The sequence below is a fragment of the Scleromatobacter humisilvae genome (assembly GCF_023231945.1).
GTDB classification, from domain to species: Bacteria; Pseudomonadota; Gammaproteobacteria; order Burkholderiales; family Burkholderiaceae_C; genus Scleromatobacter; species Scleromatobacter humisilvae.
The window spans coordinates 1-56240 of the sequence record NZ_JAJLJH010000007.1; the positions used below are offsets into that span (position 1 = coordinate 1).

Sequence of the window (56240 nt, forward strand, 5' to 3'; positions counted from 1 at the left end):
TACGCGGACTACAACAAGGCCGCGGCGCAGGACACCGCCAACAACTACAACTTCCCGGCCAACAAGACGAGTGCCGTGTCGTACGGCGCGCAGCTGGAAATCTGGTTCTGACGGGTTACTTGGCGGCCTTGAGCCAGGGCACCAGCGCGCAGGCCACCACCAGGCCGGCGTAGGTGATCATGCGGCCGTCGTGGCCCGTGATCGCCAGCCCGGCCACCAGCACCGCCAGCCCGGCCGCGCTCGCCTGCCACGCGAGCGTGAACCAGGGGGTGCGCGCCAGGCCACGGCGCCAGAACAGCTTGCACAGCGCGGCCGTGAGCGCGCCCACGCCGACGGCGGGCAGCACGAAGTTGGCGAGGTGCCAGAACAGGTCCAGGGCGTCCAAGGGGCGGGATTTGCGTCAGATCAAGGAAGGGGACGCCGCGCGGAAGACCATCTGTCACCGCCCGGCAGCGCCCTAATTTTATAATGCGCGCATGTCTGTGTTCGCGTTGGGCCTCAACCACCAGACCGCGCCCCTCGACCTGCGCGGGCGCTTCGCGTTTCCGCTCGAGCAGCTGTCGCCGGCGCTGAAGGCGCTCGTCGGGCAGTTCGAGCGTCCTGGCGCGGCTGGCCTCGGGGTCGGCGCGCCGGAAGTGGCGCTGCTGTCGACCTGCAACCGCACCGAGCTGTACGTCGCCTTCCCGGGGCAGGACTCGTCGCTGGTGCGTCCGGCCGCCGACTGGCTGGCGGCCCAGGGCGGCGTCACCGGCGCCCAGTTGCTCGACCACAGCTACGTGCTGGAGAACCGCGAGGCCGCGCGCCACATCTTCCGCGTCGCCTCGGGCCTCGATTCGATGGTGCTGGGCGAGCCGCAGATCCTCGGCCAGATGAAACAGGCCGTGCGCGAGGCCGACCAGGCCGGCACGCTGGGCACGACGCTGCACCAGCTGTTCCAGCGCTCGTTCTCGGTGGCCAAGGAAGTGCGCACGTCGACAGAGATCGGCGCGCACTCGATCAGCATGGCCGCGGCCGCGGTGCGCCAGGCCACGCAGCTGTTCGGCGACCTCGACAAGCTGAGCGTGCTGTTCGTCGGCGCCGGCGAGATGATCGAGCTGGTCGCCACGCATTTCGCGGCACGCACGCCCAAGGTCATGGCCGTCGCCAACCGCACGCTGGAGCGCGGCGAGAAGCTCGCCGTGCGCCTGGGCGCGCAGGCGCTGCGCCTGGCCGACGTGCCGACGCGGCTGCACGAGTTCGACATCGTCGTCTCCTGCACCGCCAGCACGCTGCCCATCATCGGGCTCGGCGCCGTCGAACGCGCGCTGAAGACGCGCAAGCGCCGTCCGATGTTCATGCTCGACCTCGCCGTGCCGCGCGACATCGAGCCCGAGGTGGCGCAGCAGCGCGACGTCTATCTCTACACGGTCGACGACCTGTCCGAGCTCGTGCGCAGCGCCGGCGCCAAGCGCCAGGCGGCCGTCGAGCAGGCCGAGGCCATCATCGACGCCGGCGTGCTGGGCTTCTCGCACTGGCTCGACCAGCGCGCCACCGTGCCGCTGATCCAGGCGCTGACCCGCCAGGCCGACGACTGGCGCAGCGCCGAGCTGCAGCGCGCCCACAAGGCGCTGGCCAAGGGCGAGCCGGTCGACGCGGTGCTCGAGGCGATGAGCCGCGCGCTCACGCAGAAGATGCTGCACGGTGCCCTCGCCGAGCTGCGCACCAGCGAGGGCGAGCAGCGCCATCGGGTGACGGACGCGGTCACGCGCCTGTTCCTGCGCCAGTCGCCGCGCGATCCGGCCGATCCGGGCCTGTAGCGACGCGAAGCCGTTCGGGCGTCGCCGACGACGCCACGCTTCGGGCCTGCGCCGCGCAGGTCGTCCCGCTCGCTCCCCGACTTCGATCCGCCCATGAAAGACACCCTCCGCCAACAGTTCGAACGCCTGGGCATGCGCCTGCAGGAACTCGACGCGCGCCTGGCCGATCCGGCGTCCACCGCCGACATGAACAAGTTCCGCGAGCTGTCCCGCGAGCAGGCCGAGGCGTCGGAGATCGTCGAGCTCTACCGCCGCTTCACGCAGCGCGAGGCCGATCGCGCCACCGCCCAGGAGATGCTGGACGCCGGCGACGACGATGCCGACATGACGGCGATGGCGCGCGAGGAGGTCGCCGCCTGCGACGCCGACCTCGAGTCGCTGGACGCCGCGCTGCAGGCCACGCTGCTGCCGCGCGATCCGGACGACGCGCGCCCCGCGTTCATCGAGATCCGCGCCGGCACCGGCGGCGAGGAGTCGGCGCTGTTCGCGGCCGACCTGCTGCGCATGTACCTGCGCTACGCCGAGCGCCAGGGCTGGCGCAGCGAGATCATGAGCGAGAGCCAGTCGGACCTCGGCGGCTTCAAGGAAGTCGTCGTGCGGCTGGAGAACCCGTCCGGCGGACGCGGCCTGGCCGCCGCCACCGACGGCGTCTACGGCCAGCTGCGCTTCGAGTCCGGCGGCCACCGCGTGCAGCGCGTGCCCGCCACCGAGACGCAGGGCCGCATCCACACCAGCGCCTGCACCGTCGCCGTGCTCGCCGAGCCCGACGCGGCCGCCGAGGTCACGCTGAACCCGTCCGAGTTGCGCATCGACACCTTCCGCGCCAGCGGCGCCGGCGGCCAGCACATCAACAAGACCGACAGCGCGGTGCGCATCACCCACCTGCCAACGGGCATCGTCGCCGAATGCCAGGACGACCGCTCGCAGCACCGCAACAAGGCCAAGGCGATGCAGGTGCTGCTCGCCCGCCTGCAGGATCGCGAGCGCGCGGAACGCGAGGCGCGCGACGCCGCCGAGCGCAAGAGCCTGATCGGCTCGGGCGACCGCTCCGACCGCATCCGCACCTACAACTTCCCGCAGGGCCGGCTGACGGACCATCGCATCAACCTGACGCTCTACAAGCTGGGCGCGGTGATGGAAGGCGACCTCGGCGAGGTCGTGGGCGCGCTGCGCGCGGCGCGCGCGCAGGAGCAGCTGGCGGCGCTGGAGTCGGGCGCTTGATCACCGTCGACGCCGCCTTGCGCGACGCGCGCTCGCGCGGCGTCGAGCGACTCGATGCGCACCTGCTGCTGTCGCACGTGCTCGGGCAGTCGCGCGCCTGGCTGCTGGCGCATGGCGGCGACGCGCTCTCCAGCGATCAGGCCGCGGCCTTCGACGGGCTGGTCGCCCGCCGCGCGGCGGGCGAGCCGTTCGCCTACCTGGTCGGCGAACGCGAATTCCACGGGCTGACGCTGGCCGTGAGCGATGCCGTGCTGGTGCCGCGGCCCGACACCGAGACGCTGGTCGACTGGGCGCTCGAACTCCTGCGCGGCAAGTTGCGCGACGTCGACGCGCCAACGGTGCTGGACCTGGGCACCGGCAGCGGCGCGATCGCGCTGGCCCTGAAGAACGCCGCTCCGCGCGCACGCGTGTGGGCGGGCGAGCGCAGCGGCGGCGCGCTGGCGGTGGCGCGCGAGAATGCGCAACGATTGTCACTGGACGTGCATTTCGCCCACGGCGACTGGTGGGACGCGCTCGCCGGCGAGCCGGAAGCGCCGGCCTTCGACCTGGTGGTCAGCAACCCCCCCTACATCGCCGCGGACGATCCGCATCTGGCGGCGCTCACGCACGAGCCGCTCTCCGCACTGGTGGCCGGCGACGAGGGCCTGGCCGACATCCGGCGCATCGCCCAGGGCGCGTCCGGCCGGCTGCGCGCGGGCGGCTGGCTGCTGTTCGAGCACGGCTGGGAGCAGGGAGCGGCGGTGCAGGCGATCCTGCAACGATCCGGCTTCGGCGAGGTATCCACGCGGGTGGACATCGAGGGCCGCGCGCGCTGCACGGGCGGGCGGCTGGTCGGCTGATCCTCTCTTTGTACGGCGTCAAGCTGACGCACGCAAGCGTTGAATCCCCGTTATCGTGACGACGTCTCTGCAAAGTCACAGGAGGTAATGAGACTGGGAAAAGCTCACTGTTTGCCGATATCACCAACACGGCAATAGGCGTAGCATCGATTTTCTGGAGTCTGGTTTTTTGCCCTCCGGGCATTTCTGGAGCCGACCATGGGACATGCAACTTCGACAGGGCGCCCCGCGCGCGCCAGCCACCGGGTCGCCGCGACGGCGATCCTCGCGCTGTTGACGATGGGTGCCCACGCGCAGGGTTCGGTCCTGCGTTCCCAGGAGGGCGCGTACCAGCAACACACTGCGGCTGAGTATGCGCTCACAAGCAATCGTTCGACGAACGGCAGCCTGCGCGTCTTCGGCGACTACTACTTCTTCGACGCGGCCCAGGGCAACATGGGTCCGACCCTCGGCAACCTGGTCGGCGGCCTGCGCGCCAGCACGGGCGTGGTCGGGCTGTCCCAGCCGTTGTCGTTGTACGACGCGCGCCCCGACCCGCTGCAGAGCCTGCCCTACTTCGGCCTCGGCTACAGCCACCTCTGGTTCAACAGCCAGCTGAGCCTGAACGCCGACTTCGGCCTGGCCTCGCAGGCCCATGGCCACGGCCTGTTCAACAGCCCGAGCAGCCTGGACGACGCCAACGGCTCGCTGCACTGGGCGCCGGTGATGGCGGTCAACGTCCGCTACTCGTTCTGACGCACCTTCCCGGGGCGGCCCGGGAAGCCTTTTGGCTGCGCGACCCGTCCGTTTGGCTTATAAACGGCACATCCGCGCGCGTGCGCGCCTCTTCCTCATTGCACTGCCATGTCCGACGTCCAGCAACGCATCGATGACCTCGTGAAGAACAACCACATCGTGTTGTTCATGAAGGGCACCGCCCAGTTTCCGCAATGCGGCTTCTCGGGCCGCGCCATCCAGATCCTGAAGGCCTGCGGCGTGACCGACCTGAAGACGGTCAACGTGCTCGAGGACGGCGAGGTGCGCCAGGGCATCAAGGAATACGCCAACTGGCCGACGATCCCGCAGCTGTACGTCAACGGCGAGTTCGTCGGCGGCTCCGACATCCTGATGGAGATGTACGAGGCGGGCGAGCTGCAGCCGCTGCTGGCCGCCTGAGTTGAGCGCGGCCCCGGCGATCATCGTCGGCATCACGGGTGCCTCGGGCGCAGCATACGGCGTGCGCCTGCTGGAACGCCTGGGCGAGCTGGGCGCCGACACGCACCTGGTCGTCACCCCGTCCGGCGTGATCAACGTGCACCACGAGCTCGGGCTGTCGCGCGACGAGCTCGCCGCCAAGGCGACGCATGCCTGGCCGGTCGGCGACATCGGCGCCTGCATCGCCAGCGGCAGCTTCGGCGCGCAGGCGATGGTCGTGGCGCCGTGCACGATGAAGTCGCTCGCCGCCATTGCCCACGGCTTCGGCGACAACCTGCTCACGCGCGCCGCCGACGTCATGCTCAAGGAACGCCGCCGCCTCGTGCTGATGGTGCGCGAGACGCCGTTCAACCTCGCCCACCTGCGCAACATGACCGCCGTCACCGAGATGGGCGGCGTCGTGTTCCCGCCGCTGCCGGCGTTCTACAACAAGCCGCAGTCGATCGCGGAGATGGTCGACGACACCGTCGAGCGCGTCATCGAGCTGCTGGGCGTGACCGGCGCGACGCCACGGCGCTGGAACGGCCTCTAGCGCGGCGCCGGCGCCGACGCCGCCACCGCCCGCGGATCCGTCCACTCCCAGCGCTTGCGCGCGCCCAGCACCATGTTCGGATACGCCGCCTGCCCGCGGCTGCCGTTGTAGCGGCCCAGCGCCATGAACAGGTCGCCGTGCTCGGCATCGAGGTAATGGCGCAGGATCACGCAGCCGAAGCGCAGGTTGACCTGCATCACGAACAGGCGCGCGGCGTCGCCGTCGCCGATCTGGCGCGTCCAGAACGGCATCACCTGGGTGTAGCCGCGCGCGCCGACGCTGCTGATCGCGTACTTGCGAAAGCCGCTCTCGGCCTGGATCAGCCCGAGCACCAGCGCCGGCTCCAGGCCCGCGCGCCTGCTCTCGTAGAAGACCGTCTGCAGGAACTCGATGCGCTCGTGGCCGTCGCTCTTGTTCTTCTTGAGCCGCTCGCTCATCGCGCCCAGCCAGCGCAGGTAGGCCAGGCGCTGGTCGATGTTGTCGAAGTGCAGCTCGGGCGGCGGCGCGCTGCCGGCGATGGCGGCGCTCAGCGCCGTCCGCACGGCGTCGGCGAGCGGCTCCTCGACCTGCGCCCCCGCGTGCGCGCGCGTCACGCACGCGAGCGCGAGCGCGCCGGCGACGAGGCCCGCGACGGCGCCGCGTCGAACCGGCGGCCGCAAGCTCATGCCGCCAGGCGGGCTCGCACGTCGGCCACGATGTCGGGCAGCGCCACGGTGCTGGCCTTTTCTTCGCGACGGCCCTGCACCTCGAGCTGGCCTTCCTTGAGGCCGCGGTCGGAGATGACGACGCGCACCGGGATGCCGATCAGCTCCCAGTCGGCGAACATTGCGCCCGGACGTTCGCCGCGGTCGTCCAGCATGACGTCCACGCCGACGGCCGCGAGCTCGTCGTGCAGCTTGTCGGCCGCCGCCTTGACCTCGGCGTTGCGGTCGTAGCCGATCGGGCAGATCACCACCGTGAACGGCGCCAGCGCGACCGGCCAGATGATGCCGCGGGCGTCGTTGTTCTGCTCGATGGCGGCCGCCGCGATGCGGGTGACGCCGATGCCGTAGCAGCCCATCTCGAACGGCTGCGGCTTGCCCGTCTCGTCGAGGAAGGTCGCGTTCATCGACTTGGAGTACTTGGTGCCGAGGTAGAACACATGGCCCACCTCGATGCCGCGGTCGATCGCGAGCACGCCCTGGCCGTCCGGCGACGGATCGCCGGCGACGACGTTGCGGATGTCGGCGACGGCGTCGGGCTCGGGGAAGTCGCGGCCCCAGTTCGCGCCGGTCAGGTGGAAGTCGAGCTCGTTGGCGCCGACGACGAAGTCGCTCATGTTGGCGACGGTGCGGTCGGAGACGACCTTGACCGGCTTCTTCAGCCCGATCGGGCCGAGATAGCCCGGCTTGCAGCCGAAGTGATCCTCGATCTCGCCGACCGTCGCGAAGCGGAAGCCGTCCTTCAGGCCGGCGATCTTGCCGACCTTGACCTCGTTCATGTCGTGGTCGCCGCGCAGCAGCAGCAGCCAGACCGTCGTCTTCTTGACGTCGCCCTTGTCGTCCAGCTCGTCGGTGGCGAGCACCAGCGACTTCACCGTGCGATCCAGCGGCAGGCCCAGCAGCGTGGCGACGTCGGCGCAGGTGCTCTTGCCGGGCGTCGGCGTCTTCGTCAGCGCTTCCTTGGCGGCGCCGCGGGCGGCGATCAGCGCGACGGCTTCCGCCAGCTCGATGTTGGCGGCGTAGTCGGAGCCGGTGCTGTAGATCAGCGCGTCCTCGCCGGTATCGGCGATGACCTGGAACTCCTCCGACAGGTCGCCGCCGATCGCGCCGGAGTCGGCCGCGACGGCGCGGTACTTCAGGCCGAAGCGATCGAAGATCGCCCGGTACGCGACGCGCATGACGTCGTAGCTGGCCTTGGCGGCCGCCTGGTCGCGGTCGAAGGAATACGCGTCCTTCATCGTGAACTCGCGGCCGCGCATGATGCCGAAGCGCGGGCGGCGCTCGTCGCGGAACTTGGTCTGGATCTGGTAGAAATTCTTCGGCAGCTGCTTGTAGCTGCGCAGCTCCTGGCGCGCGATGTCGGTGATCGCCTCCTCCGAGGTGGGCTGCATCACGAAGTCGCGGTCGTGGCGATCCTTCAGGCGCAGCAGCTCCGGGCCCATCTTGCTGAAACGGCCGCTTTCTTCCCACAGCTCCGCCGGTTGCACGACCGGCATCGTGAGCTCGACCGCGCCAGCGCGGTTCATTTCCTCGCGCACGATGTTCTCGACCTTGCGGATCACCCGCAGGCCCATCGGCATGTAGTTGTAGATGCCGGCGCCGAGTTTCTTGATCATGCCCGCGCGGGTCATGAGCTTGTGGCTGGTCACTTCCGCGTCGGCGGGGGCTTCCTTGAGCGTGGAAACGAAGAACTGGGATGCTTTCATGGGCGCAAGGTTACCGGGTTGTCATCAAGGAATCACGGATCGCATGCGGAAAAACGCGAACTCGTGTTTTGTGTACCGCCGGTGCAATAATGTCGACAGTTAAAGAATCGGGGTCAGATTATGCTCGACCGAGAGGGCTTCAGGCCCAACGTCGGCATTGTGCTGCTCAACTCGCGCAACCAGGTGTTCTGGGGAAAGCGTCTTCGAACGCATTCCTGGCAATTCCCGCAAGGGGGCATCAAATACGGCGAGTCGCCCGAGCAGGCGATGTTCCGCGAGCTCCACGAGGAAGTGGGGTTGCTGCCCGACCATGTGAAGATCCTGGCGCGCACCCGCGACTGGCTGCGCTATGAGGTGCCCGAGCACTACATCCGCAAGGATGCCCGCGGGCACTACCGCGGCCAGAAACAGATCTGGTTCCTGCTCAAGCTGATGGGCCGCGACTCGGACATGAACCTGCGCGCCACCGACCACCCCGAGTTCGACGCCTGGCGCTGGAACGACTACTGGGTGCCGCTGGACGTGGTCATCGAGTTCAAGCGCGGCGTCTACCAGCTGGCGCTGACCGAGCTCGCGCGTTTCCTGCCCAAGACCAACTATCACAACCGCTACCTGCGCGGCGGGCCGCGCGGCCCGCGCGACGACCACGATCCGCCGAGCGACCTGCCGCCGGACGCGGCGGACGGCGCGGACGGTCGGCTCGATCAGCGGCCGCCCGCCGACGATCTCGCGATCCGCTGAGCGCGGGCGTCAGCCCAGCACGAGGTTGTCGCGATGCACCAGCTCGGGCTCGTTCGCGTAGCCCAGCGCCGCCTCGATCTGCGATGACGGCTTGCGCGCGATGAGGCGAGCCTCGGCCGACGAATAGTTGGCCAGGCCGCGCGCCACCATGCGGCCGTCGAGCGCGCGCACGGCGATCACGTCGCCGCGATGGAACTCGCCCTCGACCTCGCGCACGCCGATCGGCAGCAGGCTCTTGCCCTCGTCGCGCAGCTTGATCGCCGCGCCGTCGTCGACCACCACCGCGCCGCGCAGCTGCAGGTGGTCGACCATCCAGCGCTTGCGCGCCGCGACCTTGGCCGTCTGCGCCACCAGCAGCGTGCCGATCGGCTCGCCGGCGGCCAGGCGCAGCAGCACGTCGGTCTCGCGTCCCCAGGCGATCACGGTGCTGGTGCCGGAGCCGGCCGCCCGCCTGGCCGCCAGGATCTTGGTGAGCATGCCGCCGCGCCCGATGGCCGAACCGGCGCCGCCGGCCATGCGCTCGAGCTCGGGGTCGCCCGCGCGGGCGCGCGCGACGAAGGTCGCGTCGGGATTCCTGCGCGGGTCGGCCGTGTAGAGGCCGGGCTGGTCGGTGAGGATCACGTAGGCGTCGGCGTCGACGAGATTGGCCACCAACGCGCCGAGGGTGTCGTTGTCGCCGAACTTGATCTCGTCGGTGACGACGGTGTCGTTCTCGTTGATGACCGGGATCACCTTGAGGCCCAGCAGCGTCACCAGCGTGGAGCGCGCGTTGAGGTAGCGCTCGCGGTCGGCCAGGTCGGCGTGCGTCAGCAGCACCTGCGCGCTGCCGAAGCCGTGCTCGCGCAGCTTGCTCTCGTACATCTGGGCCAGGCCCATCTGGCCGACGGCCGCGGCGGCCTGCAGCTCGTGCAGTTCCTTCGGACGCGCCGTCCAGCCTAGCCGCTTCATGCCTTCGGCGATCGCGCCGGACGACACCATCACGATCTCGCGTCCCGCCTGGCCGAGCGCGGCCATCTGGCGGCACCAGTTGCCGATGGCCTCGGCATCGACGCCGCGCCCTTCGTTGGTGACCAGGCTGGAGCCGACCTTGACGACGATGCGGCGCGCGTTGCGCAGCTCGTCGTTGATGCTCAGGTCAGCACCTTCGCTCATGCGGCTCGCGTGCGACGCCGGGTGGAAACGACGCGCGCCGTGCTGTCGGCCTCGAGCTCGGGCTCCGGCTCGATCGGCGCGAAGCGCGGATCGAGCGGCTCGTCGTTGTCGGCCTTCGCGGCCTTGGCGACGACCTTCCGGGCGCCGCGCACCGGGCGCACCGGCTCGTCGACGACCGGCGCGACGTTCGGCTTGTCGGCCTCGAAGCGCGGATCGACTTCCGGCGCCGGCTGCTCGACCTGCGCGTGCACATGCTCCCAGATCGCGTGCAGCAGCGGCTGCAGGCCCTCGCGCGCGAGCGCGGAGACCTCGAAGACCGGGCCCTTCCACTTCAGGCGCTTGACGATGTCCTTGCAGCGGGCGGCGCGGTCTTCCTCCGGCACCATGTCCAGCTTGTTGAGGACGAGCCAGCGCGGCTTGGCGGCGAGCTCGGGGTCGTACTTCTCGAGTTCCCTGGCCAGCGCCTTCGCTTCCTTGACCGGATCGACGCTGTCGCCGACCGGCGCGGCGTCGATCACGTGCAGCAGCAGGCGGGTGCGCTGCAGGTGGCGCAGGAACTGGTGGCCGAGACCCGCGCCCTCGGCGGCGCCTTCGATCAGGCCGGGGATGTCGGCGACGACGAAGCTCTTTTCCGGCGCGACGCGAACCACGCCAAGGTTCGGGTGCAGCGTGGTGAACGGGTAGTCGGCGATCTTCGGGCGCGCGTTCGAGATCGCGGTGATCAACGTGGACTTGCCGGCGTTGGGCATGCCCAGCAGGCCGACGTCGGCCAGCACGCGCAGTTCCAGGCGCACCTTCTTCTGCTCGCCGGGCCAGCCGGGCGTCTTCTGGCGCGGGGCGCGGTTGGTGCTGGTCTTGTAGTGCAGGTTGCCGAAGCCGCCGTCGCCGCCCTTGCAGAGCAGCACCGGGACGTCGGGCTCGATGAGCTCGGCCAGGATCTGGTCGGTCTCGAAATCCTTGACCATCGTGCCGACGGGCACGCGCAGGACGATGTCCTCCGCGGCCGCGCCGAACTGGTCGGAGCCGCGGCCGGCCTCGCCGTTGCGCGCCTCGTGGCGGCGGGCGTAGCGGTAGTCGATCAGCGTGTTCAGGTTGCGGTCGCCCACGAACCAGACGCTGCCGCCCTCGCCGCCGTTGCCGCCGTTGGGGCCGCCGAAGGGGATGCACTTCTCACGACGGAAGCTCATGCAGCCTGCGCCACCGTTGCCGGCGGCGATATCGATTACGGCTTCATCAACGAATTTCATGGGAGGTACTTCCTTGCGGCGACGCCGGCTTCATTGGAACAATAAACGAGAAAGCCCCGGCATGCCGGGGCTTCGCAAACCGTTCGGAGGCCAGCGCTGCGATTTACAGCGGGGTCACGAACACGGTCTGGCGGTTCAGGCTGCCCTTGGTGGCAAACGAGATCTTGCCGTCGACCAGCGCAAACAGCGTGTGGTCGCGGCCCATGCCGACGTTCTCGCCGGCGTGGAACTTGGTGCCGCGTTGGCGAACGATGATGGAACCGGCCGAGACCGTTTCACCGCCGTAGCGCTTCACGCCGAGCATCTTCGGTTGGGAGTCGCGGCCGTTCCGGGTGGAACCGCCGCCTTTTTTCTGTGCCATGGTGCATTAGCTCCTGTGCAATGAGTTCGGGCGAATCGACGCTTACGCGTTGATGGCCGAGATCTCGAGTTCGGTGAAGTGCTGGCGATGGCCGCCATGCTTCTGGTAGTGCTTGCGACGGCGCATCTTGAAGATGCGAACCTTGTCGTGACGACCTTGGGCAACCACGGTAGCCTTCACGCTTGCACCCGCGACCAGGGGCGCGCCGACCGTCAGTTCCGCGCCGTTTCCGACAGCGAGAACCTGGTCCAACACGATTTCCTGGCCAACGTCCGCAGCAATCTGTTCTACCTTAATCTTTTCGCCGGCAGCAACCTTGTATTGCTTGCCACCGGTTTTTACGACCGCGTACATATATGACCTTTCTGTTGACTTCATCGCCGCACGATGGCCCTGGCCGGCGCTGCCTGCCTCCCGGACGACGCGGTCGAAACTTGCATTTCGAGGGGGTCGCCCTGGCCAGGAAAGCTCCACATGTGGTCATGCGGTAACACCTGGCCCAGACACGCTTGGACCGCCATCGGTCGGCGAAGCCCTCCATCATATCATCGTGCGAGCGAAACGTCAAAGCGATGAGCGGAGGCGGGCTGCGGGGCGCCCAGCCTTCCTATAATGACCCATTCCCCCTTCCGCGAACCGACGTGAACGCCCCCCTGACCCACGCGCCCCTGCCCGCCGATCCGATGGCTGCCGAGATGCAGGCCGTCGACGACGTGATCCGCCGCCGGCTGACGTCCGAAGTCGCGCTCGTCGACCAGATCGCGAACTACATCGTCGGCGCCGGCGGCAAGCGGATCCGGCCGCGGCTGGTGCTGCTGTTCTCGCGCGCGCTCTCGTTCACCGGCAGCAGCCGCTTCGAACTGGCGGCGATCATCGAGTTCATCCACACGGCAACGCTGCTGCACGACGACGTCGTCGACGAGTCGGCGCTGCGCCGCGGCCGCGCCACCGCCAACGCGCTGTTCGGCAACGCCGCCAGCGTGCTGGTGGGCGACTTCCTCTATTCGCGCGCCTTCCAGCTGATGGTGGAAGTGGGCCGCATGCGCGTGCTGGACGTGCTGGCCGATGCCACCAACGTCATCGCCGAAGGCGAAGTCCTGCAGCTGATGAACATGCACGACGCCGACCTGGCCGTCGAGGACTACCTGCGCGTGATCCGCTACAAGACGGCCAAGCTGTTCGAGGCGAGCGCCCGGCTCGGCGCCGTGATCGCCGACGCGCCGCGCGAGATCGAGGACGCCTGCGCCAACTTCGGCCGCTCGCTGGGCACCGCGTTCCAGCTGATCGACGACCTGCTCGACTACGAAGGCGATCCTGCCGCGTTGGGAAAGAACGTCGGCGACGACCTGCGCGAGGGCAAGCCGACGCTGCCGCTGCTGTTCGCGATGTCGCACGGCACGCCCGAGGAAAGCGCGCTGATCCGTCACGCGATCGAGCAGGGCGAGGTCGAGCGGCTGGGCGAGATCGTGCAGATCGTGCGCCGCACCGGCGCCATCGACGCGACGCGCGAGGCCGCACGCCGCGAGGCCGACCACGCGCGCGAACAGCTCGCGGCACTGCCCGATTCCGAGGCGAAGGCGCTGCTGCTGGAGCTGTGCCTGAAGTCGGTGGAACGCTCTTCCTGAGGCCTCTCGCCACGCCGGCTCTTGTCGGCGCTCCAAAAATTGTGCGAGAATGCTTAGCTCAGCGAAACGCAGCACCGAAAGCAGTGTGGCGGATCGAACGATACGTCCGAAAGGGCGGTCCGCAAGGACAACGTCAGAGGCTTAGCAGCTTCGCTGAAACATCGGGGTGTAGCTTAGCCTGGTAGAGCGCTACGTTCGGGACGTAGAGGCCGGAGGTTCGAATCCTCTCACCCCGACCAGATTCTTTCCCTGGAGTTCAGGGACTTGCAAAAAGCCGCGGAGACGCGGCTTTTTGCATTTCTGGCCACCGGCCCCGATTCGGTGTCAAGCCGCGCACCCTCATCGGCCTTCGCTTGCGCCGGTACGTGCCCGGCGTGAACGCTCGCACGAGCGCCGACGCCGATCGCGCGGCCGCCGCGACCCGCTGCATGCGACGCGCTGACCAACGCCAGCGGCGCGACCCGTGGCGTCATCGATCCGCGCCCGCCGCCGATCGCACGAACCATCAAGCACCGACTCGAGGACGTCGCTCGCGACGCCGATCCGCGTGCGCGCGCTTTATCAACTCTTTATGCGCGCCTCATCGAATTTGGTTATTTCTTTACGCCCTCGCAAATAGAGTTTTGGCTGCACCAGAACCCAGCCTGCGTGGGCATTCGAGCGGAGCCACAAGCGACGCCCGGCCGCGCGGGCACTTGCCGCGATCAGCGGAACTGAAAGAGAAGGTATACCCATGGACAGCATCAAGAAGTCGATGCTTTCGAAAGCAGGCGTTCTCGCGAACGCCATCTTGCTGACTTCCTGCCTTGTCGCGGCCACGCCATCCTGGGCCGCTCGCGACGCCGGTCAGATGATCGCGCAGGACAAGGCCAATCGGGACGTCATTGCGCGCCGCCAGGCCGCGCTGGCCGCCGCTGCCAGCGCCCCCGCCGCGGAGCCGGCGAGCGAGGTCCTCCCGCTGGATCACGGGCCGCGTGCAACCACCACGCCCTGGCTGAACGCCCAGTACAGGCTGCGCGCCCGCCAAGCAGCGAGCGCCGCCGTGGCGGCGGCCACGCAATGAGCGCACGGAACAAGCAAGCGCGCAACGATCACCCACGAACGACAACCTCAATGAACATCGCCTCGATCCGAACCCCCCTGGGTATGCGCGCCAAGCTGCCGCATGCCGCCATCGCCACCGCGATCGCCTCCCTTGTCGCGGCGATTCCCGCCCATGCGGCCGACTCGGCGGACGCCAAGGCCACGCCTGCAGCCTGCGATCCCTACAAGACCTACGCGTGTCTCGACCAGTATCTCGGCGACGGCTTCCTCGGACGTCTCGCGAACTACTACGCGCTCGAATGGGGCCAGGGCGCCGCGCCGTCCGATCCGAAAGCGCCGCCCGCGCGCCGCGACGACTTCCCCCCGGCCGCCCAGTCGACGCCGCCGATGCCGTTCACCGAATGGCCGTACGGCGGCACGACGTCGCTGGGCGTCACGCGTCCCGCATCGGTCGACAGCCCGCTGATGGCCGCCCTGGCCAACACGTCCCTCGGCAAGTGGATGGGCGACAACAACCTGCAGGTCTACGGGTGGCTCAACGCCGGTGCCAACCTCAGCACCAGCAAGACCAAGCCGGGCGGCAACGCGCCCGCCGCGTACGACTACACGCCGAACACGGCGCAGTTCGACCAGGCCGTCGTCTACCTGGAACGCCTGCCCGACACGGTGCAGAAGGATCACATCGACTGGGGCATGCGCATCTCCACCATCTACGGCGCGGACTATCGCTACACCACGGCCTACGGCCTGCTGAGCAACCAGCTGCTGCGCGAGAACAAGGCCAACGGCGTCGACTTCCCGATGCTCTACGGCGAGGTGTTCTTCCCGCAGGTCGCCGAAGGCTTGATGGTGCGCGCGGGCCGCTTCATCTCGGTGCCGGACATCGAGGCGCAGCTGGCGCCCAACAACTACATGTACAGCCACTCGATGTCGTACTCGTTCGACAACTTCACCAACACCGGCGTGCTGGGCTCGTTGGCGGTCACGAAGAACTGGACGGCGCAGCTCGGGGTCGTCGCGGGCACGGAGTCGACCCTGGGCCATCTCGGCAAGCACGAGGACAACCCGTATCCGAACGTGCCGGGTTCCGTCTCCGGCCAGCCGGGCTACAACCCGCTCTATCCGGGCAGCACGTTCAAGGCCGACCCGGGCGCGATGCCCTCGCTCACCGCATGCGCGCGCTACGACGCCGACGACGGCAAGACCGACGTCAACGTCTGCGCCGACGGCATCAACAAGGGCACGTACGGCTACAACAACCTGCAGTGGTACGGGCTGACCTTCTATCACTCGTTCAACGACAAGTGGCACATCTCGGCAGAGGCGTATCACCTGTTCCAGAAGAACGTCCCGAACGCGCTCAACAGCGACGTCCAGACGATCTACGCCAACGGCGGCTCGCCGTTCTCGTCGAAGTTCATGCCGTTCAACGCGCCCGACCTCGCCCAATGCAGCAACAGCGCCGCGCTGACCTGCACGGCCGGGGTGACCGGCGTCGTGAGCTACATCAACTACTCGCCGGACGCGCTGAACAACTTCTCGATCCGGCCGGAGTTCTACCGCGACCTGCAAGGCCAGCGCACCGGCACGCGCGCGACCTACAAGAACCTGGCGCTGGGCTGGCAGCACTGGTTCTCGCCGCAGATCGAGATCCGCCCCGAGATCGCCTACTACCACTCGAGCGCGCTGTCGTTCAACGGCAGTGCGAACTACGGCATCGCTCCCAACCGCCGCACCGAGACGGTCATTTCCGGCGACGTGATCTTCCATTTCTGAAGCGAAGGCGACGCGCGCCTCGCACCCGCGAGGCGCGCGACTTGCCACCACGATGCCGCGGCTGCGGGCAACCACGGCCAGCGCGGCAGGAGATTCCGACATGCATCCAAGATCCGAGTTTCGCAAGCGCGTGGCGACCATGCCCGTCAGCGGCGAAGACGATCCGCACCTCGCGCGCTGGCTGCAACCCGAAAGCGTCCTCTGCGACGTCGACGTGCAGGACGCGACGGCGCTGTTCGACCTCGCCTCGAAGGAGATCGCGCGCCGGCACGGCCTCGAGCCGGCGCCGATCGCACGCGCACTGGCGCGCCGGGAGCAGACTGGGTCGACGTCGCTGGGCAACGGCTTCGCCATCCCGCATGCCCGCATCTCCGGCATCGCCGAGCCGCTCACGCTGCTGATCCGGCTGGACGAGGGCATCGCGTTCGACGCGCCGGACGGCATCCCCGTCGAACTCTTCCTGTTCATCATGGTGCCGCTCGCCGACCAGCATGCCCACCTGCAATTGCTCGCCGCGATCGCGCACGTGTTCTCGAATCGCGAGTTCCGGCGCGCGTTCGACGTTGCGACGGATGGCCCGGCGATGAGCGGGCTCCTGAGGGCAGGCATCGCAGGCATCGCTCGATAGCGCGCGACGGGCTGGGGCGCCACGTCGGCATTGATGAATTCTTGTTGAACCGGCGCCCAATCTTTGCGGCATTTTTATGGCGAGTCCGCTCAAATGATGAACGCCGCCGCTCGCTCGAATCCATGCTCGCAGCACTTCTCCGTGATCTCACGTCCAGTCACAGGGCCTGGGCGTTCGCCTCGCTCTGGCTTCTTTCGTTGACCATCATCGACGTGCAGACCGGCGGCGCGTACCGTTCGACGATCCTCTTCGCGATTCCGGTTGCGCTGGTGTCATGGAACGACTGGCGGCTGGGATTCCTGTTCGCCGCGCTCTCGGTGCTCTGCGCAAAGTTTGGCGACGCCATGCCCGAGCCGGGATCGGAAGGCCCGCTCTGGCTCGACGGGATGCTGGCGTTCATGAAATTGAGCATCGACGCCATCGTCGTGCACGCCTGGGGGCGGCGCCACAGAAAGCGTGCAGCGCAAAGCACCGACCCCCGCGATCTCACGAGCGACAGTCGCGACTGAGCGCGATCACGGCACGAATCGATAGCCCACGCCTGCTTCCGTGAGCAGGTGCTGCGGCTGCGACGGGTCGGTCTCCACCTTCTTTCGCAACTGACCCATGTAGACGCGCAGGTACGGCGTGTCCTCGCCATGGCTGGCCCCCCAGACGGCATGCAGCAACTGACGGTGTGTACGGACGCAGTTGGGATAGCTCGCCAGGTGCACCAGCAGGCGGTACTGGATCGGCGTGAGGTGCACCGGCTGGCCCGCCTTCTCGACTGATCGATGCACCAGGTCGATCCTGACGTCGCCGAATTCGATGGCGGCGGCACCGTCGGCACCCGTGCGCGAACGCCGGCGCAGCTGCGCGCGCACGCGCGCCAGCAACTCCCTCGCGCCGAATGGCTTGACGAGATAGTCGTCGGCGCCCGCATCGAGGGCGGCGATCTTGTCGTCTTCGGTCGTGCGAGCGGAGAGTACCAGGACGGGCATGTCTGACCAGGCCCTCAAGTCCCTGAGCAGGTCGACGCCGTCGCCGTCGGGCAGCCCGAGGTCGAGGACCACCAGGTCGACACGGCGCGTGCCGGCCTCGATCAGTCCCCGCTGGACGCCATCCGCCTCGACGACGTCGAAGCCCTCGGCGGCCAGCGACATGCGGACGAATCGCCGGATGTCGGCTTCGTCCTCGACGACCAGCACCCTTTGAACCGCCTCACTCATGCGGGCCATCGCCGCTCCCTTCCAGGCTCTCCAGATGCTCGAGGCCCTCGAGGCTCGGCGGCTCGCCGCGCGGGAGCTCGATGATGAAACGCGCACCGCCCAGCGGCCTGGTCTCGCCGTGGATCTTTCCGCCATGCGCCTCGACGATCGCCCGACAGATCGCCAGCCCAAGCCCCACGCCCGGTGTCGCGCTCTCCTTGCGCCCGCGCTCGAACATGTCGAAGATCGTGGACTCCTTGCCCTTGGGCAGGCCGGGCCCGACATCCTCGACCGTGATGACGACCTGGTCGCCGACGGCCTGGGCCCGGATGTCCACCGGCGTGCCCGGCCCGGTGTACTTCGCCGCGTTCTCGAGCAGGTTGCAGAGCACGCGTTCGAACAGCACCGCATCGATGTTGACCAGCGGCAGGTCTTCCGCCAGCGCGACCTTCACGCGCTGCGGCTCGAGCACGCTGCCCATGGCCTTCAAGGCGGTGCCGATCACCTCCTCGAGCGGCTGCCATTGGCGATTGAGCTGCACCGGGCCGGATTGCAGCCTGGCCATGTCGAGCATGTTGGTCACGAGCGAATTCATCCGCATCGCGGCGTCCATGATGCGACGGGCCGTCCCGAGCTCGGCGGAGTCCGGCGCCATGTCCATCATCGTGAGCGACTCCGCCATGCCGACCAGCGCCGCCAGCGGCGTTCGCAGGTCGTGCGAGATCGCGGCGAGCAACGAATTGCGCAGGCGCTCGGACTCCATCTGCACGGTGACCGTCTGCGCGACGTCCACGTAGTGCACCCGCTCGAGCGAGATGGCAAGCAAGGACGCGCATGTGTCGAGCAGGCGGCGCTGCTCCGGCCCGGCCAGGCGCTCCGGATGGGCCGCCCCGATCGCCAGCACGCCGCGCATGCGCATCGGCGCCTTGAGCGGCATGTAGAGCAAGGGCGCAGCCGCCAGCGTGTTGGTGCCATGCCCCGCGCCTTCGTCGTGGTCGAACGCCCATTGCGCGACGCCCACGTCCAGCCCGGCAGGCTGTCCTTCGGAATGCACGGCGCCGTGCAGCCGATCCTCGAGGTCCGGGATCATCAGCGCGGCGGGCGCCCCGAATTCCGATTTCATGAAGCGCGCGCCGATCTCCGCGATCTGCTCGGGCATGAGGGCGCCCGACAGATCCCGCGACATCGCATACATGGCCCGCACGCGCTCCTCGCGCGAGCGCGCGACCCGCGCCTGGAACTTCAGGCCCGCGGTGAGCTGGCCGATGACGAGCGCGACGACCAGCATGACGGCGAAGGTCAGCAGGTACTGTGCGTCGCTGACGCTGAAGCTGAAGCGCGGCGGCACGTAGAAGAAGTCGAACATGCCCACGGTCAGCAGCGATGCCAGCACCGCTGGGCCACGGCCGAAACGGATGGCCACCCCCACCACGGACAAGAGGAAGACCATCACGATGTTGGCGCCGTCCAGCATCGGTGTCAGCGGGGCCACGGCGAGCGTGACCGCGCAGCAGATGGCCACGCTCCACGCGTAGCCGGCCCACTGAACCGGATCCTTCTGGTGCACGCTGGTCTCGCGCGACCCGGCCTCGCGCGCGCCGCCATCACGCCGGGGCAGCGCCACCTGCAGCAGGTCGAGGTCGTCCGCCAGCTTGCCCACCGCGTCGGCCAGGCGCGGTTTCCAGGGGCGGCGCACGCGGGCGGAGTCGCGTCCCAGCACCACGCGGGGCAGGTTGTGTTCGTGCGCGTAGCGGACGATCGTGGCGGGCAGGTCGCTGCCGCTCAGCGCCGCGGTGATGGCACCGTTGTCCTCGGCCGACTTCAGCAGTTGCAGGATGCGCTGCCGTGCCGCGTCCGGCAGGCGCTGCAGCGCGGGCGTCTCGACGTAGATGCAGTGCCACGGCACGCCGAGCTGCGCGGCCAGGCGCGCGGTCGTGCGAACCAGCTTCTCCGAGCGATCGTCGGGACCGACGCACAGCAGGATGGATTCGCGCGTCTGCCAGACCGGCGCCGCCTGCAGATTGCGCCGGTATTGCAGCATCTCGCTGTCGACGCGATCCGCCGTGCGCCGCAGCGCCAGCTCGCGCAGCGCGATGAGGTTGCCCTTGCGGAAGAAGTTGCGGACCGCCCGCTCCGCCTGCTGCGGCAGGTAGACCTTGCCTTCCTTCAGGCGCAGCAGCAGGTCGTCCGGCGGCAGGTCGACGATCACCACTTCGTCGGTCTCGTCGAATACCCGGTCAGGCACCGTCTCCCAGACGCGGATGCCCGTGATGCCGGTGACGATGTCGTTCAGGCTTTCCAGGTGCTGGACATTCATCGCCGACCAGACGTCGATCCCGGCATCCAGCAGTTCCTCGACGTCCTGCCAGCGCTTCGCATGGCGGGACCCTTGCACGTTCGAGTGGGCAAGTTCGTCGACGAGAACCAGCTGCGGGTGGCGCCCCAGCACGCCGTCGAGGTCGAACTCGCGCAGCACGCGGTCGCGATAGCGGACTTCCTTCAGCTCCATCCGCGGCAGCCCCGCGACCAGCGCCTCGGTCTCCGCACGGCCATGCGTCTCGATGACGCCGATGATGACGTCGACGCCCTGCTGCTGCTGGACGCGCGCGGCCGACAGCATTGCGAACGTCTTGCCGACGCCCGCCGATGCGCCGAAGAAGAGCTTGAGCTTGCCTCGACGGGCCTGGATCTCCTCGTCCTTGATCTTGGCAAGCAGGCGATCGGGATCGGGGCGGCTGTCCGTCATCGGGGCTTTCCATTCGGCATCCGGCTGCCGATTCTTGCGCAGTCTCAGGACGCGTTGGTGTGCTGGAGCTCGAGATTCATGTCCAGCACGTTCACGCGCGGTTCGCCGAGCAGGCCGAACAGGCGGCCCTCGGTGTGCTTGATGATGATGTCTTCGACCGTGGAGGTCGAGAGCCCGCGCAGGCGCGCGATGCGAGGCGCCTGGTACTGCGCCGCGGCGACGCTGATCTCGGGATCGAGGCCGCTCGCGGACGTGGTCACCAGGTCGACCGGCACCGCGGCCTTGTTGCCCGGATCCGCGGCGCGCAGCGCTTCCACGCGACCCTTGATGGCGTCGGTGAGCGCCGGGTTGAGCGGCCCCAGGTTCGAGCCGCCCGAGCCCTGGCCGTTGTAGGCCATCGGCGTCGTGGCGGACGGCCGACCCCAGAAGTACTTCGGATCGCTGAAGTTCTGGCCGATGAGCGACGAGCCCACCGTCCTGCCGTTCTGGATGACCAGGCTGCCGCCGGCCTGGTGCGGGAACGCCGCCTTGGCCACGCCCGTCACCGCCAGCGGGTAGACGACGCCGGTCACGACGGTCAGCGCGACGAACAGGCTGATGGCGGGACGAATCAATGTTTTCATGGGGTACTCCGGTTCAGACGAGGCCGACGAGGCTCAGCACCAGGTCGATCAGCTTGATGCCGACGAACGGCACGATCACGCCGCCGAGGCCGTAGATCGCCAGGTTGCGGCGCAGCAGCAGCGCCGCGCCGACCGCGCGGTACTTCACGCCCTTGAGCGCCAGCGGGATCAGGAAGATGATGACGAGCGCGTTGAAGATCACCGCCGACAGCACCGCCGACGACGGACTCGCGAGGCGCATCACGTTGAGCGCCGCGAGCTGCGGGTAGGTCGTGACGAAAGCGGCCGGGATGATGGCGAAATACTTCGCGACGTCGTTGGCGATCGAGAACGTCGTCAGCGAGCCGCGCGTCATCAGCATCTGCTTGCCGGTCTCCACCACCTCGATCAGCTTGGTCGGGTTCGAGTCGAGGTCGACCATGTTGCCGGCCTCCTTGGCCGCCTGCGTGCCCGAGTTCATCGCCACCGCGACATCGGCCTGTGCGAGCGCGGGCGCGTCGTTGGTGCCGTCGCCGGTCATCGCCACCAGCCGGCCCTGCGCCTGGTAGTCGCGGATCAGCGTCAGCTTCTGCTCGGGCGTGGCCTCGGCGAGGAAGTCGTCGACGCCCGCCTCGGCGGCGATCGCGGCCGCCGTGAGCTTGTTGTCGCCGGTCACCATCACCGTCTTGATGCCCATGCGGCGCAGCTCGGCGAAGCGCTCCTTGATGCCGCCCTTGATGATGTCCTTCAGCTCGATCACGCCCATCACGCGCGTGCCGTCCGCGACGACCAGCGGCGTGCTGCCGCGGCGCGAGACGTTGTCGATGGTGGTGACCAGGTCCGCCGGGAAGCTGCCGCCGAGCGCCTCGACGTGCTTGCGGATGGCCGACGCCGCGCCCTTGCGGATCTGGCGCGGCGCGCCTTCGCCGGCCCCGGGCAGGTCGACGCCGCTCATGCGGGTCTGCGCCGTGAAGTGCACGAAGTGCGCGCCCAGCGACTGGATGTCGCGCTCGCGGATGTTGAACTTCTGCTTGGCCAGCACGACGATGCTGCGGCCCTCGGGCGTCTCGTCGGCCAGCGACGCGAGCTGCGCGATGTCGGCGAGGTCGGCCTCCTTGACGCCCTGCGCCACGAGGAAGCTCGACGCCTGGCGGTTGCCGAGCGTGATCGTGCCGGTCTTGTCCATCAGCAGCACGTCGACGTCGCCGGCGGCTTCCACGGCGCGGCCCGACGTTGCGATGACGTTGGCCTGCATCATGCGGCTCATGCCCGCCACGCCGATGGCCGACAGCAGGCCGGCGATGGTGGTCGGGATCAGGCACACCAGCAGCGCGATCAGCACCGTGACCGTCACCGGCGAGCCGGCCTTGGCCGCCTCGACGCTGAACAGCGAGAACGGCAGCAGCGTGACGGTGACGCCCAGGAACACGATGGTCAGCGCGACCAGCAGGATGGTCAGCGCGATCTCGTTGGGCGTCTTCTGGCGCTTGGCGCTCTCGACCATCGCGATCATGCGGTCGACGAAGGTCTCGCCCGGGTTCGTCGTCACGCGCACCACGATCCAGTCGGACAGCACGCGCGTGCCGCCGGTGACGGCCGAGAAGTCGCCGCCGGACTCGCGGATCACCGGCGCGGACTCGCCGGTGATCGCGCTCTCGTCGACCGAGGCAACGCCTTCGATGACCTCGCCGTCCGCGGGCACCACATCGCCGGCGATCACGTAGACCGTGTCGCCCTTGCGCAGGTTCTGCGACTCGATCGGCAGCCACTTCGCGGTGGAGACCGGCTGCTCCAGCTTCTTGGCCCAGGTCTCCTTCTTCAGGCTGCGCAGCGAGGCCGCCTGGGCCTTGCTGCGGCCTTCGGCGAGCGCCTCGGCGAAGTTGGCGAACAGCACCGTGAACCACAGCCACAGGGCGATCGCCAGGATGAACGAGGCCGACGCCTCGCCCTTGCCCGTGACGGCCTGGACGAAGAGCCCGCTGGTGATGATGCTGCCGACGTAGACGACGAACATCACCGGGTTGCGCCACTGGACACGCGGATCCAGCTTGAGGAACGAGTCCCGGATCGCCGGCTTGACCAGCTTGGGATCGAACAACGTAAAGGTAGTGCGAGTCATGTTTGAGCTCACTTCCAGAGCACGAGGTGCTCGATCACGGGGCCGAGCGCCAGCGCCGGAACGTAGTTCAGCAGGCCCACGAGCAGCACCACGCCGATCAGCAGCGAGATGAACAGCGCGCCGTGCGTGGGCATCGTGCCCTCCGTGGCGGCGATGCGCTTCTTGGCGGCCATCGACCCGGCGATCGCCAGCACGGGCACGATCACGCCGAAGCGGCCGAACCACATCGCGATGGCCAGCATGATGTTGTAGAACGGCGTGTTGGCCGAGATGCCGCCGAAGGCGCTGCCGTTGTTGTTGGCCGCGGACGTGAAGGCGTACAGGATCTCGGAGTAGCCATGCGCGCCCGGGTTGGCGATGCCGGCCTTGCCCGCGTCGGTCATGACCGCGATGGCCGTTCCCGCCAGCACCAGCAGCGGCGTGACGAGGATGGCGATGGACGTCATCTTCATCTCGTAGGACTCGATCTTCTTGCCGAGGTATTCCGGCGTGCGGCCGATCATCAGTCCGGCGATGAACACCGCGAGGATCGCGAAGATCAGCATGCCGTAGAGACCGGTGCCCACGCCGCCGAACACGACCTCGCCCAGTTGCATGTTCACGAGCGGAACCATGCCGCCGAGCGGCGTGAACGAGTCGTGCCACGAATTGATGGCACCGCAGGACGCATCGGTCGTGATGGTGGCGAACAGGCCCGATTCGGCGATGCCGAAGCGCGTCTCCTTGCCTTCCATGTTGCCGCCCGGCTGCGTCGCCGTCATGGACTGGTCGACGCCCAGCGCGGCGAACTGCGGGTTGCCCTGCTGCTCGAACGTCATTGCCGCGACCGCCCCGACCGCGAACAGCACGAACATGGCGATGTAGATCGTCCAGCCCTGGCGCCTGTCGGACACCATGCTGCCGAACGCGAAGCACAGGCCGCCCGGGATCAGGAAGATCACGAGCATCTGCACGAAGTTCGTCAGCGCGGTCGGATTCTCGTACGGATGCGCGGAGTTGGCGTTGAAGAAGCCGCCGCCATTGGTGCCGAGCATCTTGATCGCCTCCTGCGAAGCGACAGGACCCATGGCGATGGTCTGGTGGTCGGAGGACTTGTCTTCCATCACCGGCGCGCCCTTGGCGTCCTTCAGCGGCTGGCCGTCGGTACCCAGCCTGGGCTCCTGCCACTTGTTGACCTCGACCGTCTGCACATCCTTGTAGGCGTCGAAGTTCTGCACGACGCCTTGCTGCACGAAGAAGATGGCCAGCACGAACGAGATGGGCAGCAGGATCCACATCGTCACGCGTGTCAGGTCGACCCATGCGTTGCCGATGCCCTTGATCGAGTGGCGCGCGAAGCCGCGGATCAGCGCGATCACGACGGCAATGCCGGTGGCCGCCGAGAAGAAGTTCTGCACGGCCAGCGCGAGCATCTGCGTGAGGTAGCTCATCGCCTGCTCGCCGCTGTAGCCCTGCCAGTTCGTGTTGGTCACGAAGCTGATGGCCGTGTTGAACGACGAGTCCGGCGAGATGTTGGCCATCGCCTGCGGGTTCAGCGGCAGCCAGACCTGCAGGCGTTGCAGCGCGTAGACCGCGAGCACGCCCAGGCCGTTGAACAGCAGGATGGCCAGCGCGTACTGCAGCCAGCCCATGTCGACGTCGGCCTTGACGCCGCAGACGCGGTAGAGGCCCGTCTCGATCCGGGCCAGCAGCCCGAACTTTCCTTCCATCACGTTGGCGATGTAGCGCCCCGTGGGAATGGCCAGCGCCAACAGCACGACGCTGTAGGCCGCCAGCAGAATCCATGAATGGCTGGTCACGAGAACTTCTCCGGTTGCAGCAACGCGATGACGAGATAGACCAGCAGGCCCACCGACACCACCCCACCCAGAACGTAGAGCCAGGTCATTTCTTTCCCCCGGCGAGCAACGCGCAACCACGCGCCATTCCGGCGATCAGCAGCCAGAAGACGACAGCGAGCACGACATAAACGACATCCATGGGACGCCCTCCTGAACAAGACAGGAGGACTGTAGAAATTCGCGCGTCAAGATGTCGGTAAATTTCCGGCCTCGCGCATAAAGATCGCGTAAATGGAAACGGCTCCATTCGACCGGGCGCCCATTGCGATTTCTCTATGCCCGAGCCCCGAAACTACACGCAATCTTTAGGGCGGCCTTGATCAAATCGAGCCTGGCTTCACTTCGGCGCAGCAGCCCATCGAGATGATCGATTTCGCAATACGTCGCCTGCGGTCGGGCGATTCCCTCGAGGAACTGACACGGCTTCTTCATCGCGCGTTCAACGAGCTGGCGCTACGCGGCCTCGATTGCCAGTGCGCCAGCCAATCCGTCGCGCGGACGCGCGAGCGGGTCGAACGAGGCGAATGTTTCATCGCGGTCAGCGGCGCCCAGGTCATCGGCACCGTCACGCTCGAGAGCGTGGATCGCCACTCCAGCATCCCGACCTACCGCGACCCGGGGACCGCCAGCGTGCATCAACTGGCCGTCGACCCGGCGAGGCAAGGCGCGGGCGTCGGACGCGCCTTGATCGCGCACGCCACGGCCTGGGCGCGAGCGCGACGCCATGGCCGCCTTGCGCTGGACACGCCCGAGGGCGCCGTGCGCCAGCTGGCGTGGTATTTCGATCGCGGCTTCGACATCGTCGAGACGGCCCATGTCCCGGGCCGCCGTTACGCGAGCGTGGTCCTCGCGAAGCCACTCGCGCCGGGCGCCGGGATCGCAGGCGCGGCCTCGGCGAGCCCTTGAGCTTGGGCGAGGCCGCGGCCAGCGCCTGCGGCACGGTCTCGGGGCCGCCCCGGGTCCACCGGCACGCGCCTGGCAGGTAGACGATCCTTTCGCAACTCTCCGCCATCAGCGTGATCTTGTCGGCTGCCTGCGCCGGGGGAACGAAGCCAGCATGGCGCCCAGCGAAAGGCGTGGCAGCGCTTTGTCTCTGGTGGTCATGGTCCGTCGTCCTGTCGTGAGTGAGTCTTGTCGGTGATCTGGGAGGAAGGTCAGGCCGCGCGCCTGACAGCAGGGTGAATGAACCCTGAAGGGCAAATAATCCGGGACGGACGGTGCGAGCCCATGCAGATGCCCCGCGGGACGGGATCGACAAGCGCGCGGAGCTGGATTTGCTTGCGGTCGCCAGATCTCGAGAATCGGGGCCGGATGAAACCCCGTCCGTGGCGGATCTCCCTCAGGAAACAAATACCCTGGCAGCCCGCGGCTCGCTGCGGATATTCGGGCAGGCGACGCGATCCTCGGCACGGGTGGCGCCACGCGGGCGGTGCTCGGGTTGGCCGTCGCCGGGGGTCGATGGCGGGCAGATTCCGCAGCCGGCCGTGATATCCTGCGGCCTGACCAGATCATGAAGCGACGCCGACTCGGGTCGGCGACCGCCTCCGCGCGGAGCTTCATGCGCCGGCACCACCAGACAAAGGAGCCCTCGGGCTCCTTTTGTCGTTTCAACCGTCGAGTTACGTTCTGAATCCAATTTCATTGGATTCCGCGAATTAACTGACGATTCAAGAAGCTTTTGACGCTGGCGAGAAACGAGCGGGTTATCGTAGGCTTATCGCGATTTACTTCACCTTTTTCATCGGCGATGATCGCCTTCTGGCGCCGTCGCGCGCTCTCCACACCCCTGCGGCTCCTCGACGATGGCAGTTGACACTTTCCTCGACGCACCACAAACCAACCTCTCGGGGGTGGCACGCATTCTCGTGCGCGCGGGTCGCATCGAAGCCAAGGCCGCCGAGGATCTGACCAAGGCGGCGCACGACAAGCGCAGCTCCTTCGTGGCGCAGCTCATCGAATCCAACACGATGAAGCCGCTGGCGCTGGCGCATGCGCTGTCGACGGCGCTGGCCGTGCCGCTGCTGGACCTGGACGCGGTCGATCCGAAGCTGCTGCCGCAAGGCATCGTCGACGCCAAGCTGGTCTCGCAATACCGCATCTTCCCGCTCGGCAAGCGGGGCGGCCGCCTGTTCATCGCCTGCGCCGACCCGACCGACCAGGAAGCCGTCGAACGCATCAAGTTCGCCACCCAGCTCGCGCCCGAGTGGATCGTCGTCGAATACGACAAGCTGATGCGCCTGGTGACCAACCAGGAGACCACGACCACGCAGTCGATGGAGGCGCTGGTCTCGTCCGACTTCGAGTTCGAGGTCACCGACGAGGATCCGGCCTCCAAGGAAGAAAAGGCCGACGTCTCGAGCGAAGTCGAGGACGCGCCGGTCGTCAAGTTCCTGCACAAGATGCTGATCGACGCGATCAACCTGCGTGCGTCCGACCTGCACTTCGAGCCCTACGAATTCAACTACCGCGTGCGCTTCCGCGTCGACGGCGAACTGCGCGAGATCACGCAGCCGCCGGTCGCCATCAAGGAAAAGCTGGCCTCGCGCATCAAGGTCATCTCGCGGCTCGACATCTCCGAGAAGCGCGTCCCGCAGGACGGCCGGATGAAGCTGAAGTTCGGCTCCAAGACGATCGACTTCCGGGTCAGCACGCTGCCCACGCTGTACGGCGAGAAGATCGTGATCCGTATTCTCGACCCGTCCAGCGCCCGGCTGGGCATCGAGGCGCTGGGCTACGAGGCGCCCGAGAAGGAACGCCTGCTCTCGGCCATCGTGCGGCCGTACGGCATGGTGCTGGTCACCGGCCCGACCGGTAGCGGCAAGACGGTGTCGCTGTACACGTGCCTGAACATGCTGAACCAGCCGGGCGTGAACATCTCGACCGTCGAGGATCCGGCCGAAATCAACATGCCGGGCGTCAACCAGGTCAACGTCAACGACAAGGCGGGGCTGAACTTCGCCGCCGCGCTCAAGTCCTTCCTGCGCCAGGATCCGGACGTCATCATGGTCGGCGAGATCCGCGACCTCGAGACCGCCGACATCGCCATCAAGGCCGCGCAGACGGGCCACATGGTGCTGTCCACGCTGCACACGAACGACGCACCCACCACGCTCACGCGCCTGCAGAACATGGGCGTCGCGCCGTTCAACATCGCGTCGTCGATCCTGCTGATCACCGCCCAGCGCCTGGTGCGCCGGCTGTGCGAGAGCTGCAAGGTGCCGGCCGACTACCCGCGCCCATCGCTGCTGCGCGCCGGCTACACCGAGGAACAGCTGGACGACACCTGGCGCCCCTACCGCGCGGTGGGCTGCAGCAATTGCAACAACGGCTATCGCGGCCGGGTCGGCATCTACCAGGTGATGCCCATCACCGACGAGATGCAGCAGGTGATCCTGAAGCAGGGCAACGCCACCGACATCGCCAAGTGCGCGGCCAGGGACAACGTCCGCACGCTGCGCGAATCCGGGCTGGTGAAGGTCAAGATCGGCGTGACGACGCTCGAGGAAGTCATTTCCGCCACGAACGAATGAGTCGCTTACAAGTCGAACTCACACCACGCCTTCTCCAAGGCAGAATCGCGCAACCATGCCCGACAGGGCGGTTGGAGGACTGATGGCTACTGCAATGGCGGCGAAGAGCGCCCCGGATTTCATCTTCGAGTGGGAGGGCAAGGACCGCAGCGGCAAGCTCGTGCGCGGCGAATTGCGCGCGGGCGGCGAAGCGGCGGTCAGTGCCAGCATGCGCCGCCAGGGCATCATGGTCACGAAGGTGAAGAAGCGCCGGCTGAGCGGCGGCAAGTCCATCAAGCAGAAGGACATCGCCATCTTCACGCGCCAGCTGTCCACGATGATGAAGGCCGGCGTGCCGCTGCTGCAGGCGTTCGACATCGTCGGCCGCGGCTCCACGAATCCGCGCATGACGCGCCTGCTCAACGAGATCCGAGGCGATGTCGAGACCGGCACCAGCCTGTCCTCCGCATTCCGCAAGCACCCGCAATACTTCGACGCGCTGTACTGCAACCTGGTCGAGGCCGGCGAGGCCGGCGGTATCCTGGAAGAGCTGCTGGCCCGCCTGGCGCTGTACCAGGAAAAGACCATCGCGATCAAGCAGAAGGTCAAGTCCGCGCTGATCTACCCGACGTCCGTCATCGTCGTCGCGTTCGGCGTGCTGTCGGTCATCATGATCTTCGTGATCCCGTCGTTCAAGGAAGTGTTCACCTCCTTCGGCGCCGAATTGCCCGCGCCCACGCTGGTCGTGATGGCGATGAGCGACTACTTCATCCACTACTGGTGGCTGATCTTCGGCGTGATCTTCGGCGGCGGCTACATGTTCATCCAGACATGGAAGCGCTCCGAGAAGATGCAGTTCTTCATGGACCGCGCGCTGCTGAAGGCGCCCATCTTCGGCGACCTGGTGATGAAGTCGGTCGTGGCGCGCTGGACGCGCACGCTGTCGACGATGTTCGCCGCCGGCGTGCCGCTGGTCGAGGCGCTCGACTCCGTCGGCGGCACCTCCGGCAACCTCGTCTTCGCGCAGGCCACGCAGCAGATCCAGCGCGACGTCGCGGCCGGCTCGGCGCTGACCACCGCGATGACCAGCGCCAACGTGTTCCCGACGATGGTGCTGCAGATGTCGGCGATCGGCGAGGAGTCCGGCGCGCTCGACGACATGCTGGCGCGCGCCGCCGAGTTCTACGAAGAGGAAGTGGACGAGATGGTCAAGGGCCTGTCCACGCTGATGGAGCCGATCATCATCGTCGTGCTGGGCACGCTGATCGGCGGCATCGTCGTGTCGATGTACCTGCCCATCTTCAAGATCGGCCAAGTGGTCTGAGCGTTGGACGCGATCCTCTCCGACCCGTGGGTGCTCTGCGGGTCGCCCGTCGCCCTCGGCATCCTCGGTCTGCTGATCGGCAGCTTCCTCAACGTCGTGGTGTATCGCAAGCCGATCATCATGATGCGCGAGTGGCTGCTCGACACCGGCGGCATGCTGGGCGAGGGCGAAGTCTGGAAGACGGTCTTCGGCAAGCCGCAGCCGGCTGAGTTGACCGAGGCCGGCAGGACGATCGACGCGCACCTCGAGGTGCTGACGCCGCTCGGCCTGGCCACGCCGCGCTCGCGCTGCGGCGCCTGCGGACACCCGATCCGCTGGTACGAGAACATCCCGATCGTGAGCTGGATCGCGCTGCGCGCGAAGTGCTCGGCCTGCGGCACGCCGATCTCCGTGCGCTACCCGCTCGTCGAAGCCGCCACCGGCGCGCTGTTCGCGCTGGCGGCGTGGAAGTTCGGGCCGCATCCGGCGACGCTCGCGTGGTGCGCGGCGCTCGCGCTGCTGGCCTCGATGGCGCTGATCGACCTCGACACCAAGTACCTGCCCGACGACCTCAACTACCCGCTGCTGTGGCTCGGCCTGGTCGCGGCCGCGCTCGACTGGACGATCCCGCTGCATACCGCCGTGTGGGGCGCGGTCGCCGGCTTCCTCCCGCTGTGGCTGATCTCCAAGGGCTACGGCCTGCTGCGCGGCGTCGACGGCATGGGCGGCGGCGACCTCAAGCTGCTGGCGGCTCTCGGCGTCTGGCTCGGCTGGCATGCCATCCTGCCGATCATCCTGCTGTCGTCCATCGTCGGCCTGCTCGTCAACCTGCCCGTGATGCTGCTGTCGGGGCATGGGCGCGACCATCGCTATCCGTTCGGGCCGTTCCTGATCGGCGCCGGGCTGATCGTGATCTTCACCGGCGCCGACACCCTGCTCGCATGGGCGAACATCGTTCTCCCGGACTGACGCCCGGCCTGAGGATCGGCCTGACCGGTGGCATCGGCTCCGGCAAGAGCACGGTCGCGCGACGCCTCGCCGCGCTCGGCGCCCTGGTGGTCGACACCGACGCCGTCGCCCACGCGCTGACCGCGCCCGGCGGCGCCGCGGTTCTCGCGATCGCCGCCGCGTTCGGCCCGGACATGATCGCCGCCGACGGTGCGATGGACCGCGCGCGGATGCGCGCCCTCGTCTTCGGGCAGCCGGCGCAGCGCCAGCGCCTCGAGGCCATCCTGCATCCGATGATCGGAGAGGCCACGCGCGCGCAGGCGTCCCGCGCACGCGCGGGACAGGCCATCGTCTTCGACGTGCCGCTGCTGACCGAATCGGGCACCTGGCGTGCGCGCGTGGATCGCGTGCTGGTCGTCGACTGCGCCGAGGCCACGCAGGTCGCGCGTGTCGTGCAGCGCTCCGGCTGGACCGCCGACGCGGTCGAACGCACGATCGCCCAGCAGGCCTCGCGCGCGCAGCGGCGCGCCATCGCCGACGCGGTGATCGTCAACGAAGACCTCGAATTGGCGCAGTTGGACGCCGAAGTCGACGCGCTGTGGGGCCACTGGGTCGCCAAATGATGCGCGCCACTGTCGCGTTCTTGTAGGACAAAGCTGCAGATTGCGCGCACGAACACCTTTGGGGGAGCGAAGGTCGTAACGCGTGTGAAACAATCGCGTTCACTGCCGAACCAGAGAACGCCTTGGTCCTATACGAATATCCGTTCAACGAAGGCATCCGCACGATGCTTCGCCTCGAACACCTGTTCGACCGCATGGCCGGCCTGATCGCCCGCGACGACCCGGTCGACCACCACTACGCGCTGGCCTCGATGTTCGAGATCATGGACGTCGCCGCGCGCGCCGACCTCAAGTCCGATGTGCTCAAGGAGCTGGATCGCCACAAGCAGCAGCTGATGAGCTATCGCGGCAACCCGGCCATCTCGGAGGCCGTGCTCGACGACGTCATCACGCGCATCGACGTGGCGTTCAAGGATCTCAACGAATCGCCCGGCAAGGCCGGCCAGGCGCTGACGGCCAACGAGTGGCTGATGAGCATCCGCAGCCGCATCGGCATCCCGGGCGGCACCTGCGCGTTCGACCTGCCCGCCTACTACGCGTGGCAGCAGCACCCGGCCGAGCAGCGCCGCGCCGACCTCGTGCGCTGGACGGATACCCTGGCGCCGCTGTCGATCTCGCTGCACCTGCTGCTGGGCCTGCTGCGCGAATCCGGCGTGCCGCACAAGGTGGTGGCCAACGGCGGCCAGTACCAGCAGAGCCTGCCCACGGCGCGCACCTACCACCTGCTGCGCGTCAAGCTGCCGCTGGAGGCCGACCTGGTGCCGGAGATCAGCGGCCACCGGTTGATGGTATCGATCCGCCTGATGAAGGCCGACGCCGAGGGCCGGCTGAGGCCCGTGACCGAGGACTGCGCGTTCGAACTGGCGCTCTGCGCCTGAGACCCTGGCAAGAGACGAAGACATGAGTGCGTCCGCAATTCCCCCCGGCCTTCAAGGGCCCGAGCGCGACATCACCTGCCCGGCCTGTCGCAAGCCCTGCAAGTACGGCCCGTCGAACGAGGCACGCCCGTTCTGCAGCCTGCGCTGCCGCAACGGCGACTTCGGCGCCTGGGCGACCGAGAGCTACCGCGTGCCGGCGGCGCCGGATCCGACGGCGGAACAGGATTCGGAAGGCGACTAGGCATCGGCGCGACGGGCGGTCGCCGAACGCGCCCGGCCGCTGCTGTTAGGCGTCGACGCCCAGCCACTCCCGCAACACCTCCGCCGTGTGCTCGCCCAGCATCGGCGGCCCGCGGTCATAGGCCACCGGCGAGGCCGACATCCGGATCGGATTGGCCACGCCCGGCACCGTGCCCGCCATCGTGTGTGGCAGGGTGATGCGCAGGCCGCGCGCGATCACCTGGGGGTCGGCGAAGACCTCGTCGAGCCGGTTGATCGGCCCGCAGGGCACGCCGGCCGATTCGAGCGCGACGATCCACTCGTGCGTCGTGCGCATCACGGTCGCCTGGCGCAGCAGCGGGATCAGCTCGGCGCGGTGCTTCACGCGGGCCGCGTTGGTCGCGAAGCGCTCGTCGCGCGACCACTCGGACTTGCCCGCGACCTCGCAGAACTTCCCGAACTGGCCGTCGTTGCCGACCGCAAGGATCATGTCGCCGTCGGCGGTCGGGAAATCCTGGTACGGCACGATGTTCGGGTGCGCGTTGCCCATGCGGCGCGGGGTCATCCCGCCGATCAGATGGTTGGCGGTCTGGTTGGCCAGGCAGGCGACCTGCACGTCCAGCAGCGCGAGGTCGATGTGCTGGCCCTCGCCGGTGCGGTCGCGGTGCGCGAGCGCGGCCAGCACGCCGACCGTCGCATACAGGCCGGTGAGGATGTCGGTCAGCGCGACGCCCACCTTCTGCGGGCCGGCGCCCTCTTCACCGTCGGCGCGGCCGGTGACGCTCATCAGCCCGCCCATGCCCTGGATCAGGAAGTCGTAGCCGGCGCGCTGGGCGTACGGGCCCGTCTGGCCGAAGCCGGTGATCGAGCAGTAGACGAGGCCGGGCTTCATCTTCAACAGGGTGGCGTGGTCGAGCCCGTATTGCTCGAGCCCGCCGACCTTGAAGTTCTCGAGGACGACGTCGGCCTCCATCGCAAGCCGCTTGACCAGCGCCTGGCCCTCGGGGTCGGCGATGTCGATGGTGACCGAGCGCTTGTTGCGGTTGGCGCAGAAGTAGTACGCGGCGTCGCGCGTCTGCTCGCCGGCCGCGTCCTTCAGCCACGGCGGGCCCCACGAACGCGTGTCGTCGCCGGCGCCGGGGCGCTCGACCTTGACGACGTCGGCACCCAGATCGGCCAGCAGTTGACCGCACCACGGGCCCGCGAGCACGCGCGACAGGTCGAGAACCTTGACGCCTTGCAGCGCGCGCGGCGACGTCGTCATGTCAGAAGGCCGCGATGCCGGTCATCGCACGGCCGAGGATCAGCGCGTGGATGTCGTGCGTGCCTTCGTAGGTGTTGACCACCTCGAGGTTGACCAGGTGGCGCGCGATGCCGAACTCGTCGGAGATGCCGTTGCCGCCCAGCATGTCGCGCGCGACGCGCGCGATGTCCAGCGACTTGCCGCAGGAGTTGCGCTTCATGATCGACGTGATCTCCACCGCGGCCGTGCCCTCGTCCTTCATGCGGCCCAGGCGCAGGCAGCCTTGCAGGCCCAGCGTGATCTCGGTCTGCATGTCGGCCAGCTTCTTCTGCACCAGCTGGTTGGCGGCGAGCGGCTTGCCGAATTGCTTGCGATCGAGCGTGTACTGGCGCGCGGTGTGCCAGCAGTCTTCCGCGGCGCCGAGCGCTCCCCAGGCGATGCCGTAGCGCGCCGAATTCAGGCAGGTGAACGGGCCCTTCAGGCCGCGCACGTCGGGGAAGGCGTTCTCTTCGGGGCAGAAGACGTCGTCCATCACGATCTCGCCGGTGATGGACGCGCGCAGGCCCACCTTGCCGTGGATCGCGGGCGCCGACAGGCCCTTCCAGCCCTTCTCCAGCACGAACCCGCGGATCGCGCCCTCGTCGTCCTTGGCCCAGACCACGAAGACATCGGCGACCGGCGAGTTGGTGATCCACATCTTGGCGCCGGTCAGCGAGTAGCCGCCATCGACCTTGCGCGCGCGCGTGACCATGCTGCCCGGGTCGGAGCCGTGGTTCGGCTCGGTCAGGCCGAAGCAGCCGATCCACTCGCCGGTGGCCAGCCTGGGCAGGTACTTCTGTTTCGTCGCCTCGTTGCCGAATTCGTTGATGGGCACCATCACCAGCGAGCTCTGCACGCTCATCATCGAGCGGTAGCCGGAGTCGACCCGCTCGACCTCGCGCGCGATCAGACCGTAGCTGACGTAGTTCAGGCCGGCGCCGCCGTACTGCTCGGGGATGGTCGGGCCCAGCAGGCCCAGTGCGCCCATCTCCGGGAAGATCGAGCTGTCCATCTTCTCGTGGCGGAAGGCCTCGAGCACGCGGGGCTTGAGCTTGTCCTGGCAGTAGGCGCGCGCCGAATCGACCACCATGCGCTCGTCGTCGGTCAGCTGTTCGGACAGCAGCAGCGGGTCATCCCAGTGGAAGCTGGCGCGGTTGGAGGTCATGGCGGGAGTCCTTGGACAGGCAATTGGAAGCGATGACGGGATGCGTCTTTCGCACGAATACGGCACTATAGGCGGCCGGATCGACCCGAACAACCGCTTTATCCGCACCGACCTGTGCACAATACGCACTCCGTATGAGACGCAAGCTCCCTTCCACCAGCGCGCTCGAGGCCTTCGAGGCCGCCGCGCGCCACCAGAGCTTCACCAAGGCCGCCGAGGAGCTGTCGGTGACGCAGAGCGCCGTCTGCCGCCAGATCGGCGCGCTGGAGACCTTCCTCGATGTCCGGCTGTTCCGCCGCACTCGCCGCGGCGTCATGCTGACCGAGGCCGGGCTGGACTACAGCCGCAGCGTGAGCGCCCGCCTCGACGAGGTCGAGCGGGACACGCTCGAGCTGATGGCGCGCGGCGGCCGCGGCAGCTCGCTGGAGCTGGCCGTCGTGCCCACCTTCGGCACGCGCTGGCTGTTGCCGCGCCTGCCGGCGTTCCAGCGCGCGCATCCGCACGTCGTCGTGCACCTGAGCTCGCGCACGCGGCCGTTCCTGTTCTCCGACACCCCGTTCGACGCCGCGATCCACGCCGGCGAGACCGGCTCCGCCGCCTGGCCCGGCACCGAGACGCGCTTCCTGATGACGGAGTCGCTGATCGCCGTCGCCAGTCCCGCCCTGGCCGCCGAACGCCCGCGCACCGCGGCCGACTGGGCCAGGCTGCCGCTGCTGCAGCAGTCGACCCGGCCGTATGCCTGGCGCCAGTTCTTCGACGGCCTGGGCCTGGTCGTGCCGCAGGCGATGGCCGGGCCGCGCATGGAGCTGTTCTCCATGCTCACCGAGGCCGCCGTGCACGGCATGGGCGTGGCGTTGGCGCCGCCGTTCTTCGTGCAGGAGGAGCTGGCGCAGGGGCGGCTGGTCGACATCGCGCCGCGGCCGGTGGGCGGACAGCGTGCCTATTCGCTGATCTACCCGGAGCACAAGGCCGAGTTGCCGGCGTTGCAGGCCTTCGCGGCGTGGTTGCAGGCCCAGGCCGCAGCCTAATTCCTAATCCGATTGAGCTTATCGGTTCGGCGAGGAAGGCCGCTCTGCGACAATAGCGGGTTTCCCCCGACCTGCCGACATCCGACCATGAGTGCCTTCAACGAAGAGCGCGTGCTGAGCGTGCATCACTGGACCGACCGCCTGTTCAGCTTCACCACCACGCGTGACGCCTCGCTGCGGTTCTCGAACGGGCACTTCACGATGATCGGCCTGCGCAAGGAGGACGGCAAGCCGCTGCTGCGCGCCTACTCGATCGCGAGCGCGAACTACGAGGAGCACCTCGAGTTCCTGTCGATCAAGGTGCCCGACGGCCCGCTCACTTCGCGCCTGCAGCACATCCAGGTCGGCGACACCATCATCGTCGGCCGCAAGCCCACCGGCACGCTGCTGATCGACTACCTGCTGCCGGCCAAGCGGCTCTACCTGCTGTCCACCGGCACCGGCGTCGCGCCGTTCCTCAGCATCATCCGCGACCCCGAGACCTACGAGCGCTTCGAGCAGGTCATCCTCGTGCACGGCACGCGCCAGGTCAACGAGCTGGCGTACCACGACTTCATCGACGAGCACCTGCCCAAGCACGAACTGCTGGGCGAGATCCTCAGCGGCAAGCTGCTGTATTACCCGACGGTCACGCGCGAGGCGTTCCGCAACACCGGCCGTGTCACCACGCTGCTGGAAAACGGTAAGCTCGCCGCCGACCTCGGCCTGCCGCCGCTGAACCCGGCCGAAGACCGCGTGATGATCTGCGGCAGCCCCGAGATGCTGCGCGACCTCAAGGCCATGATGGAAGCGCGCGGCTTCAACGAAGGCAACACGACGAAGCCGGGCGACTACGTCATCGAGCGCGCGTTCGTCGAACAGTAAGCGTCGCGCTGCGACGAAGAGGCGATTTCGAGGGCTGGGCGCCGGCGGTGCCCGGCCCTCGATGCGTTAAGCTTCTCGTTTCCCCGCGCAGGCCGCGTGCCGGCCCATCCGTTCGCCCATGTCGTTGCAAGCCCTTCGCCGCTGGATCGCGCGGCACCCGCTGTCGTGGGTGCTGGGCCTGGCGTTGGCGCTCGGCGGCGCGCAGTTCGCGGCCGCGGCGCACGAATACACGCACGTGGCCAGCGCCGCCGCGTCGTCGCACGACGACTCGCATGCGAACGCGACGCACGACTGCCCCACCTGCCTGCTCGCGGCCGCGCTCGGTGGTGCCGCGCCGGCACCTGCGGCCATCGTCCTGATCGCCCCGCGGGCCGACGCGCCCGCCCCGGCACGGATCGAGCGCGACTTCGCGCCGCGCGTCGTGGTGCCGTACGCGTCGCGCGCGCCGCCGGCGCCAGCCGTCACCGCCTGACGCCTGAACGCCGTTCGCCGCCTCGCGCGCGACGGTCGCATCGAACCCGCCCGGTTCGCTCACCCTGCACCCCGGCGCGCCGCCGCCACCGGCCGCGCGCCACGACGACTCCCCTGCCCGCCCGCGCGTCACGCGCGAGCGCGCGCGCGAGTCGGGAGATCCGTCCATGTCCGTCCACCCCCACGCCGCCGGCCGCGCGCCGGCGCCGTCCTTTCGACCGATCCGCCTCGTCGCCGCGCTCGCGCTGGCCGTGGGCCTGCAAAGCGCGGCGCTGGCCTCGCCGGCGAGCGACATCGCCGACCTGAAGAAGGCGCTCGCGGCGATGAAGTCCGACTACGACAAGCGCATCGGCGCGCTCGAGTCGCAGCTGCACGACACCCAGGCCGAGCTTGCCAAGGCCCGGTCCGCGAACGCCGCGGCGCCGGTGGCGACAGCGTCCGCGCCCGCGCCCGCGACCGCCGTCGCCGAAGGCCCCGCTTCGGTCGCCCCGATCGCGCCGCCGGCGACGGTGGCGGTCGACACGAGCGTCGCCGCGCCCACGGCCGAAGCCAGCGGCGGTGCGACCGCCTTCAACCCGCAGATCTCGCTGATCCTGTCGGGCACCTACGCGCACACCTCGCAGGATCCCGGCCAGGCGCGCATCACCGGCTTCGCGCTTCCGCCGGGCGCCGAGATCGGCGTCGGCTCGCGCGGCTTCTCGCTTGCCGAGTCCGAGCTCGCGCTGGCCGCCAACATCGATCCCTGGCTGGCCGGCAACATCAACCTGTCGATCACCGGCGACGACACCATCTCGGCCGAAGAGGCGTTCATCACGACGACCGCGCTGCCCAACGGCTTCGTGCTGAAGGCCGGCCGCTTCTTCTCGGGCATAGGCTACCTCAACAGCCAGCACAGCCACACCTGGGACTTCGTCGACAACCCGATCGCCTATCAAGCGATGCTGGGCACGCAGTACGCCGACGACGGCGTGCAGCTGCACTGGCTCGCGCCCACCGACCAGTACATGGAGTTCGGCCTCGAGGCCGGCCGGGGCCGCAGCTTCCCGGGCGACAACGCCAGCCGCAACGCGGCCGGCATGACGGCGTTCACCTTCCACACCGGCGGCGACATCGGCGACAGCATCTCGTGGCGCGGCGGCCTGTCGTTCCTGCAGACGCAGTCCAACGGCCAGACGCTGCTGTTCACCAACGCCGACGACCTCGGCGCCGCCGCCGGCTTCACCGGCCGCACGCGCGTGGCCATCGCCGACGGCGTCATGAAATGGGCGCCCAACGGCAACGCCACGCACACCTACTTCAAGCTGCAGGGCGAATACATCCAGAGCCGCCGCAGCGGCGACCTCTCGGGGCTGCCCGGCGTCGGGGAGAACTCGCTGCGCGAGATCCAGTCCGGCGGCTACATCCAGGGCGTCTACCAGTTCATGCCGATGTGGCGCGTGGGCCTGCGCACCGAGCGCCTCGATCCGGGCCACGCGAACTTCGGCGAGGCCGGCTTCCTCGGGCTCGCCGGCAACGGCTACCACCCGACCAAGAACTCGATCATGGTGGACTTCAGCGAGAGCGAGTTCGCCCGCTTCCGCCTGCAGTTCGCGCAGGACCGCACCCGCCAGGGCTTCGTCGACAACCAATTCCTGCTGCAGTACCAGACCGCGCTCGGCGCGCACGGTGCGCACGCGTACTGATCACCGCCTTCGAAGGAACGACCTCATGACCCCGTCTCTCAAGACCGCCGCAATGGCGGCGTTCGCACTGTCCGCCGCGCTCGCGCTGCCCGCCCACGCCGCCGTCAAGGTACTCGCCTGCGAACCCGAATGGGGCGCGCTGACGCAGGAGATCGGCGGCGACCTCGTCGACGTCGGCGTCGCCACCACCGCGATGCAGGATCCCCACCAGGTGCAGGCCAAGCCCAGCCTGATCTCGCGTGCGCGCAACGCCGACATGGTGGTGTGCACCGGCGCCGAACTCGAGATCGGCTGGCTGCCGGTGCTGCTGCAGCAGTCCGGCAACCCGCGGCTGCAGCCGGGCCAGCCGGGCAACTTCGCGGCCGCCGACTTCGTGCGCAAGCTCGACGTGCCCAAGCAGGTCGACCGCAACCAGGGCGACGTGCACCCGGACGGCAACCCGCACATCCAGACCGACCCGCGCAACATCGCGCTGGTGGCGACGGCCCTGACGGCGCGCCTCGCGCTGGTCGACCCCGCGCATGCGGCGCAGTACCAGCAGCGCGGCGCCGCGTTCTCGCAGAAGTGGCAGGCCAACCTGCAGCGCTGGGCCGCGCAGGCCAAGCCGCTGCGCGGCGTCGCGATCGCCGCGCACCACAAGGCCTACGCGTACATGGAGGACTGGCTGGGCCTGGCCGAGGTCGCGGTGCTCGAGCCGAAGCCGGGCGTCGAGCCGAGCGCGTCGCACCTCGAGGAAGTGCTGGAGACGCTGAAGACGCGTCCCGCGAAGATGGTCATCTACTCGGCCTACCAGGATCCCAAGCCCGACGAATGGCTCAGCGAGCACGCCCACATCCCCGCCGTGAAGATCGCGTTCACGGTCGGCGGCACCGACGGTGCCAAGGACCTGACCGGCCTGTTCGACGACACCGTCGCGCGCCTGCTGGCAGCGCTGAAGTGACGGAGCGATCGCGATGAACTGGAGCGCTCTCGACACCGGCATCCTCGGCCCGGCGCTGGTCGCCGGCCTGCTCGTCCTCATGACCCACGTCGCGCTCGGCGCGCGCGTCCTCGACAAGGGCATCGTCTTCATCGACCTGGCCATCGCGCAGATCGCCGGCCTGGGCGTGATCGGCGCCGACGCGCTGGGCCTGCCCGAGGGCGGCATCGCGGTGCAGGCCGCGGCGGTCACGGCGGCGCTGGCCGGCGCGTTGCTGCTGACGTGGACCGAGAAGATGTGGCCCGAGATCCAGGAGGCCCTCATCGGCGTGATGTTCGTGCTGGCGTCGTGCGCGGGCATCCTGATGCTGTCCAACAACCCGCACGGCGGCGAGCACCTGAAGGACCTGCTGGTCGGCCAGATCCTGTGGGTCGGCAAGACGCAGATCCTGTGGCTGGCGCTGGTGACCGTGGTGCTCGGTCTCGCGATGTTGACGGGGCTGGTCGAGCGGCTCGGGCGCTTCGGCTTCTATGCGACGTTCGCGATCGCGGTGACGGCGTCGGTGCAACTGGTCGGCGTCTATCTCGTCTTCACGAGCCTGATCGTTCCTGCGTTGGCGACGCGGGGCATGACGGGCCGTGCGCGGTTCATCGCGGGCTATGGCGTCGGCGCGGTGGGCTATGCGCTGGGTCTGGCGGTGTCGGCGTTGCTCGATCTGCCTTCGGGCGCCGTGATCGTGTGGGTGCTGGCGGCGACGGCGGTGGTGTTCGCCTTCGCCAAGGGACGCTTCGTGGCGGTCGCGCCGTCGAGGGCGCAGGCGCACGGCTGATCCGCGCGGCTCGCAAGGAAAAAGCCGGTCACCGCGAGGTGGGCCGGCTTTTTCTTCGTCGGAAGCGGCTCAGATGTGCTGGCTCGCAGCCGTCGTCACGCCCAATTTCTCGAACAGCGCGCGATCCTTCTCGACGTCAGGATTTCCCGTGGTCAACAGCTTCTCGCCATAGAACACCGAGTTCGCACCAGCCAGGAAGCACAAGGCCTGCACCGCCTCGCTCATCTGCTGGCGGCCCGCCGACAGGCGAACGCGCGCAAGAGGCATCGTGATGCGAGCGACAGCGATCGTGCGGACGAATTCCAGCGGATCGAGCGGCTTCTCTTCGGCCATCGGCGTGCCCTCGACACGCACCAGCTCGTTGATCGGCACCGACTCCGGATACGGATCGAGGTTGGCCAGCTGGGCCACGAGCCCCGCGCGCTCGCGCCGGCTCTCGCCCATGCCGACGATGCCGCCGCTGCACACGTTGATGCCCGCGCCGCGCACGTGCCCCAGCGTGTTCAGGCGATCCTGGTAGTCGCGCGTGGTGATCACGCGGCCATAGGCTTCGGGCGCGGTGTCGAGGTTGTGGTTGTAGTAGTCGAGGCCGGCGTCCTTGAGCGACTGCGCCTGTGGCTCGGTCAGCATGCCCAGCGTGCAGCAGGCCTCGAGACCCAGCGACTTCACCTCGCGCACGATGGCCGAGACGGCCTCGATGTCGCGGTCCTTCGGCGCGCGCCACGCGGCGCCCATGCAGAAGCGCGTGGCGCCGTGTTCCTTGGCCGTGCGGGCGGCGGCGGCGACGGCGGCGACGTCCATCAGCTTGGTCGCGTCCACGCCGGTGTCGTAGTGCACCGACTGCGGGCAGTAGCCGCAGTCCTCGGGGCAGCCGCCGGTCTTGATCGACAGCAGCGTCGCCAGCTCGACCTGGTTGGGCGCGAAGTGCTCGCGGTGCACGGTCTGCGCGCGCAGGATCAGGTCGTTGAACGGCAGGTCGAACAGGGCTTCGACGGCATCGACGCTCCAGCGCTCGGTGTGCGCGTGGCCGCAGGACGTGTCGACCGGCGTCGCGTCGCGGCGCTGGATGTGGATGGGGGAGACGGATGCGTTCATCCGCGAATTTTGCCCTACCCGATTGACCCGCCGGCCCGGTCGGGTTCCCGCTACGTCGACCGCCCGCCGGCGCCGCTAGAGTGTGGCCCTCCAATCGACCAACAGGACGACCGACATGCAGAAGCGCCTCGCGCGGGCCGACGTGCCCGTGGACATGACCTGGGACCTGCGCGAGCTGTTCGCCGACGAGTCTGCCTGGGAGGCGGAGTTCGCCGCGCTGGACGCCGCGCTGGCCGAGGTCGCGCCGTTCCGGGGCCGGCTGGGCGAGTCCGGCGCCACGCTGGCGCGCTGCCTGGACACCGTCGAGCAGTTGCAGGCCCGCCTGATGCGCGTCAGCACCTTCGCCTACCTGCGCAATGCCCAGGACGGCACCGATCCCGCCTACCAGGCCGCCTCCGCGCGCGTGGGCGCGCTCGCGGCGCGACTGGGTGCGAGCGTCTCGTTCGTCGACTCCGAGATCCTGGCGCTGCCCGACGACACCCTCGGCCGCTTCCTCGCGGAGGAATCCGCGCTGGCGCCGCATCGCGTGTCGCTGGAACGGCTGGTCGAGACGAAGCCGCACCGCCTGGGCGCCGAGACCGAAGGCGCGCTGGCCGCGCTCGGCGAGGTGCTGGGTGCGCCCTACGCGATCTACCAGCGTTCCAAGGCCAGCGACATCCAGTTCGCGCCCTTCGTCGACGCACAGGGCGCGCAGCACCCGAACTCGTTCAGCCTGTACGAGACGAGCTACGAGGCGAATGCGGACACGAGCGTGCGCCGCGGCGCCTGGCAGTCCTTCAGCGCCGGCCTGAAGGCGTACAACAACACCTACGCCGCGACGATCGCCACCGAGGTGAAGAAGAACGTCGCGATCGCGCGCCTGCGCGGCTACCGCAGCACGGAGGACTACCTGCTGCAGTCGCACCAGGTGCCGCACGGGCTGTACACGAACATCCTGGAGATCATCCGCGCCGAGCTGGCGCCGCACATGCAGCGCTACCAGCGCCTGCGCCGCCGCGTGCTGGGCCTGGACAAGGTGCTGCACTGCGACCTGCGCGCGCCGCTGGACGCCGGCTTCGAGCCGCCCATCTCGTACGAGCAGGCCTGCGACACGCTGCTCGCCTCGATGGAGCCGATGGGCGCGGAGTACGTGGACTTCGTGCGCACCGCGCTCACGCAGCGCTGGGTGGATCGCGCGGACAACGTCGGCAAGTCCACCGGCGCGTTCTGCTCGTCGCCGTACGGCGTCCACCCCTACATCCTGATCACCTGGGCCGGCACGACGCGCAGCATGTTCACGCTCGCGCACGAGCTGGGGCACGCGGGGCACTTCGGGCTGGCGATGAAGCACCAGCGCTTCGTCAACACGCGGCCGGCCATGCCGTTCGTCGAGGCGCCGTCGATCATGCACGAGATGCTGCTCGCCCGGCACATCCTGGCCGGCAGCGACGACCAGCGCACACGGCGCAGCGTCATCATGCAGCTGCTGGGCACCTACCATCACAACTTCGTCACGCACCTGCTGGAGGCCGAGCTGCAGCACCGCGTGTATGCCCTGGCAGAAGCCGGCCAGGCCGTGACGGCGACGCTGCTGAACCGCACCAAGGGCGAGGTGCTGCAGGGCTTCTGGGGCGACGCGGTGGAGATCGACGACGGCGCGCGCATGACCTGGATGCGCCAGCCGCACTACTACATGGGCCTGTACCCGTACACGTATTCGGTGGGCCTGGTGGCCGCCACCGCGATGGGACAGCGCGTGGCGCAGGAAGGCTCGCCGGCCGTGCAGCGCTGGCTGCAGGTGCTGCGCGCCGGCGGCACCCTGAAGCCGCTGGAGCTGATGCAGCTCGCCGGTGTCGACATGTCGACGCCGCAGCCCATCCACGACGCCGTGGCGTACGTCGGATCGTTGATCGACGAGCTGGAAAAGAGCTTCTAGAGATCGATCTCGAGGTTGTCGATCAGCCGCGTCTTGCCCAGGCGCGACGCGGCCAGCGCGACCAGCGGCGTCTTCGCGGCGAAGTCGTCGGCGGTGGGCGGCAGCAGGTCGGTGCGACGGCGCACGGTGAGGTAGTCGGTCTGCCAGCCGCGCGCGTCCAGCTCGGCCACCTGCTTCGCCTCGACGGCGCCGACGTCGCGCGCGCCCTCGCGCAGCGCGGCCGCGATCGCGCGCAGCGCGCGCGCGAGCGCGGTGGCCTCGGCGCGTTCGTCCTGGCTGAGGTAGCCGTTGCGCGACGACAGCGCCAGGCCGTCGCTGGCGCGGATGGTCGGCGCGCCGATCACTTCGGTGGGCAGCGCGAACTGGCGCGCCATCGCCTTGATCACCATCAGCTGCTGGTAGTCCTTCTGGCCGAACACGGCCACGGCCGGCTGCACGCACTGGAACAGCTTCATCACCACCGTGCACACGCCGGTGAAGAAGCCGGGACGGAACTCGCCCTCCAGCAGGTCGGCGATAGATGCCGGCGGCGTCAGCTTGAAGGTCTGCGGCTCGGGGTAGAGCTCGCGCTCGCTGGGCGCGAAGACGATGTCGCAGCCGGCCGACTCGAGCAGCTGGCAGTCGCGCTCGAGCGTGCGCGGGTACTGGTCGAAGTCCTCGTGCGGCAGGAACTGCAGGCGGTTGACGAAGATCGTCGCAACCACCGGAAAGCCGTGCAGCGCGGCCTCGCGCACCAGCGCCAGGTGGCCTTCGTGCAGGTTGCCCATCGTCGGCACGAGCGCCGTCTTCGTCGAGCCGGCGAGCACGGCGCGCAGGTCGGCGATGGTGTGGATGACTTGCATGGCGCGCTCAGTAGGTGTGGACGTCGGCCTGCGGGAAGCTGCCGTCCTTGACCGCCGCGACATAGCGACCGATCGCCGCGGCGATGGAGCCGCCTTCGGCCATGAAGTTGCGCACGAAGCGCGGCTTGCGGCCGGAGCCCAGGCCCAGCATGTCGTGCAGCACCAGCACCTGGCCCGAGGTGCCGCCGCCGGCGCCGATGCCGATGGTCATCAGCTCGGGGTTGTCGTTCGTGATCTCGGTGGCCAGCGCCGCGGGCACCATCTCGAACACCATCATCGCGGCGCCGGCCTCGGCCAGCTCGCGCGCCTCGCGGCGCAGCGCGGCGCCCGAGTCGGCGTCCTTGCCCTGCACGCGGTAGCCGCCGATGGCGTGCACGCGCTGCGGCGTCAGGCCCAGGTGCGCGCAGACGGGGATGCCGCGCGCGACTAGGTGCGACACGATCTCGGCCGTCCAGCCGCCGCCTTCGATCTTGACCATGCGGGCGCCCGCGCGCATCAGCGTGACCGCCGAATCGAGCGCCACGCCCTTGCCGTTCTCGTAGCTGCCGAACGGCATGTCGGCGATCAGCCAGGCCGCGGGCTGCACGCGCGCCACGCACTCGGTGTGGTACGCCATGTCGGCCAGCGTCACCGGCAGCGTGCTGGTGCGGCCCTGCAGCACGTTGCCGAGCGAATCGCCCACCAGCAACGTGTCGACGCCGGCCTCGTCGAGCACCTGCGCGAACGTGGCGTCGTAGCAGGTGAGCATGGCGATCTTCTCCCCGCGGGCGCGCATCTCGCGCAGCTTGGGCAAGGTGATGGCGGTGCGGGCGGTGTTTGCAGCGGGGCTGGAATGAGCGCTCATGGCGAGGTCTTGGACGGCGGCGCTCACCGGCGTCCCGGCATGGGACGCCGACGCGGCGCGAGGCGGCATTGTGCCTATCTCCGCGCCGCCAGGTGCGGCGGCGCGCGCCTGTTGGGGAAAAGACCCTAATAGCCGCGGTCTGGCGCCGCTTCGGTCCGGGCCAGTTCCTCGAAGGCGCCGGCGAGCGTCGGATGCCTGAAACGGAAGCCCGTCGCGAGCGCGGCCCCGGGCACGACGTTCTGGCCCTCCAGCAGCAGCTCCGACATCTCGCCCAGCACCCACCGAATCGGCGCGCCCGGCATGCGCAGGCGGACGCGCCGTCCGAACGACGCGGCCATCGCGCGCGCGAACGCGGCCTGCGACAGCGTCTCCGGCGCGACGGCGTTCACGGGGCCGGACAACGCCGGCTCGGCGATCGCATGGCGGATCAGGGCGACGGCGTCGTCGAGATGGATCCAGGGCGCGGGCTGCCTGCCCGAGCCCAGCACGGCGCCCAAGCCGAAGCGCGACGACAGCGCGAGCATCGGATACGCCCCGTCGCCGCGGCCCAGCACCACGCCGAAGCGCATCCGCACGACTCGCACGCCGAGCGCCTCGGCGCGGCGCGCCTCGTGCTCGATGGCGACGCACAGGTCCGACTGGAACTGCCCGGGCCGCGGCGGGCTCTGTTCGTCGAGGGGCTCGAACGAGGCCCCGGGCGACGCGCCGTAGAAGCCCACCGCGGACGCGCTGACCAGCAGGCGCGGCCGCTGCTCCAGCCGGCGCATCAGCTCGACGATGCCCGCGGTGACGTCGACGCGGCTGGCCAGCAGCAACGCGCGTCGCGCGGCCGTCCACGGCATGCCGAGCACGCGCGCGCCCGCCAGGTTGACGACGGCGTCGATCCGCGTCTCGGCCGGAATCGCATCGAGCCGGTCGACCACCCAGACATCCGGCCCGAACTCGGCACGCGCCTGGGACGCGTCGCGCGCCAGCGCGATCACGCGCGCGCCGTCGCGGCGCAACTGCGCCACCAGCGCGCGGCCGATGAAGCCCGTCGCGCCGGTCACGAGGACGGCGGGGACGATGAGATGGCCGGGCTGCGTCACGCCGCATTCTGGCCGCACCGCACGCCCACGCGCGCCGGAGGGCGAAGCGAGGCGGCCCAGCCGGCGCACGGCCAGGGCGTCGCGCGCGCTCCACGCGAACACGCCGGCCGCGAAGACGGTCATCGCCCACGACGCGGGCCCCTGCGGCGTCCACGCGAACCCGGTCGGCAACGCCGCCCACGCAAGCAGGTGCGGCGCGAACGCGGCCAGGAACAGCCCGTAGACCACGGCCAGCAGCGTGTGCAGCACGCGTTCGGACGGCGGCAGCTTGCGGCTGCGATCCTCCTCGAGAAAGTCGACCAGCGTGAGCACGATCTCGACGAGCAGCACCGCGCCCAGCACCAGCGCGAGGGCGCCATGCCACTGCGTCCAGCCCAGCGCCAGGAACACGCCGCCGTAGATCGCCTCGCGCGCCGAGTGCAGCATCAGCTCGCGCCGCGCCGACGCGCGCGCCGGCAGCCTGGCGACCAGCTCGTGATGCCAGATGGTGTCGAACGCGCCGGCGAGCACCTGCACGGCCAGCAGGACGAAGACGGCGCTCATTGCGCGGCTCCTTCGGCGTCGGCGACCGGGTCGACGAACACGCCCGATTGATGGAAGGTGTGTCCCCACAGCGGGTGCACCATGTCGAGGTCGAAGCGGAACAGGCCGTCGCCGAGGTCGGTGTGCGTCACGCGGCAGGTGCCGGGCGTCAGCAGCGCGGGCACGGGAATGCGCAGGCGGCCCAGCATCAGCGTGAAGCGGCGGCTCTCGAAGACGAGCGCGCCGCGCTCCTCGAACACGTCCAGCGCCATGCTCAGGCCGCCGTCGGTGCGCTCCACCAGGCCGCCGTCGGCGGCCAGCTGCTTCGTCGAGCGCACGACATGCGGCGCGCGCGGGCCGGCCGTGTGGAAGCTGCGCTCCCAGACCATGCCGCCGCGGCCGTCGTCGAACACGCGCACCGAGGTCGGCACGGCGTCCGACGTCACGCCGGACAGCGGGCTGCCGAACAGCCGCGACAGCGCCGCGAACACGCGGCCCACCGGCGAGCAGCGCAGCTCCATGCGGCCGACGTAGGTGGCGGCGCCGTGGTCGACACCGAAGCGGCGGCGCACGGCGGGAGGCAGGCGCGCCCAGGCGCCGGGGCCGACGAGGGCGGGCAGGTCGAGCGCGCGCACCGTGGCGGGAGCGCTCAGCGGGGTGGTCAGCGAAGAGGTCATGAGGGGTCTCGTCTCGGGATCGGATGAACCGCTCATCGCGAAATCCGGGCCAGCCCGCGGGGCCGTCGCAAGTCGTTGATTTCATTGAACTTTGTGTTTGACCCTGCATACTTGGGATACAGTCCGGCAACCGCCTGTCGTCAACCTCGTTGACACCCCATGCTGATCCACCTCACCCTCGCCTTCGCGCTGTTCGAGACGCTGGCCCTGGCCGGCGTGCTGCTCGCCTGGGCCGACCGCGTGGCCGGCGCGCGCCTGCTGGCCGCCTTCCTCGCGGGCATCGCGGTGTGGATCGTCGGCAACGAGCTGCCCAACTGGTTCGGGCCGCACATGGAGCGCGCGTCGATGGCGCTGCTGGCGACGGCACCGTTCACGTCGGCGTTCTTCTTCCACTTCGTCGTCGTCTTCTGCGGCGTGCGCCTGGGCCGCCGCACGATCGCCGCGGGCTACGTGCTGGGCGTGGTGTCGACGCTGGCGTCCGAGTGCCTGCTGCCGGCCTACCTCGTGCACAACCGCTACATCGGCTGGATCGCGCTGCCGTACGCGGCCGGCTGGATCGCCAGCACCGCGTGGGTGGTCCTCGGCGGCGCGGGCATCGCGGTGCTGCTGACATCGATGCTGCGCGCGCAACGGCCGGCGTTCAGCCAGATCGCCGCGGTCGCGGCGTCGTGCCTGTGGGGCTTCGTGTGCCTGACGGGCTACGGCATGGCAGTGCTCGACCTGCCGTGCTATCCGTTCCCGCTGCTGGGCCTGCCGCTGTATCCGGTGATCCTCGTCTACGGCATCCTGCGCTACGGCGTGTTCGTGGCCAACGCGTGGGCGCGGCGCGCGCTGGTGTGGACGTTGCTCCTCGCGCTGGGCGCGGCGATCGTCGCGCTGACGCCGCTGCTGCCCTTCGAATCGCGCTGGGTCGGCGGGCTGGCCGTGGCCGCGAGCTGCCTCGCGCTGAACGGGCCGATCCGCGGCTTCGCCGAGCGCCTGGTCTACCCGGGAGGCACGGTGAGCGCGGGCGACCTGCAGGCCTGGCGCGTCGCGCTGCAATCGGCCGAGACCGCCGACGTCCTCGCGCAGCAGGCCTCCGCGGTGTTGAGCCGCCGCATCGGCACGCGGGTGGCCGTGACGATCGGCGGGCAGCCGACCGTCGACACCGCCGTCCCCCGCCTCTCGACCACGCGCGGCCCGGAGGCCTGGACGACCGAGCTCGCCGGCTGGGACGCCGCGCCACCCGGCCCGCGCCACGTCGCCGAGTTGTTCGGATCGGTGGTCGCCGAGGCCGCGGCACGCGTCGAGCAGACGCAGCAGATCGCCGCGCGCGAACGCGAGCGCCAGCTGCAGGCGCGCCTCGCGGAACTCGGCTCGCTCGCCGCGACCGTGGCGCACGACATCCGCAACCCGCTCAACATCATCGCGATGGCCGTCGCGGGCACGCCCCCGGACACGCGGCGCGAGGTCGCCGACCAGGTGGCGCGCATCGCCAACCTCACGAAGGACCTGCTCGACTACGCCAAGCCGTGGAAGCTCGCGCCCACGCCGCTCGACCTCGCGGCCCAGGTGCGCCGCGCGGCGATGCGGCTGCCGGACGTGAGCCTGGGCGACGGCCTGGCCGGCGAACTTCCCATTGAAGCGGACGCGCGGCGCGTCGAGCAGGCGCTGACCAACCTGTTCGAGAACGCGCGGGTCGCCGTCGCGGACGTGGGCGACGACGCGCGCGCGGGCCACGTGCACGTCGATGCCGAGTCGGTGCCCGGCGCGCTGCTGCTGCACGTCTGCGACAACGGCCCCGGCGTGCCCGACGAGATCCGCGCGCGGCTGTTCGAGCCCTTCGCGTCGCGCAGCCCCGGCGGCACGGGGCTGGGCCTGGCGATCGTCGCCCGCATCATGGCCGCGCACGGCGGCAGCGTGGCGCTGACCGAACGCGCGCCGTGGCGCACCTGCTTCACCCTGACGTTTCCGACCGCATCATGAGCGACACCCCCGAAACCGGCCGCGTGCTGCTCGTCGACGACGAGCCGGCCTTCCAGCGCCTGGGCGGCTCGTTCCTGCGCGATCTCGGCCATGCGGTGACCGTGGCCGGCGACGGCGAGCAGGCGCTGGCATCGTTCGAGCGCCAGCGGCCCGAGCTGGTGCTGCTCGACCTGGCGATGCCGCCGCACATGGACCCCGAGATCGGCCTCGAGATGATCCCGCGCTTTCCTGGCGTGCCGGTCGTCGTGCTCACCGGCCACGGCGAGCACGAGCTCGCGCTGCGCGCCACCGAGCTGGGCGCGTGGGACTTCCTCACCAAGCCGATCGACCCCGACATGCTGCGCTTCGTCGTCGCCCGCGCGCTGCGCAAGGCGCGGCTCGACGGCGAGCTCGCGACGCTGCGGGCCGCGACTGCCGTCGACGACCTCGGCCTCGTCGGCCAGGCGCCGGCGATAACGCAGCTGCGCGGCATGGTGCGCCGAGTCGCGCAGACCTCTGTCAGCGTGCTGGTGCTGGGCCCGACCGGCACCGGCAAGGAGCTGGTGGCGCGCGCGCTGCACGGCTGCAGCACGCGAAGCGCGGGGCCGTTCGTCGCGATCCACTGCGGCGCGCTGTCGGCCGAGCTGCTGGAGAGCGAGCTGTTCGGCCACATGAAGGGCAGCTTCACCGGCGCCTACCGCGACCAGCCGGGCCTGGTCGAGGCCGCGCACGGCGGCACGCTGTTCCTCGACGAGGTCGGCGAGATGCCCGCGGCGATGCAGGTCAAGCTGTTGCGCTTCCTGCAGGAAGGCACCTTCGTGCCGGTGGGCGGGCGCGTGCAGAAGCGCGCGGAGGCGCGCGTGGTCGCCGCGACGCACCGCGACCTCGAGGCCATGGTGCGCGAGGGCACGTTCCGCGAGGACCTGTTCTATCGCCTCAAGGGCGTGGTGCTGCGCACGCCGGCGCTGTCCGAGCGCCCCGCCGACGTGCCGCTGCTCGCGACGCGCTTCCTGCATCGCGTCGCCCCGCGCACCGGCTTCACGGCCGGTGCGCTGGCGTGGCTGACGTCGCGCGAGTGGCCCGGCAACGTGCGCGAGCTGAAGGCGGTCGTCGAGTCGGCCGGCGCGCTGATCCTGCCCGGCCAGCACGAGGTCGACGCCGACCTGCTGCGGCTGTCCAGCGGCGACACCAGCGACGACGCCGCGCCCGTTGCCGGCCACCTCGATCCGTCGGCCGGCCCGCTCGACGCGGCGCTCAACGAACTCGAGCTGCGCCTGGTGCGCGACGCGATGGCCGCGGCCGGCGGCAACCAGTCGGAGGCGGCACGGCGGCTGGGCGTGTCGCGGGTCGGCCTGATCAAGAAGCTGACGCGGCTCGGGCTCCGCTGAACGTCCTGGTTAGCTCAAGCGAGCGCCTTGGCCAGGATCGGCAGGCTGATGTCCATGCGGTAGTCGACCGCGCTGTGGTCGTCGGCGAACTCCTCGTAGACATGCGCCACGTCCATGTCGAGCAGCCGCTTGTGCATGCGTCTCGCGCCATAGACCAGGTTGTATTGGTCGACGTCGCCGCAATCGATGTAGAGCGCCTTCAGCGCCGCCAGTCCGCGGCCGTGCTGTTCGACGAGGGTCAATGGATCCCAGGCCATCCAGTTCGCCCAGCGCTCGGGGATCAGCTCGCAGGTGTCGAGCGTCACCGGCAGGCGCACGCCGCAGGGTGCCGACGGATCCGGATCGAAGCTCGCGGCCTGGGCCAGCATCATGAGGATGTGCACGTCGCTGTCCTTGGTCTTCTTCGCCTGCCAGAAGGCGTCGACCCAGGCGCCGATCGCGGGCTCCTTGGCGAGCGCGCGCAGCACCGGGACGAACTCGTGCCGATAGAGCAGCTCGAAGCCCATGTCGCCGGAGTGCACGGCCGCCGCGCTCCAGAAGTCCGGATGCAGCAGCGCATGCACCATCGCGCCGTAGCCGCCGCTGGACTTGCCGAACAGGCCTCGCCGGCCCGCGCCGCCGCAGCCGAACGAGGTCTCGACCAGCGGCACCGCCTCGGCGAGCAGGAAATCGTCCCAGCGGCCCATCGCCACCGAGTTCACGTACTGGTTGCCGCCGAGCCGCGTGAAGCAGTCCGGGAAGGCCACGACGACGGGCGGCATCTCGCCGCTCGCGATCAGGCGATCCAGGCGCTCGGGGACGTTCTCGCCGAAATTCTTCCAGTTGGTGTGCGCCGGACCGCCGGCGGTGAATCCCACGATGTCGACCAGCAGCGGCAGGCCGCGGCCGTCATGCCCGGCCGGGATGTAGACGTCGATGACGCGCAGCGTCGGGTCGCCGAGCAGGTTGCCGGCGAGCACCTGGCTGTCGACGGCCAGGCGATGGACGGTACCGGCCGGAACGTTGGGGCTTCTGCGCATCTCGACTCCTGCATTGACGGACGAGCCGGGATTGTCGCGCGTCTAGAACGAGATGACGGCTGCCGCGACGAGCACGATGTGCGCGATGACGCCGAGGAAGAACCAGAACAGGAACGAGCGCTGCATCAGCTTGCCGACGAGTCCGACCACGAAGGCGAAGCCCAGCATCTTGAATATCGAGATCCAGCCCTTGCGCAGGATCTCCTTGTCGCTGGGGTGCTCGCTCGCCGCCGAGGCCGCCGCGCCGATCGGCCTGGCCTGCGCCTCGTAGGCCTTGGCGACCCGGTCGAACGCGACCTTCGCGTTCGGATCCACGGCCGAGATGTCGGTCACCTCGGTGGCGTTCGGCCCGCAGGTCTCGACCTGCTGCCGGAGCTGGCCGTGGACGTTCTTGCACCAGCGCAACGGCACCAGCGCTGCATTGTCCGCGATGGCGTGCGATGACAGGCAGGCGCTCACCAGGGCGAGGGTCGCGGAGAGCTTCTTCATGGAAGGGTCGCAAGCAAGCGAGTGTTGAACGGCAGGATTGCCGCCGGCCACAGCTTGCCAGGGACCCGCGCGCGTCCTCGCGTCGCGCGAACGCCGGGCGTGCAGGATTCACGCCGTTCGGGACTTCAGGATCCCGCGCCGACCGCGAACCGCGCGGCGAGGAAGTCCACCAGCGCCCGCACGCGGTTCGGCACGAAGCGGCCGCTGGGCAGCAGCGCGTGCAGCGGATAGGGCTCGGTCTGCCACTCGGTCAGCAACGCCACGAGCGCGCCGCTGTCGAGATCGCGCCGCTGGTCGATCTCGGACTTCAGGATGACGCCCATCCCCGCGATCGCCCACTCGCGCGCCAGCGAGGCGTCGTCGACGCTGCGGTCGCCGTCGACGCGCACCTCCGTCCATTGGCCGTCGCGACAGAAGCGCCACAGGCGATGGCGGCGGCCGCCGCGGTCGAAGGTGATGCAGTTGTGCCGCAGCAGGTCCTGCGGCGTCCGCGGCGTGCCGTGGCGGCGCAGGTAGTCGGGCGACGCGCTGCAGATGGGACTCGAGTTCGCGAGCGTGCGCGCGACCAGGCGCGAGTCGGCCAGCGTGCCGTAGCGGATCGCGACGTCGACCTCGTCGCGCATCACGTCGAGCACGCGGTCGGCCACCGACAGCTGCAGTTGCAGGCCGGGGTGCGCGGCCATGAACTCGTCGAAGATCGGCAACAGCAGGTTGCGCGTGAGGTCGGACGGCGCGGCGACGCGCACGGTGCCCACCAGCGTCGCGCGGTCCGCGGCGGCCTGCGACTCGCCCTCGTCCAGCAGCTCGAAGGCGCGCACCGCGTAGTCCAGCAGGATCTGGCCCTGCGGCGTCAGGCGCATCGCGCGCGTGGAGCGTTCGAACAGGCGCGTCCCGAGCTGGGCCTCCAGCCGTTTCAGCGTCGCGCTGGCGGCCGCCGGCGTCATGCCCAGCGTGCGCGCGGCCGCGGTGAGCGTGCCGCCGCGCGCGGTGTGCACGAGGACGTGCAGGTCGCCGAGATTTTCAATCTTCATTTGATACTGATACCAATCCTGGCCATCTTATCAATCCCGGCTTGCGCTCGTACGATGCCGCCATCGACAACAGGAACCCGCCATGAAAGCCATCGGATACCGCCAGAACCTGCCCGTGGACCAACCCCACGCCCTCGAGGACCTCGAGCTGCCCGCGCCGCAGCCCGGCGCGCGCGACCTGCTCGTGCGCGTCAAGGCCGTCTCGGTCAACCCGGTCGACACCAAGGTGCGCCGGAACACCGCGCCGCCGGCCGGCCAGGCCAAGGTGCTGGGCTGGGACGCCGTGGGCATCGTCGAGGCCATCGGCGCCGACGTGACCGGCTTCAAGGCCGGCGACCGGGTCTTCTACGCCGGCTCGATCACCCGGCCGGGCGCGAACAGCGAGCTGCACGTCGTCGACGAACGCATCGCCGCGCGCGCGCCGGCGTCGCTGGAAGACGCCCAGGCCGCCGCGCTGCCGCTCACCGCCATCACCGCGTGGGAGCTGCTGTTCGATCGCCTGCGCGTGCCGCAGGGCGGCGGGGCGGGGCAGTCGCTGCTGATCGTCGGCGGGGCCGGCGGCGTCGGCTCGATCCTGATCCAGCTCGCGCGCCAACTGACGCAGCTGAAGGTGATCGCGACGGCCTCGCGGCCCGAGACCCAGGCCTGGTGCCGGGAGCTCGGCGCGCACGCCGTCATCGACCACTCGCAGCCGCTCGCGCAGGCCCTCAAGGACGGCGGCCACGACGCGGTCGACTTCGTCGCCGCGCTGACGCAGACCGGCCAGCACTACGCGCAGATCATCGAGAGCCTGAAGCCTCAGGGCGCGATCGGCGTCATCGACGACATGGCCGGCGTCGACGTGATGGCGCTCAAGTCCAAGGCGCTGTCGCTGCACTGGGAGCTGATGTTCACGCGCTCGATGTTCGGCACGCCGGACATGGACGAGCAGGGCAAGCTGCTGGCGCAGGTCGCGCAACTGGTCGACGCCGGCCGCATCCGCACCACCGCGGGCACGCACTGCGGCACGATCAACGCGGCCAACCTGCTGAAGGCGCACGCGTTCATCGAGAGCGGCAAGGCGCAGGGCAAGGTCGTGCTGGAGGGCTTCTGAGCATGGACGCGACCTACGCCACCGCGTCGATCAACCGCGACGCCGCGCAGGCGCTGATCGAGGCCGCGCGCGCCGCGTCGCGCGACCTCGGCATCCGGGTGACCATCGCCGTGACCGACGCGGGCGGCCACCTTGCGGCGCTCGCGCGTGACGACGGCGCGCCCTTCCTCACCGTCGACGTCGCGATCGACAAGGCCTGGACGGCCACGTCGTTCGGACTGCCGACGCACGTCTGGAGCGACGTCATCGCCAACCCGCAGGTGGCGCAGCTCGCGCATCGCCCGCGGCTGGTGGCGGTCGGCGGCGGCGTGCCCATCGTCAGCGGCGGACGCGTCGTCGGCGGCATCGGCATCTCGGGCGGCAACGCGCAGCAGGATCGGGACGCGGCCGAGATCGCGTTGAAGGCGCTCGGCTTCGAGCTCGCGTCCTGAGGTGCGCCCCCGCGCGGGCGTCACGCGCGCGCGGGGGCGACGCTCAGGCTGGCTTCGTCGACGGCCACAGCCGCACGACGAGCGCCGAGATCGCGCCGCCCGCGGCCAGCAGCATCACGCCTGGCCAGCCCCAGCGCGCCAGCGCCAGGCTGCCCAGCGCCGCGCCGCTGGACATGCCGATGAACATGCCGGTGAACAGCAGCGCGTTGAGGCGGCTGCGCGCGCCCGGGTCGATGCCGTAGACGATGGTCTGGTGCGAGATCAGCGTCGCCTGCACGCCGAGGTCGAAGCCGACCGCGCCCAGGCCGATCACCCAAAGCTGCGCGTTCAGCGGCAGCAGTCCGCCCGCGGCCATCGCCAGGAACGAGACCGCGGCCAGGCTGGTGCCCAGGCGCGTGACGAGCTCGGGGCCGCGCGTGTCGGCCAGGCGTCCGGCCACGGGCGCGGCGAGCGCACCGGCCGCGCCGGCCAGGCCGAACGCGCCGGCCGCGGCGCTGCCCAGGTGCCAGGCCGACGAATGCAGCATCACCGCCAGCGTCGACCAGAACGCGCTGAAGCCGACGGCCAGCAGGCCTTGCGCGAGCGCTGCGCGCCGCAACGCGCCGTGGCGCTTCCACAGCTGCGCCGACGAGCCCAGCAGCGCCGCGTAGTGCAGGTGCGTGGTCGGCCGGAAGCGCGGCAGCGCGCGTGCGGCCACGGCCGCGAACGCCGCGATGCTCACGGCCGCGGCGACGAACATCGAGCGCCAGCCGAAGTGCGACGCCACGAAGCCGCTCACCACGCGCGACAGCAGGATGCCCATCAACAGGCCCGTCATCACGGTGCCGACGATCTTGCCGCGCTGCGCCTCCGGTGCCAGCGTGGCGGCGGCGGGAACGATGTCCTGCGCCATCGTCGCGGCGAGGCCGACGGCCAGGCTCGCGAGCAGCAGCAGCCCGATCGCCGACGACGCCCCCGCGGCCAGCAGCGCCACGACCAGCGCGGCCGCCTTCACGAGGATGATGCGGCGCCGATCGAAGCGGTCGCCCAGCGGCGCGAGGAAGAAGATGCCGGCGGCGTAGCCCAGTTGCGTGAGCGTGGGCAC

The 56240-nt window shown here is 69.3% G+C and carries 53 protein-coding genes, 1 tRNA gene and 1 pseudogene (1 of these 55 running past the window's edge); 31 read left to right on the top strand and 24 right to left on the bottom strand.

Features of this window, described 5'->3' with window-relative positions; all coding sequences use genetic code 11:
- Positions 1 to 115: 115 nt before the first annotated feature.
- The gene (locus LPC04_RS20080; protein WP_275684064.1) at positions 116 to 385 is read right to left on the bottom strand and encodes a hypothetical protein; all 270 of its coding nucleotides are present in this window, start codon (positions 383 to 385) and stop codon (positions 116 to 118) included.
- Positions 386 to 476: 91 nt separating this feature from the next.
- On the opposite strand from LPC04_RS20080, the gene hemA reads away from it, so the two are divergent.
- From hemA to LPC04_RS20110, 6 genes are all read left to right on the top strand, one after another.
- On the top strand, positions 477 to 1796 hold the full coding sequence (hemA, locus tag LPC04_RS20085) for a glutamyl-tRNA reductase (RefSeq protein WP_275684065.1): 1320 nt from the start codon (positions 477 to 479) through the stop codon (positions 1794 to 1796).
- 93 nt (positions 1797 to 1889) lie between these two features.
- Entirely contained in the window at positions 1890 to 3017 is a 1128-nt protein-coding gene (prfA, locus tag LPC04_RS20090; RefSeq protein ID WP_275684066.1) for a peptide chain release factor 1, read from the top strand.
- Positions 3017 to 3856 (top strand): peptide chain release factor N(5)-glutamine methyltransferase, encoded by an 840-nt coding sequence (gene prmC / locus LPC04_RS20095; protein WP_420854751.1) that lies wholly within the window; start codon positions 3017 to 3019, stop codon positions 3854 to 3856. The genes prfA and prmC overlap by 1 nt, the downstream gene beginning before the upstream one ends.
- 198 nt (positions 3857 to 4054) lie before the next feature.
- Positions 4055 to 4591 (top strand): hypothetical protein, encoded by a 537-nt coding sequence (locus LPC04_RS20100; protein ID WP_275684068.1) that lies wholly within the window; start codon positions 4055 to 4057, stop codon positions 4589 to 4591.
- A 108-nt stretch (positions 4592 to 4699) separates the two neighbouring features.
- Positions 4700 to 5011, top strand: coding sequence for a Grx4 family monothiol glutaredoxin (gene grxD, locus LPC04_RS20105; RefSeq protein WP_275684069.1), 312 nt, complete (start codon positions 4700 to 4702; stop codon positions 5009 to 5011).
- Between the two features lies 1 nt (position 5012).
- Positions 5013 to 5582 (top strand): UbiX family flavin prenyltransferase, encoded by a 570-nt coding sequence (locus LPC04_RS20110; RefSeq protein ID WP_275684070.1) that lies wholly within the window; start codon positions 5013 to 5015, stop codon positions 5580 to 5582.
- Here the strand turns inward: LPC04_RS20110 and LPC04_RS20115 are convergent.
- Positions 5579 to 6247: a lytic transglycosylase domain-containing protein gene (locus LPC04_RS20115; protein ID WP_275684071.1), complete on the bottom strand. Its 669-nt coding sequence runs from the start codon at positions 6245 to 6247 to the stop codon at positions 5579 to 5581. The genes LPC04_RS20110 and LPC04_RS20115 overlap by 4 nt on opposite strands.
- A complete protein-coding gene (locus LPC04_RS20120; RefSeq protein ID WP_275684072.1) occupies positions 6244 to 7989 on the bottom strand; it encodes a proline--tRNA ligase in 1746 nt (581 codons plus the stop codon). Before LPC04_RS20120 ends, LPC04_RS20115 begins: the two co-directional genes overlap by 4 nt.
- Before the next feature lie 120 nt (positions 7990 to 8109).
- Here LPC04_RS20120 and LPC04_RS20125 point away from each other — a divergent pair, with 120 nt between their 5' ends.
- Entirely contained in the window at positions 8110 to 8730 is a 621-nt protein-coding gene (locus tag LPC04_RS20125; RefSeq protein WP_275684073.1) for an RNA pyrophosphohydrolase, read from the top strand.
- Between the two features lie 9 nt (positions 8731 to 8739).
- On the opposite strand, the gene proB is transcribed toward LPC04_RS20125, so the two are convergent.
- From proB to rplU, 4 genes and pseudogenes are all read right to left on the bottom strand, one after another.
- Entirely contained in the window at positions 8740 to 9882 is a 1143-nt protein-coding gene (gene proB / locus LPC04_RS20130) for a glutamate 5-kinase (RefSeq protein ID WP_275684074.1), read from the bottom strand.
- Between the two features lie 185 nt (positions 9883 to 10067).
- Positions 10068 to 11129 (bottom strand): annotated as a pseudogene (cgtA, locus tag LPC04_RS20135) (Obg family GTPase CgtA); the annotation flags it as partial.
- Positions 11130 to 11232: 103 nt separating this feature from the next.
- Positions 11233 to 11490 carry a 50S ribosomal protein L27 gene (gene rpmA / locus LPC04_RS20140; RefSeq protein ID WP_275684075.1) on the bottom strand — a complete coding sequence of 86 codons (258 nt, stop codon included), beginning with the start codon at positions 11488 to 11490 and terminating at the stop codon, positions 11233 to 11235.
- 42 nt (positions 11491 to 11532) lie between these two features.
- Complete coding sequence (rplU, locus tag LPC04_RS20145; protein WP_275684076.1) at positions 11533 to 11844, bottom strand: 50S ribosomal protein L21; 312 nt, start codon at positions 11842 to 11844, stop codon at positions 11533 to 11535.
- A 329-nt stretch (positions 11845 to 12173) separates the two neighbouring features.
- On the opposite strand from rplU, the gene LPC04_RS20150 reads away from it, so the two are divergent.
- The 6 genes from LPC04_RS20150 (at position 12174) to LPC04_RS20175 (ending at position 17072) form a co-directional block, all read left to right on the top strand.
- Positions 12174 to 13115 carry a polyprenyl synthetase family protein gene (locus tag LPC04_RS20150; protein ID WP_275684292.1) on the top strand — a complete coding sequence of 314 codons (942 nt, stop codon included), beginning with the start codon at positions 12174 to 12176 and terminating at the stop codon, positions 13113 to 13115.
- A gap of 162 nt (positions 13116 to 13277) precedes the next feature.
- Positions 13278 to 13354: transfer RNA gene (locus LPC04_RS20155), tRNA-Pro, on the top strand.
- Positions 13355 to 13848: 494 nt separating this feature from the next.
- Positions 13849 to 14178, top strand: a complete 330-nt coding sequence (locus tag LPC04_RS20160; RefSeq protein WP_275684077.1) for a hypothetical protein — start codon at positions 13849 to 13851, stop codon at positions 14176 to 14178.
- A 50-nt stretch (positions 14179 to 14228) separates the two neighbouring features.
- On the top strand, positions 14229 to 15935 hold the full coding sequence (locus tag LPC04_RS20165) for an outer membrane beta-barrel protein (RefSeq protein WP_275684078.1): 1707 nt from the start codon (positions 14229 to 14231) through the stop codon (positions 15933 to 15935).
- A 100-nt stretch (positions 15936 to 16035) separates the two neighbouring features.
- Complete coding sequence (locus LPC04_RS20170) at positions 16036 to 16563, top strand: PTS sugar transporter subunit IIA (protein ID WP_275684079.1); 528 nt, start codon at positions 16036 to 16038, stop codon at positions 16561 to 16563.
- 197 nt (positions 16564 to 16760) lie between these two features.
- On the top strand, positions 16761 to 17072 hold the full coding sequence (locus tag LPC04_RS20175) for a hypothetical protein (RefSeq protein ID WP_275684080.1): 312 nt from the start codon (positions 16761 to 16763) through the stop codon (positions 17070 to 17072).
- A gap of 6 nt (positions 17073 to 17078) precedes the next feature.
- Here the strand turns inward: LPC04_RS20175 and LPC04_RS20180 are convergent, their stop codons facing one another.
- The 6 genes from LPC04_RS20180 to kdpF are packed head-to-tail and all read right to left on the bottom strand — an operon-like array spanning position 17079 to position 25105.
- Positions 17079 to 17771 (bottom strand): response regulator, encoded by a 693-nt coding sequence (locus tag LPC04_RS20180; protein WP_275684293.1) that lies wholly within the window; start codon positions 17769 to 17771, stop codon positions 17079 to 17081.
- On the bottom strand, positions 17764 to 20496 hold the full coding sequence (kdpD, locus tag LPC04_RS20185) for a two-component system sensor histidine kinase KdpD (protein ID WP_275684081.1): 2733 nt from the start codon (positions 20494 to 20496) through the stop codon (positions 17764 to 17766). Before kdpD ends, LPC04_RS20180 begins: the two co-directional genes overlap by 8 nt.
- A 44-nt stretch (positions 20497 to 20540) precedes the next feature.
- A complete protein-coding gene (kdpC, locus tag LPC04_RS20190; protein ID WP_275684082.1) occupies positions 20541 to 21119 on the bottom strand; it encodes a potassium-transporting ATPase subunit KdpC in 579 nt (192 codons plus the stop codon).
- Between the two features lie 13 nt (positions 21120 to 21132).
- Positions 21133 to 23217, bottom strand: coding sequence for a potassium-transporting ATPase subunit KdpB (gene kdpB, locus LPC04_RS20195; protein WP_275684083.1), 2085 nt, complete (start codon positions 23215 to 23217; stop codon positions 21133 to 21135).
- Between the two features lie 8 nt (positions 23218 to 23225).
- Positions 23226 to 25016 (bottom strand): potassium-transporting ATPase subunit KdpA, encoded by a 1791-nt coding sequence (kdpA, locus tag LPC04_RS20200; RefSeq protein ID WP_275684084.1) that lies wholly within the window; start codon positions 25014 to 25016, stop codon positions 23226 to 23228.
- A complete protein-coding gene (gene kdpF, locus LPC04_RS20205; protein ID WP_275684085.1) occupies positions 25013 to 25105 on the bottom strand; it encodes a K(+)-transporting ATPase subunit F in 93 nt (30 codons plus the stop codon). Before kdpF ends, kdpA begins: the two co-directional genes overlap by 4 nt.
- 316 nt (positions 25106 to 25421) lie before the next feature.
- Between kdpF and LPC04_RS20210 the strand changes: the two genes are divergently transcribed.
- The 7 genes from LPC04_RS20210 to LPC04_RS20240 all read left to right on the top strand — a co-directional run bounded on the left by LPC04_RS20210 (position 25422) and on the right by LPC04_RS20240 (position 32560).
- Positions 25422 to 25964 carry a GNAT family N-acetyltransferase gene (locus tag LPC04_RS20210; RefSeq protein WP_275684086.1) on the top strand — a complete coding sequence of 181 codons (543 nt, stop codon included), beginning with the start codon at positions 25422 to 25424 and terminating at the stop codon, positions 25962 to 25964.
- An 896-nt stretch (positions 25965 to 26860) separates the two neighbouring features.
- Complete coding sequence (gene pilB / locus LPC04_RS20215) at positions 26861 to 28588, top strand: type IV-A pilus assembly ATPase PilB (RefSeq protein ID WP_275684087.1); 1728 nt, start codon at positions 26861 to 26863, stop codon at positions 28586 to 28588.
- An 82-nt stretch (positions 28589 to 28670) separates the two neighbouring features.
- Positions 28671 to 29891 (top strand): type II secretion system F family protein, encoded by a 1221-nt coding sequence (locus LPC04_RS20220; protein ID WP_275684088.1) that lies wholly within the window; start codon positions 28671 to 28673, stop codon positions 29889 to 29891.
- A 3-nt stretch (positions 29892 to 29894) separates the two neighbouring features.
- A complete protein-coding gene (locus tag LPC04_RS20225; protein ID WP_275684089.1) occupies positions 29895 to 30839 on the top strand; it encodes a prepilin peptidase in 945 nt (314 codons plus the stop codon).
- Positions 30812 to 31441 carry a dephospho-CoA kinase gene (coaE, locus tag LPC04_RS20230; RefSeq protein WP_275684090.1) on the top strand — a complete coding sequence of 210 codons (630 nt, stop codon included), beginning with the start codon at positions 30812 to 30814 and terminating at the stop codon, positions 31439 to 31441. The genes LPC04_RS20225 and coaE overlap by 28 nt, the downstream gene beginning before the upstream one ends.
- A 122-nt stretch (positions 31442 to 31563) precedes the next feature.
- Positions 31564 to 32319 (top strand): cell division protein ZapD, encoded by a 756-nt coding sequence (gene zapD / locus LPC04_RS20235; RefSeq protein ID WP_275684091.1) that lies wholly within the window; start codon positions 31564 to 31566, stop codon positions 32317 to 32319.
- Between the two features lie 22 nt (positions 32320 to 32341).
- On the top strand, positions 32342 to 32560 hold the full coding sequence (locus LPC04_RS20240; RefSeq protein ID WP_275684092.1) for a DNA gyrase inhibitor YacG: 219 nt from the start codon (positions 32342 to 32344) through the stop codon (positions 32558 to 32560).
- Between the two features lie 45 nt (positions 32561 to 32605).
- Here the strand turns inward: LPC04_RS20240 and LPC04_RS20245 are convergent, their stop codons facing one another.
- Both LPC04_RS20245 and LPC04_RS20250 read right to left on the bottom strand, forming a co-directional pair.
- A complete protein-coding gene (locus LPC04_RS20245) occupies positions 32606 to 33802 on the bottom strand; it encodes a CaiB/BaiF CoA transferase family protein (protein WP_275684093.1) in 1197 nt (398 codons plus the stop codon).
- A 1-nt stretch (position 33803) separates the two neighbouring features.
- Positions 33804 to 34985, bottom strand: a complete 1182-nt coding sequence (locus LPC04_RS20250) for an acyl-CoA dehydrogenase (RefSeq protein ID WP_275684094.1) — start codon at positions 34983 to 34985, stop codon at positions 33804 to 33806.
- 134 nt (positions 34986 to 35119) lie between these two features.
- Here LPC04_RS20250 and LPC04_RS20255 point away from each other — a divergent pair, with 134 nt between their 5' ends.
- From LPC04_RS20255 to LPC04_RS20280, 6 genes are all read left to right on the top strand, one after another.
- Positions 35120 to 36013, top strand: a complete 894-nt coding sequence (locus LPC04_RS20255) for a LysR family transcriptional regulator (protein WP_275684095.1) — start codon at positions 35120 to 35122, stop codon at positions 36011 to 36013.
- 87 nt (positions 36014 to 36100) lie between these two features.
- A complete protein-coding gene (locus LPC04_RS20260) occupies positions 36101 to 36877 on the top strand; it encodes a ferredoxin--NADP reductase (protein WP_275684096.1) in 777 nt (258 codons plus the stop codon).
- A 118-nt stretch (positions 36878 to 36995) separates the two neighbouring features.
- Positions 36996 to 37349: a DUF2946 family protein gene (locus LPC04_RS20265; RefSeq protein WP_275684097.1), complete on the top strand. Its 354-nt coding sequence runs from the start codon at positions 36996 to 36998 to the stop codon at positions 37347 to 37349.
- Positions 37350 to 37515: 166 nt separating this feature from the next.
- Positions 37516 to 39030, top strand: a complete 1515-nt coding sequence (locus LPC04_RS20270; RefSeq protein ID WP_275684098.1) for a hypothetical protein — start codon at positions 37516 to 37518, stop codon at positions 39028 to 39030.
- 25 nt (positions 39031 to 39055) lie between these two features.
- The gene (locus tag LPC04_RS20275) at positions 39056 to 39970 is read left to right on the top strand and encodes a metal ABC transporter substrate-binding protein (protein ID WP_275684099.1); all 915 of its coding nucleotides are present in this window, start codon (positions 39056 to 39058) and stop codon (positions 39968 to 39970) included.
- A 13-nt stretch (positions 39971 to 39983) separates the two neighbouring features.
- Positions 39984 to 40778, top strand: coding sequence for a metal ABC transporter permease (locus tag LPC04_RS20280; RefSeq protein ID WP_275684100.1), 795 nt, complete (start codon positions 39984 to 39986; stop codon positions 40776 to 40778).
- Between the two features lie 69 nt (positions 40779 to 40847).
- Here the strand turns inward: LPC04_RS20280 and bioB are convergent, their stop codons facing one another.
- Positions 40848 to 41873 carry a biotin synthase BioB gene (bioB, locus tag LPC04_RS20285; RefSeq protein ID WP_275684101.1) on the bottom strand — a complete coding sequence of 342 codons (1026 nt, stop codon included), beginning with the start codon at positions 41871 to 41873 and terminating at the stop codon, positions 40848 to 40850.
- 115 nt (positions 41874 to 41988) lie between these two features.
- Here bioB and pepF point away from each other — a divergent pair, with 115 nt between their 5' ends.
- Positions 41989 to 43788 carry an oligoendopeptidase F gene (gene pepF, locus LPC04_RS20290; RefSeq protein WP_275684102.1) on the top strand — a complete coding sequence of 600 codons (1800 nt, stop codon included), beginning with the start codon at positions 41989 to 41991 and terminating at the stop codon, positions 43786 to 43788.
- Here pepF and panC read toward each other — a convergent pair.
- From panC to LPC04_RS20310, 4 genes are all read right to left on the bottom strand, one after another.
- Complete coding sequence (panC, locus tag LPC04_RS20295; RefSeq protein WP_275684103.1) at positions 43785 to 44630, bottom strand: pantoate--beta-alanine ligase; 846 nt, start codon at positions 44628 to 44630, stop codon at positions 43785 to 43787. The two genes, pepF and panC, sit on opposite strands and share 4 nt — an antisense overlap.
- 7 nt (positions 44631 to 44637) lie before the next feature.
- The gene (panB, locus tag LPC04_RS20300; RefSeq protein ID WP_275684104.1) at positions 44638 to 45474 is read right to left on the bottom strand and encodes a 3-methyl-2-oxobutanoate hydroxymethyltransferase; all 837 of its coding nucleotides are present in this window, start codon (positions 45472 to 45474) and stop codon (positions 44638 to 44640) included.
- A 125-nt stretch (positions 45475 to 45599) separates the two neighbouring features.
- Positions 45600 to 47105, bottom strand: coding sequence for a TIGR01777 family oxidoreductase (locus LPC04_RS20305; protein ID WP_275684105.1), 1506 nt, complete (start codon positions 47103 to 47105; stop codon positions 45600 to 45602).
- Positions 47102 to 47761 (bottom strand): DUF4166 domain-containing protein, encoded by a 660-nt coding sequence (locus LPC04_RS20310; RefSeq protein WP_275684106.1) that lies wholly within the window; start codon positions 47759 to 47761, stop codon positions 47102 to 47104. Before LPC04_RS20310 ends, LPC04_RS20305 begins: the two co-directional genes overlap by 4 nt.
- 159 nt (positions 47762 to 47920) lie before the next feature.
- Between LPC04_RS20310 and LPC04_RS20315 the strand changes: the two genes are divergently transcribed.
- Together LPC04_RS20315 and LPC04_RS20320 are read left to right on the top strand one after the other, a co-directional pair.
- Positions 47921 to 49726, top strand: coding sequence for a sensor histidine kinase (locus tag LPC04_RS20315; RefSeq protein ID WP_275684107.1), 1806 nt, complete (start codon positions 47921 to 47923; stop codon positions 49724 to 49726).
- Complete coding sequence (locus tag LPC04_RS20320) at positions 49723 to 51093, top strand: sigma-54-dependent transcriptional regulator (protein WP_275684108.1); 1371 nt, start codon at positions 49723 to 49725, stop codon at positions 51091 to 51093. Before LPC04_RS20315 ends, LPC04_RS20320 begins: the two co-directional genes overlap by 4 nt.
- A gap of 14 nt (positions 51094 to 51107) precedes the next feature.
- On the opposite strand, the gene LPC04_RS20325 is transcribed toward LPC04_RS20320, so the two are convergent.
- From LPC04_RS20325 to LPC04_RS20335, 3 genes are all read right to left on the bottom strand, one after another.
- On the bottom strand, positions 51108 to 52112 hold the full coding sequence (locus LPC04_RS20325) for an alpha/beta hydrolase (protein ID WP_275684109.1): 1005 nt from the start codon (positions 52110 to 52112) through the stop codon (positions 51108 to 51110).
- A 42-nt stretch (positions 52113 to 52154) separates the two neighbouring features.
- Positions 52155 to 52601 (bottom strand): hypothetical protein, encoded by a 447-nt coding sequence (locus tag LPC04_RS20330; RefSeq protein WP_275684110.1) that lies wholly within the window; start codon positions 52599 to 52601, stop codon positions 52155 to 52157.
- Positions 52602 to 52726: 125 nt separating this feature from the next.
- Complete coding sequence (locus LPC04_RS20335; protein WP_275684111.1) at positions 52727 to 53632, bottom strand: LysR family transcriptional regulator; 906 nt, start codon at positions 53630 to 53632, stop codon at positions 52727 to 52729.
- 82 nt (positions 53633 to 53714) lie between these two features.
- Between LPC04_RS20335 and LPC04_RS20340 the strand changes: the two genes are divergently transcribed.
- Complete coding sequence (locus tag LPC04_RS20340) at positions 53715 to 54725, top strand: zinc-binding alcohol dehydrogenase family protein (protein ID WP_275684112.1); 1011 nt, start codon at positions 53715 to 53717, stop codon at positions 54723 to 54725.
- 2 nt (positions 54726 to 54727) lie between these two features.
- Positions 54728 to 55156 (top strand): GlcG/HbpS family heme-binding protein, encoded by a 429-nt coding sequence (locus LPC04_RS20345; protein WP_275684113.1) that lies wholly within the window; start codon positions 54728 to 54730, stop codon positions 55154 to 55156.
- Between the two features lie 43 nt (positions 55157 to 55199).
- On the opposite strand, the gene LPC04_RS20350 is transcribed toward LPC04_RS20345, so the two are convergent.
- On the bottom strand, positions 55200 to 56240 hold the 3' portion of the coding sequence (locus LPC04_RS20350; RefSeq protein WP_275684114.1) for an MFS transporter. 156 nt of this gene lie beyond the right edge of the window; 1041 of the gene's 1197 nt are visible here — the last part of the coding sequence; the start codon falls outside the window, past its right edge; its stop codon occupies positions 55200 to 55202.

Coding starts and splice junctions, on each gene's coding strand:
- hemA (WP_275684065.1), top strand. CDS start 477: ATGTCTGTGTTCGCGTTGGGCCTCAACCACCAGACCGCGCCCCTCGAC.
- prfA (WP_275684066.1), top strand. CDS start 1,890: ATGAAAGACACCCTCCGCCAACAGTTCGAACGCCTGGGCATGCGCCTG.
- LPC04_RS20100 (WP_275684068.1), top strand. CDS start 4,055: ATGGGACATGCAACTTCGACAGGGCGCCCCGCGCGCGCCAGCCACCGG.
- grxD (WP_275684069.1), top strand. CDS start 4,700: ATGTCCGACGTCCAGCAACGCATCGATGACCTCGTGAAGAACAACCAC.
- LPC04_RS20115 (WP_275684071.1), bottom strand. CDS start 6,247: ATGAGCTTGCGGCCGCCGGTTCGACGCGGCGCCGTCGCGGGCCTCGTC.
- LPC04_RS20120 (WP_275684072.1), bottom strand. CDS start 7,989: ATGAAAGCATCCCAGTTCTTCGTTTCCACGCTCAAGGAAGCCCCCGCC.
- LPC04_RS20125 (WP_275684073.1), top strand. CDS start 8,110: ATGCTCGACCGAGAGGGCTTCAGGCCCAACGTCGGCATTGTGCTGCTC.
- proB (WP_275684074.1), bottom strand. CDS start 9,882: ATGAGCGAAGGTGCTGACCTGAGCATCAACGACGAGCTGCGCAACGCG.
- rpmA (WP_275684075.1), bottom strand. CDS start 11,490: ATGGCACAGAAAAAAGGCGGCGGTTCCACCCGGAACGGCCGCGACTCC.
- rplU (WP_275684076.1), bottom strand. CDS start 11,844: ATGTACGCGGTCGTAAAAACCGGTGGCAAGCAATACAAGGTTGCTGCC.
- LPC04_RS20150 (WP_275684292.1), top strand. CDS start 12,174: ATGGCTGCCGAGATGCAGGCCGTCGACGACGTGATCCGCCGCCGGCTG.
- LPC04_RS20160 (WP_275684077.1), top strand. CDS start 13,849: ATGGACAGCATCAAGAAGTCGATGCTTTCGAAAGCAGGCGTTCTCGCG.
- LPC04_RS20165 (WP_275684078.1), top strand. CDS start 14,229: ATGAACATCGCCTCGATCCGAACCCCCCTGGGTATGCGCGCCAAGCTG.
- LPC04_RS20170 (WP_275684079.1), top strand. CDS start 16,036: ATGCATCCAAGATCCGAGTTTCGCAAGCGCGTGGCGACCATGCCCGTC.
- LPC04_RS20180 (WP_275684293.1), bottom strand. CDS start 17,771: ATGAGTGAGGCGGTTCAAAGGGTGCTGGTCGTCGAGGACGAAGCCGAC.
- kdpD (WP_275684081.1), bottom strand. CDS start 20,496: ATGACGGACAGCCGCCCCGATCCCGATCGCCTGCTTGCCAAGATCAAG.
- kdpC (WP_275684082.1), bottom strand. CDS start 21,119: ATGAAAACATTGATTCGTCCCGCCATCAGCCTGTTCGTCGCGCTGACC.
- kdpB (WP_275684083.1), bottom strand. CDS start 23,217: ATGACTCGCACTACCTTTACGTTGTTCGATCCCAAGCTGGTCAAGCCG.
- kdpF (WP_275684085.1), bottom strand. CDS start 25,105: ATGACCTGGCTCTACGTTCTGGGTGGGGTGGTGTCGGTGGGCCTGCTG.
- LPC04_RS20210 (WP_275684086.1), top strand. CDS start 25,422: ATGATCGATTTCGCAATACGTCGCCTGCGGTCGGGCGATTCCCTCGAG.
- pilB (WP_275684087.1), top strand. CDS start 26,861: ATGGCAGTTGACACTTTCCTCGACGCACCACAAACCAACCTCTCGGGG.
- LPC04_RS20220 (WP_275684088.1), top strand. CDS start 28,671: ATGGCTACTGCAATGGCGGCGAAGAGCGCCCCGGATTTCATCTTCGAG.
- coaE (WP_275684090.1), top strand. CDS start 30,812: ATGGGCGAACATCGTTCTCCCGGACTGACGCCCGGCCTGAGGATCGGC.
- LPC04_RS20240 (WP_275684092.1), top strand. CDS start 32,342: ATGAGTGCGTCCGCAATTCCCCCCGGCCTTCAAGGGCCCGAGCGCGAC.
- LPC04_RS20245 (WP_275684093.1), bottom strand. CDS start 33,802: ATGACGACGTCGCCGCGCGCGCTGCAAGGCGTCAAGGTTCTCGACCTG.
- LPC04_RS20250 (WP_275684094.1), bottom strand. CDS start 34,985: ATGACCTCCAACCGCGCCAGCTTCCACTGGGATGACCCGCTGCTGCTG.
- LPC04_RS20255 (WP_275684095.1), top strand. CDS start 35,120: ATGAGACGCAAGCTCCCTTCCACCAGCGCGCTCGAGGCCTTCGAGGCC.
- LPC04_RS20260 (WP_275684096.1), top strand. CDS start 36,101: ATGAGTGCCTTCAACGAAGAGCGCGTGCTGAGCGTGCATCACTGGACC.
- LPC04_RS20265 (WP_275684097.1), top strand. CDS start 36,996: ATGTCGTTGCAAGCCCTTCGCCGCTGGATCGCGCGGCACCCGCTGTCG.
- LPC04_RS20270 (WP_275684098.1), top strand. CDS start 37,516: ATGTCCGTCCACCCCCACGCCGCCGGCCGCGCGCCGGCGCCGTCCTTT.
- LPC04_RS20275 (WP_275684099.1), top strand. CDS start 39,056: ATGACCCCGTCTCTCAAGACCGCCGCAATGGCGGCGTTCGCACTGTCC.
- LPC04_RS20280 (WP_275684100.1), top strand. CDS start 39,984: ATGAACTGGAGCGCTCTCGACACCGGCATCCTCGGCCCGGCGCTGGTC.
- bioB (WP_275684101.1), bottom strand. CDS start 41,873: ATGAACGCATCCGTCTCCCCCATCCACATCCAGCGCCGCGACGCGACG.
- pepF (WP_275684102.1), top strand. CDS start 41,989: ATGCAGAAGCGCCTCGCGCGGGCCGACGTGCCCGTGGACATGACCTGG.
- panC (WP_275684103.1), bottom strand. CDS start 44,630: ATGCAAGTCATCCACACCATCGCCGACCTGCGCGCCGTGCTCGCCGGC.
- panB (WP_275684104.1), bottom strand. CDS start 45,474: ATGAGCGCTCATTCCAGCCCCGCTGCAAACACCGCCCGCACCGCCATC.
- LPC04_RS20305 (WP_275684105.1), bottom strand. CDS start 47,105: ATGAGCGCCGTCTTCGTCCTGCTGGCCGTGCAGGTGCTCGCCGGCGCG.
- LPC04_RS20310 (WP_275684106.1), bottom strand. CDS start 47,761: ATGACCTCTTCGCTGACCACCCCGCTGAGCGCTCCCGCCACGGTGCGC.
- LPC04_RS20315 (WP_275684107.1), top strand. CDS start 47,921: ATGCTGATCCACCTCACCCTCGCCTTCGCGCTGTTCGAGACGCTGGCC.
- LPC04_RS20320 (WP_275684108.1), top strand. CDS start 49,723: ATGAGCGACACCCCCGAAACCGGCCGCGTGCTGCTCGTCGACGACGAG.
- LPC04_RS20325 (WP_275684109.1), bottom strand. CDS start 52,112: ATGCGCAGAAGCCCCAACGTTCCGGCCGGTACCGTCCATCGCCTGGCC.
- LPC04_RS20330 (WP_275684110.1), bottom strand. CDS start 52,601: ATGAAGAAGCTCTCCGCGACCCTCGCCCTGGTGAGCGCCTGCCTGTCA.
- LPC04_RS20335 (WP_275684111.1), bottom strand. CDS start 53,632: ATGAAGATTGAAAATCTCGGCGACCTGCACGTCCTCGTGCACACCGCG.
- LPC04_RS20340 (WP_275684112.1), top strand. CDS start 53,715: ATGAAAGCCATCGGATACCGCCAGAACCTGCCCGTGGACCAACCCCAC.
- LPC04_RS20345 (WP_275684113.1), top strand. CDS start 54,728: ATGGACGCGACCTACGCCACCGCGTCGATCAACCGCGACGCCGCGCAG.